Genomic DNA, 55,714 nt, shown 5'->3' with positions numbered 1-55,714 from the left:
AACTCATAACTGATGATGTTTTTTTCTCAGCGACTTCGCGGATCACTTCGCGGGTGTAGTTGCGCTCATCGATTAAATCAAGCTGCAACCATTCACCTTCAGAGAGATCTTTAATCACCAGAGACATTTCGCGAACAAGCTCCAGGTTCCCAGCATTCGTCAGGTCAACAATGACCGAAGAAAGGAGATAATCCCCAGCTAAAACAGCTTTTTTATTGCTCGCAAGAATATTTATTGAAGGGCTTCCTCTTCTCATTGTCGCATTATCAATAACGTCGTCATGAGAAAGTGATGCGGCGTGAACTAGTTCAGTGGCCCTTGCATAAGGGGTAACTGTCTTAAAATCCACTCTAAATAAATGGGCCATAAGGAAAGTTAAAAGCGGACGAAGTCTCTTTCCGCCTCTGAGAACGGTTTGAGATAGAACGGCGTCAATCGCCCCGTGAGCGTTCACTGAGCGAATCTGCAAATCCATGTTTTTTGAACCCTCAAGGGCTTCCTTCGGGAGCGCCTCGAGAAAATCGTTAATCATTCTAACCTACAACTAACCTTTTAGCTCCCCAGGGAAATGGAGAGGTCATACCGTGTGGGCGACAGCCTAACAAATGTCTAAATTAAAGTAAATCCTAAACTTGCTATGTGCATGAAGTTTAAGGTAAAAAGGACACCTAAATAAGGGGAGAGAATGAACACAAAAACGAATCCGGAACTTGGTGCGAGAAAGAAAGAGTCTTACAAAATTTTTGATGAAATTGCCGGGACCTACGACCTCTTAAACCACACCCTATCGATGGGAATTGATATTTACTGGCGCAAAAAGATGCTTAAGCATCTGCCAAAAAAAGATTCCATCAATGCTCTGGACCTGGCAACAGGAACGGGAGATGTCCCCTTAACTTTAGTGGCCGACCCAAGAGTTAAAAAAATCACAGGTATCGATCTTTCAAAAGGAATGGTCGACATCGGAATTGAGAAAGTTAAAAAGAAAGGCCTGGATAAAAAAATCTTCCTGATGCTTGGAGATGGAGTGAACATCCCTTCAGGTGACGCTGCTTTTGATTTAACAACCATCTCTTTTGGGATCAGAAACTTTTCTGACCCACAAAAATCCCTTCATGACATTCACCGCGTACTAAAAAAAGACGGACGCGTGATGATTATGGAATTTTCAATCCCAACAAACTTCATCGTAAGAAACGTTTACTTCTTCTACTTCAGACACCTGCTTCCGTTTATCGGAAACATCGTTTCTAAACATAAAGACGCTTACACTTACCTCAACAAAAGTGTTGAAGACTTTCCTTACGGAGAAGAATTCTTAAAACTTATGAGAAACGCTGGATTCCAGGATCTGAAAATGATCCCACTGACGTTTGGAATCGCGACTCTTTACATCGGTGATAAGAAGTAATGAGTGCTCATAGTTTCTTAGACAAGGAACTAACAAATATCGATCTGGGAGTGAGTCAGAAAAAAACTCTGTTTTCATTCCCGGAGTTTCCGCTTATCGACCTGCTGCCTTTTGCCGCCACAGAAGAGATTTTTTTCTACGAATCTAAAGAAGAAGACTTCACTTTTCTTGGGTTGGGAAAATCTAAACTTTTCCCCCCTTCAGAGATTGACCATTTTATTGCCACCCACCCCAAAGAACACCTGGTGTATCAGGGGCTTTTTGAAGAAGGACTGGATGCTTTGGTTTATTTGCCGGAGTGGTGCTTTGTAAAAACGAAAGGTATTGTCACTCTTACGGTCTACAATTCTCTAGAGTACCAATCCCCTAGTCCAAGCAACATTATTTTCAACCACAACGTCTGGGAGTCTTTTGTCGGTCCCTGGACTTCGTATGAAGAAAAACCAGAGAGTGATGAATGGTCGCAGATGATCTCAGCGGCAGATCGTCTCTTTTTTAAAAAAACGCTCGATAAGATCGTGCTCTCAAGAAAAAAGATTTTTTCTTACGATGAACCGATTGAAATGCTGGTGATGTTTAAAGAGCTTTATGAGGCCAACAAACAAAGCTCGCACTTTTCTATCTTCCACCAGTTTCATTACCACAAAGCTTTTATCTCTTTTACGCCCGAGAGACTTTTTACTCTCAAAGGAAAAAACCTCGAGACCATTTCTCTTGCCGGCAGTATTGCCAGAGGAAAAGATGAAGCTCACGATAAAATTCTCGAAGAAGAACTGCGCTCCTCTGATAAACTGATCCGCGAACATGGAATTGTGACAGAAGAAATCTCCAGAAGGCTCTCTCCCCTGTTGTGGAATCTGGATATCTCTGATCTCTTTACGATGAAGCTGCCCTACATTCAACACCGTCAAGCGACGATTAAGGGCGTTTTAAAAGATGACACCAGTCCTATTCGAATCATCTCACTTCTACACCCGACTCCTGCAGTCGGCGGGCTTCCCTACAAAGAGGCCCAGGATAAGATTTTAGAAATTGAAAAAGACCCAAGATACTACTACGCCGCTCCTGTCGGCGTGCTTTCACAAGAGTTTTCAGAAATTGCCGTGGGCATTCGTTCTGCCTTGATTGAAGAAAAAACCATTACTGTCTACGGCGGCGCTGGAATTGTTCAGGGCTCAGTGGCCGAAGAAGAATGGATTGAAACAGGAGTGAAGATGCAGCCTTTTATCAAGGTCATCAACAAGAGTGTCATTTAGGAAAGAACATTTATGGAAAAACTACTTTCACAAAACATCAACCGCGTCTGGGCAAGCTTAATTATCGATGAGTTTTTAAAAAACAACATCACCCAGTTCTACCTGTCACCAGGAATGAGAAACGCTCCACTGATCGCTGCAATGACTCACCTTCAAGGTTTCAACAAAGACCTCTCGATCATCCTTTGCATGGATGAAAGAGCGGCGGCCTTCCGCGCTTTAGGATACTCTAAAGCAACAGGAAAACCTTCTGTCCTGGTTTGTACATCGGGAACTGCCATGGCCAACTATATGCCTGCGGTGGTTGAAGCTAAAAAATCAAACCTACCACTGATTGTTTTATCTGCAGACCGTCCGATTGAGCTGACTTTCTGTGATGACAACCAAACAATTGATCAGACAAAATTCTACGGCGATTACGTCCAGGGTGAAATGAACTTCGGGGCCCCTTCTGCGGAAATTAGCCCGCTGGCCATGACTTCGAGTCTATCAAACCTGATTAATAAATCTCTTTACCCACAAAAAGGGCCGGTGCATTTTAACTGTGCTTTTAGGGACCCGCTTGAAGATACACAGACAAATATTCCTGCGGAATACATTAAACTTGCCAACATTCAAATCAACCGCGAAGGACCATCAACTCGCTATGTGAATCTGGAAACGGTTCCGGATAAAAATGCCATTGCTGAAATCGCAGGCATCCTGAAAAAATCAAAAACAGGATTGCTGGTTATCGGAAGTCTTGCTCCTCACGAGTCGACAGAAACAGTCAAAGAGTTTGTTAAAACACTTAACTGGCCGACCTACTTTGATGTTTCAAGCTCACTTAAATACGCATTCAACTTAACTGATGATGCCCTTCCGACTTTTGATCACCCCGAAGTGCAAAGTGAATTGATTAAAAATCCACCTGAGACTGTGTTTCATATCGGTGGACGCTTGACTTCAAAACACTATTACTCTTTCCTAAAGCAAGTTCCTCAGATCAACCTGGTCACTCTGAACTTAAATTTGGAAAAAGAAGACCCTTCTCACCATACAAAAATCAGAATCAATGCTCATATCAATTCGACACTTACTTCAATTATGAGTTTCTTTGAAGGTGCAACACTTCCAAAGAAAGAATTGAACCTGAACTTTGAGTCTCTTTCAAAAAATAAAATTAAATTAATCGATGAAGGCCCGCTTGCTTACCCGAGCATCTCAAAAACAATCATCGATCACATGCCGGACAACTCAACACTCTATATTGGAAACTCGACAGTGGTGCGCACTTTTGATGCTTACTTCTCGTATGAGAACAGAAAAAATATCAAAGTCGCCACAAACCGCGGAGTCAGCGGGATTGAAGGTTTTATGGCCTCTGCTGCCGGCTTTATCGATGGAACTCAAAAAGAAGTTTACCTGGTAGTGGGTGATGTCGCTTTCATTCACGATTTAAACTCACTCTATTTCCTAAAAGACTTAAAGACGCCGATGAAAATCATCCTGGTCAATAACGATGGTGGAGGAATCTTCACTCTGCTTCCCATTCACCGTGAAAAATCAGTCCTGGATTACATCACAAGTCCACACGGGCAAAATTTTAAAAAGACGGCCGAGAGCTTTGGCATCGACTATGTCGGTGTTTCAAACCGCGAAGACTTCCTGTCGGCCTTTAAAGACATGCAAAAGAAAACAACACACACGATGATGGAAATCTTCATCGATCACAACACTAACAAATCGGTCTATGACCAATTGAGAACTATCAAACTATGAAAAATTGGATGCTGGCGATTCGCCCGAAAACTCTCTTTGCTTCCCTTGCACCAGTTGTGCTGGGTCTTGCTGTTGCCTATGTTGAAATTAAGTCTATCAACGTGCTGATTGCCGTTTTAACAGCATTGTGTGCACTGACTCTACAGATTGCTTCAAATCTTGCTAACGATTACCTGGACGCTTTAAGAGGCGTAGATAACGACACTCGCCTGGGGCCAACTCGTGTGACGAGCTCTGGACTAATCAGCTTAACCAAAATGAAAAACGCTCTGATTTTAACATTGGGTATTGCTTTTCTTCTGGGAATCTACCTGATGTATGTCGGAGGCCCGGTCATTATGGTCATTGCCCTTCTTTCCCTTTATTTTGCTTACGGGTATACCGGTGGACCATTCCCACTTTCTTATAATGGTCTTGGTGAAGTGGCAGCTTTTATTTTCTTTGGTGTGATTGCCGTCAGTGGGACGACTTACTTGCAGACTCATGAGATCTCAAAACTTGCTCTCATCTCAGGAATGGGCCCAGGTTTTATCTCTGCCTGCATCTTGGCAGTAAATAACCTGCGCGACATCATCTCTGACCGCGAGACAAATAAGCGTACACTCGCTGTTCGCTTTGGAGAAAAATTCCAGCGCGCTCTTTGCATGAGCACTATCTTACTTTCAACGCTGGTTTGCCTCTACCTCATGGTGGCCTACCATTTAAAATGGATTTTCCCGGTTTTATTTCTGCCGCTCTTTTTCCACAAGACGTGGCTGCAGATTCTTTATCACCCAATTGATTCAAAACTAAATATGGCCCTGGCAAGAACAGCTCAATACAATCTGCTTTATTGCCTCCTGGCCGCAATTGGAATGGTTGTAAGCTTTAACCTATGATGGATGTAAAACTTTCTTTTGAGACACTTTCCTACACCAAACCGGTTCCGGTGAGAGGCAAAGTGATCTCAAAAAACAGGTTTTTAAAAGTCACTCTTTTAGAAAGAGATTACTTTATCTCTGTCCTTCCAGGATTTCATGAAAGTTCACTGGAAGAACTCTCTTTAAAAATAAAAAGATTCTTCACAAGCTATAGTCTTAACTTTTCGGCGATTGATTTCGACAAAAAGTTTTTTAACTTAGTGGGTTCAGATACTTTTTTAGACTCACTAAAAGCAGAAGCGCTTTTTAATATTGAAGCGATTCTTCTGGGAATGATCCGCACCACTCACCCACAGTTATTTTCTCATGAAGAAATTTTGATCAACGATCTTTACCGCCCAGGTGATGAACTGGAAAAGTTCAAAAACTCTCAGTGTGTAAAAATTAAAATTGATCACAATTTGCTGGCAACAAGAAATCTTTTGATTGAGCTTCATCAAACAAATCCTGAATTAAAATTCAGACTTGATGGCAACCGCCAGTTTGAGCTCAATGAGATGATTGAATTTTACCAGATTCTCAAGACTCATATTCCAGAGAGAGCTTTTTACAATATCGATTATATTGAAGAGCCTTTTAAGAATTTCTACGACACCCTCGTTTTTGAAAAACGTGCGGAAATCCCAGTGGCCATCGATGAGTCCTTTGAACAATTGGCAGCTAGACCGGAATTGCCGTGGCCCGCGGTCATTAAACCTTCACTTTTTGGGATTAGTTTTGTTAGTTTTTGGTTAAGAAATCATCCCGAAAACCGCGCCGTCATCAGTTCGAGCTTCGAACACCCAACTATAATGGAAGGTCTTTATTTCCTGGCCCGCAAGCGTTCAATGGAATTTCACGGACTTTCTCATTTCCTTTAAAAAATACATTGGAAAAATTCGCTAAAATCATTTTAGACAAATCTTATAAATGTCGACTAGGCAACTATTCTTAGCTTCACCCGTATTAAAAACGGGAGTAAAATAATCAAAAGGAGGATGATATGAAGAAATCTGTCATCACAATGGGCCTAATTCTTACACTTGCTTCAGTACTGGTGTCATGTTCACACCAAACCACGGAAGGGTCTCCAAAACGTTACGTAGCTTCAGACTCTTGCCCGGTTAAAGGTGAGTACCATGCATATTTTGACGAAGTCGAAAGATGTATAGAAAAAGAAAGCAATAGATGATATAGATCCCCCCATCTAATTTATTGATCCGGGGGGATTATGAAAAAGCTTCTTTTCACGCTTATCCTAGCGCCATGTTGTCTAATGCCACTCAAGGCACATTCATTCGACGCTTCCGTACGCGGCTTTATCGCTCTGGATGCATTAAACTTCGAGAAAGTTGCAGGTTCTAGAGGAGCTTCAGTTATTGGTATTGGAGTTCTGGATCTAAAAATCTTCGCCGAACAAGACGATATGTCTGCTGCTATCAAGCTAGACCTTGATGGAAAACTCGACAAAGAAAATAACATCTTTGAAGAAGCCTACGCGACTTACAAAGGGATTCCAAACGTAAGACTATCGCTTGGTAAAGGTGTTGTTCGCTTCCAAAACCTTCACTGGGGTGCAGTTGAAAACTCATACCAGGATGGCGGAACAGTTATTCAATCAGACAACAACTACAGAAAAGTAAGCCGTAAAGCTTTCCTTGCTGCTTCTTATGGTGGACGCTCTCTGGGCTTCATCAACCAATTCACTCTTTGGGGTGATAGCACTGAGCTTTATTCAAACCAAGACAACAAACTTCAGTACGTTTCTTCAACTGCTTCAGGTGGAAAGAAGACAATCACTGGATACAGAACAGAAGAAGTCACAGCTTTCAACACAAGCAAACAGCTGGGTCTTGCTAACAAGCTTGAACTTTTTGCCACTGACTCTCTTAAATTAACGTTCGGTCAGTTCTACTACAAAAATAAATACCACAACAAAGCAAACTACGCGGTAGACGTTGGTGCAAACTACGAAAGCAGCGTTATGGAAATCTGGGTTGATGCTCTATACGGATTCTCTTCAAAACTTCCATACGAATCTTATTCAACAAAAGCTAAAAATGAGTACTTCCTTCAAGTGGGAATGGAATACTACCTTAACGAAAAATGGTCTCTTGTTGAAAACGTTGAAGGCCTTTACGTAAAAGATCTTCAGCACACATATGCTGACTTTACAGAAGTTGATGGAACTTTCACAAACAACTACACTCCAACAACTGCTCAAAAAAATAAGAGTAACGTGACTAACAAGATCAAGACTTACAAGATTGAATCTGCCATCAAGTACAAGATCACAAAATCTGCTCAAATCACATTTGGTGGTTTATACGAGAAGAAAATTGTTGAGAGTAACGGTGTTAAAGGACTGAAGTTCGTTCAAGACGTAAGAAACGCTAACAGAGACGCTTATAAACTAGCGACAAGCATTTCTTTCTGGTTCTAATCACTGCCTAAGTATCGAAAATACCTAACAAAAGGCCCGCCTCCAAGCGGGCCTTTTTTATTGGGAAACTTTTACAACCTCCATTGCCTCTCTCTATCTCGGGACGTATCTATGTGCTGGGGACATTCTGCTACTAGCCTTGGGGGGCCTTTATGGGGAGATCTTTTTTAAGATCACTAGGGATAACATCTCTGGTACTGACTATTTCATCACCACTACTTGCTTTTGACGAAGCTTCACTTCCAGGAACTGACCTGATCTACGGCAATGATGACCGCGTAGAAATCGATCAGTACTCTGATGCTTCATACATCCAAAAAGCTCAGTCAATCGCTCTTCGCGTGCCAAAGAGAAGATTAACTGAAGATAGAAACAATCCAAAAAGGATTCTCTTCCCAAACATTCCCTTAAAAAGCTCTATGCCGCAAATTTGTGGAGATGAGCGCTTCTCTGAACAAGTTTCACTTGGAAACTGCTCAGGATTTTTAGTCGGTCCAAAAACACTAGTGACGGCCGGCCACTGTATGCTTAACGAAAAAGAATGTGCTGATAATAAGTGGGTCTTTGGATTTAAAGACAACACAACAGAGTTACAATCATCTCAAGTTTACTCTTGTAAAAAAATCAACACGCAAAGATACGTTTATAATGAAAAAGAAGTAAGCGACTACGCGGTGATTGAATTAGACCGCAACGTTGAAGGTTATGTTCCACTTAAGACGAGAAAATTCGGACGTGTTTTATTAAACACTCCCCTAGTCGTTATCGGTCACCCGATGGGTCTTCCAATGAAAGCGACAGATGGTGCAGTGGTAAGCCGCATGAATGACATTGAAAGAGAAACAAAAATCAGGTCATTTTTCCTTCGTTCACACTACTTCACAGCGAACCTGGACTCATATGGTGGAAACTCAGGATCACCGGTTTTTAATAAGAGAAATGGAAAAGTTGAAGGGATCTTAGTTCAAGGGGCGGAAGACTTCGTTTATAATCCGCAGAAAGAATGTTTAGAGTCGAGACGTTTAACCAACTCTCACCTAAACACTTACGAAAAAGTCATGAGAATTAACAAAGTACCAGGTCTATAAAAAAAGGGGAGCTAGCTCCCCTTTTTTATTTGTTCAATAATCTAGCTGCATCTTTAGCAAAATAAGTCAGGATCATATCACTTCCCGCTCTCTTAAATGACCAAAGCATTTCAAGGATCGCCTTTTCTTCATCCATCATTCCCTGAGCGGCCGCGGCCTTAATCATCGCATACTCTCCACTTACGTTGTAAGCAGCAATCGGCAGAGTCGTGTTGTCTCTTAGCGTTTTAATCACGTCTAAGTATGGCAGTCCCGGTTTTACCATCAGGATGTCTGCGCCTTCTGATTCGTCCAGGTAAGCTTCGCGAAGCGCTTCTCTGACGTTAGCGTAGTCCATTTGATAAGTTTTTTTATCGCCTTTTTTTGGAGCTGATCCCAGGGCATCTCTAAATGGCCCGTAAAAAGCTGAAGCGTATTTAGCTGCATACGACATGATTGTGACATTGATATGATTTTCTTCATCCAAAGCGTCTCTGATATAACCAATGCGTCCATCCATCATGTCTGAAGGTCCAACAATGTCGGCCCCAGAGTTGGCCTGAACAATGGCCATCTTTGCCAGAACTTCAAGTGTCTGGTCGTTTAGGATCTCACCTGTTTTCGGGTCTACTAAACCATCGTGCCCATCGCTTGAATAAGGATCAAGAGCAACGTCAGTCATAACCATTAAATCAGGAAGAGCGTTTTTAACTTCCTTGATCGCGCGCTGATAAATGCCGTTTGGATTGTAGGCTTCACTTGCCTTTGCATCTTTTAATTTATCTTCGATCGCTGGAAATAAAGACACACAAGGAATACCCAGTGAATAAAGTTCACGGCATTCTTTAACCAGCTCATCCACTGACAAGCGGTGAACTCCCGGCATCGTTTTAATTTCTTCGCGAAGGTTTGAGCCTTCTTTCACAAAAAGCGGTGCGATTAAATCCGCAGGCCCTAAGTGAGTTTCACGCACCAGTCTTCTGATGGCATCGGTTTTTCTGTTTCTTCTTGGACGGCTGATATTTAACATAAATAATCTCTCTCGTTATTTTTGCATTTGCATTTTAGCTTTGTAGGCCATAGCAAAAAAAGAAATCTGTTTCATCATTGAGTTTAATCCATTGGCCCTCGACATCGATAGATGCTCGCGAAGCCCAATATCTTCTAAGAACGTTGGTTTCGTCATCAAGATTTCATCTGGAGTTGAGCCAGAGTAAACGCCCACTAAAAGAGCGACAATCCCTTTAACGATAGAAGCATCGCTGTCGGCCTGGAAAAAAATCTTTCCATCCACTAAATCAGCGTGCAGCCAAACTTGTGACTGGCAACCCTTCACTAGATTTGCGGGGATTCTATTACTTTCATCCATCGCAGGCATCTTCTTTCCAATCTCGATAAGATGCTTGTAGCGCTCTTCCCAATCGCTAAAGCGTTTAAAATCGGCAACCAGCCCTGCAATTCTCTCGTTAATCATTCCTGACTCTTTTGGTTTTATTCTTAAGTGGGTAATACCCCCTTCTTATAGCATGGGGAGGACGGAAAAACTATTCCTACAAACTCAAAAGATTCCTAAATAATCTAGGTATGTTAGAATACTTTTATGAGTCAAAACACTATCAAAAAAGGCCGCATTTTAGTTTACCGCGTTTACGATATCGGAGAGGAAATTGACCTGGAAAAGGCCGAGAAGCTCCTCCAGCAAGAAAATGCCGCCCGCTCCAAATTCAAACTAAAAAAGATCAACCAACAGGCCGTGATTGTATCCAATGACCCCTTGAGCGTGTCGTTAGGAAACTACACATACACTGATCACGATATGAATTTTAACCCGGAAGTCAGCGCTAAAATCTGGGAGTTCGGGGCCCTTTCTATAACTTTTGATTTTCCGATTCCTGAAGGGACGACGATTGATCAATTGCGCGGGATCTCGGATCGCATTCAAAACTACGACCTTCTCGACGTCTACGCCAGAGGCAAGGCCCGCGAGCTCTCACTGCAGATTAAAGACTCCATGGCCAAAATCAATGAGTGGGAAGTCAACGAAGACTACATCCTCTACTACATTGAAAGTTTTGCTAATAACTACCAGGACGCTTCGAGCATTCTTGTAGAAGAAGACATTGCGGCCCTTATTATCAATGAAGAAAAAGACCAGCTCGCTCCGCAAATTAAAGAGCGTATCTACACTTCAAAGCTGCAATACTATAAAAACGACCTGGCCATCATCGACTGGAACTCGGCCTTTATCATTGAGCCAAGCGGCTCGATGGACATCCCGGACGTCATTGAGTTTGCCCTCAACCAGCTTTTAGAAATGCGCTACTACGATGATCTTCTGGATAAAAAATTAAAGGGTCTTTACTCGGCAGTAGAACTTAAGGAGATGAGCATCTTCTCGTCACGCTATACAGACTTAGCACTTGAAGCGGGTCAAAGGTATATTGAGATCGCCGAGATCGTTGAGGCGGTAGAAAACTCCCTTAAGGTTATCGGGGATCTTTATCACTCGACCGTTTTTAGAATGGCCTCAAATAAGTTCAGGTTCTCCGACTGGCAGAGTTCAATCGACAATAAGCTCGATAACATGGCCGAGCTGTGTAAACTTCTCTTGGACAACGTTACGTCAAGACGAAGCCACCTTTTAGAGCTCATCATTATTGCGCTTATCTCTATCGAGCTGATCCCTTTTGTGAAACAGCTCATAGATTATATGAATCGCTAAAATGTAATGGATTAGTTAAGAACTGGTCTTACTCTTACCGACATTCCACGGAAAGACACGCGCGAGTCTTGGTTAACTTTCGCGATGATTTCTTTTTTGTAGAACGCACGTGAACCACTCGCCTTATAGAATTTCATCTCAAGTGCGATTTCATCGGCATTTTTCCCACGGCGTGGGTTGATTTCGACAAGTACGTTCTTGTCGCCGACTTTCTTTTCTAGTTCCGCTGTCTGGTAAAAAGGCATTGTGAGGTCAGAATTGACCGTTTTGTTCTTTGCTTTAAACTGCAGGTTTAGGTTAACCATCTGGGCACTCTTGGCCCCTTGAGCATTCATTGCTCTGCCGTCGATAGCGGCACTTGCTCCAAAAGAAGCCAGTAATAGAAGTGATAAGCACATTGTTTGCAAACGTGATCCGACCATTTTTTTCACCCTCATAGTAAAAAAATTTTTGTTATTTTTTTTAGTATAAAGATTTTCGAAACACGCTGGCAATCTAAAATTTTTTAATCTCTAAAATTTCTGGAAGCAAAAATTCTCTCGCGCGAGGAGCTTTGGAAAAATCAATTTTAAAAGCGCGAAGAGCGATTCCTTTTTCAGAGAATTCTTCGCTAGACGAGTATAGAACGTCACCGATGATCGGGTGCCCGTGGCGGAAAAGTTCGTAGCGAAGTTGATGAGAGCGCCCGGTGATTGGGTTCATTTCCCAATGAAAAACCCCATTTTCAACGCCTGCTAAAAAGGCCGTCGTCAGACTCTCCTTTCCATGAGGAGCTTCATAGGCGCGCTTTTTCCCGCGCAGAAGTTTGCACTTCCAGTTGTAGCTTTCGCCAACTTTAAAAATCTCGCGGGTATCGGGAAGTGGTTTTGTCAGGGCCACATAAGTCTTATGAACTTCTTTTTTTTCAAACCAGGCGTTGCCAGCTTTATGGGCGGCGGGAGTTTTGGCGTACATAATGAGCCCCTGAACTTCAAAGTCCAGGCGGTGAACCGGATAAATGGTAATTTTTAAATCATGCTCCAGGATTTTTCCCAGGACCGGACGCCCGTCATCTTCGCCCATGCGGCCGGGAACACTTAAAACCATGGCCTTTTTGTCAACAATAACAAAGTGTTCATTCTCTAAAACGATGTCGTAGAAACTCATTTCCCGCTGGCCCCATAATTTGGAAGAACGCGGGCACTTGGGTCCGTCACTTTGCAGTTATCCCAGGTCTGATTTGGCATCCAGTAGTCCTTGATCAAATGAGCGCGACCGGGATAAAACTCTTCAAAGATCTCGCGGTATAAAAGCGATTCTTTAGTAAATGGTGTTTTGTACGGATATTTTTTGTAAGCGTTTTTCACGTCTTCGTCAGTGTATTGTTTTTCGGCATAGGCCTTAAGTTCGTCCACCATACTGTGTCCGACAGCATCTGAAAAGGCTGCTTTGTCTCGCCAGAGAATGTGATCTGGAAGAAGTTTCTTTTCTCCATCACCCGCTTTGAAGGCCTCTCTTAAAAGAAACTTTCCCATTCCCGTCGTGTTCATTTTTAATTTTGGGTCAATCCCCATAACAAATTGAACGAAGTCTTTATCTGAAAAAGGCACGCGGGCCTCAAGTGAATGGGCAGAAATACAGCGGTCAGCGCGAAGAACATCGTAAATATAAAGCTCGTGGATTCTTTTTGCGGCTTCCTTCTGGAACTCTTCCGGACTTGGGGCAAAGTCGGTGTACTTGTACCCAAAAAGCTCGTCGCTCACCTCTCCACTTAGGAGAACTTTGATATTGGTTTTTTCTCCGATGTGTTTGCACACCAAATACATTCCAATTGAGGCCCTGACAGTTGTGATGTCCCAGGTCTCAAGGTGATAAATAACATTTCTTAATGCGCCTAAAACATCGGCCACAGTCATCGTGACATTGGTGTGATGAGCGCCGATATAATCGGCCACATCTTGGGCGTATTTCGAATCAATCGCATCGTCAGTCATGCCGATAGAAAATGTGCGGATCGGTTTTCTACTCATCTCCTGGGCAATCGCACACACCAGACTTGAATCCAGACCTCCACTTAAAAGAAATCCGATTTCAGCATCTGATTGTAGCCTCTTTTTAACTCCTTCGCGCAAGCGCGAGTTGATGCCTTTTAAAACATCTGGAGTTGAAAGCTTGTGGTAACTTTCGGCCTTTGAAAGATCCAGGTATGAAATTAATTTTTCGCCGTCATAATAATGCCCAGGAGGAAAAGGAGTGACTTCAGAACACACATCTACCAACGCCTTAACTTCGGAAGCAAAAGCGATTTTTCCTTCTTTAGTTTTTCCGTAAAAAAGTGGTCTGATCCCCATTGGATCGCGGGCGGCAAGCAGTTTTCCTTTTTTTTCATCCCAGATAACTAAAGCGTACTCAGCATCAAGGGACTGCACCATTTTTTCCATTCCCCACATTTCATAAAGGGGAAGCAGGACTTCACAATCTGAGTGAGAGATAAAATTATGATTTGTGCATTTTGTTTTAAGCTCAGGGTAATTATAGATTTCGCCATTACACACCAGCATATTTCCCGATGAGGTAGAAAAAGGCTGCGCACCAAGTGGTGAGAGATCCATAATGGCCAGGCGATGAAAACCGATGACACCTTTTTTAAAGGCCACAACTTTGTGATCATCAGGACCGCGGTGAGTGAGTTTATTGTAAAGATTTTTAAAAGGACCTAAGACGCTAGAAGACTGAGAAGAATCGAACTCTCCTTCGATTACGATAAAACCGCACATCTACCAAACTCCCTGGATTAATGTTTTTTGTGAACCAAAAAACATCCTTCCATCATAGCATGGCGGCCTAAAATTTTGGAAGAGTGTCCAAATGGAACATATGAGTGGCAGATTTGGCCTTTTCTTCAAAGAGAATCTGGCCTTGAGAAAGAACAAAAATACCGCCCAATTGCATGCCATCACCCTCGAGACGTCCAACGCCATGTCCTTTGAAAATTCCGGCATAAACATAGCGAATCCACGTCATTGGTCCAAAAAGCTGGTAAAGGCTCCCGCGCTTTAGATTTAAACTTCTGTATAAAACACGAGCGGGGTCAGAAACGTGATGAACCGGATGGTCGTAGTAGTGAGAGAAGAATTCGTTACCAGACTCCAGATCACTCATATGCACAAAAACAAGAGTCAGATTGTGGCCTTTGACGACCGATTCAATTTTAGACATCTCCGCTACAGTTTCACGACAAAAAGTGCACCCGAAATGGCGGACAAACACCAAAAGGACGTTTTGATTGCGCGATAATTCTAAGAGAGAAACATTTTGGGAAGTGCGCACATACTTAATCAGGTCACTAAACTTCTTGGGCTCACTGTCTTCCGCAATCTCACTGTCGTAAGCGCAAAGTAAAATATAGTAAAAAGGAAGCAGCCAGATGGCATGACTGAGCAACATAAATAAAGAAAACGAGGCCGGAAGATTGTGAGTGATCAAGGCCTTAGCAAAAACAAAAGTGCACAAGAGTGATGAAAGTAACCCGACCATAACTATCGGCCAATATCTATCCGAATCAAAGCTGGCGATATAGTAACCTATCCCCATGACTGCAGCCCCCATTCCCAGGAGTTGCCAGAATTCAACACCTGAAAAGAGCTCAACTCCAAAAAGGCGCAAAAATCCTTGAGGGAATAGCGTTACAATCAAACCCCATAGCAGGCCATAAATGGCACTTGTTCTTAGGATTTTTTGATTAACATCAACAGTAAAGAAATTTTTCATACCAAGATTCTAACCTGACTTTTCTTCCTTGGGAAATAAGACCGCGTTTAGACAGGCCTAAATTTTAACAATAGAAAGGTCGCCACTGGCACTTTTACCATTAATGAATACTTGATATTCTTCGGTTTCTCCGATCGCATTAAATAATTTTCCTGTGGCACTCTTAAAATCAACGCGGATCTTGCAACTTGATGGCAATGACAGAGTGGTCTTGCCAGTGGCACTCATAAAATCCAGGTCGGCCCTTCCTGAGCAAGTTTTATAAGCAAATGACATGGCCCCGGTTGCTGTTTTCGCCGAGATATTTTTTAAAACATCCCCAAGAACGCTCACGCTCCCTGTTGCGGTTTTAACGTCGAGAACTCCATTAATGTCTTTAACAGTAACTGCAGCTGTGCCTGAAGAAATATTCATATCAAAACTTTGAGAGACGGGAACTGTCACTGTCACATCATAATTGCAGTCAGCTTTTTCAAAGATAATATTCTCGCTCGTGATCTTGACGTTGAGTTGAGTATTTTCCAGACCAATAGTCTTGATGCATTTGCTGTTTTCTTTAGCGTTTTGTTCCGCCACATGCACACTGATATCTTTTTGTGTCTTCGATGAAACCAGTACAATTTTACCTTTTGGAACCGATACACTTAGCGACTTAATTCCGTTTGAAGGAAAACGAAGGGGGTTGGCCACATCAGCAAAAGCATTTCCAGAAATAAGTGCGATAAAAAGAGATAAAACTAATGACATAAATCACCCGTTAGTTAAAATGAAGTTGTTCTTCAATCCTAGCAGAGAAAGCTTTTAAAATGAACTCTCGAAACATACTTTTATTCTCCGTTTGCTCTCTAATCTGGGGAACAACCTGGTTTGTCATTAAATTCCAAATTGACAGCACCGGCCCTATTGCTGGCGTTTTTTTTCGCTACGTTTTGGCGGCCTTGATGATGTTTGCCATCAACATCTTTTTTATCAAAAAGAGTCTCAAATACCCGCTGGCCAATCACAAATTTTTTATGCTTCAGGGCCTTTTTAACTTCTGTTTAAACTACATCCTGACTTATGTTTCTGAGCAATACATCAACTCGGGTCTCGTGGCCTTAACTTTTACCGTGCTGATCTACTTCAATATGCTGGGGATGAAACTCATCTATAAAAAAGAGATTTATAAAAACGTCATCTATGGCGCTATTATGGGATTTTTTGGAATCATCTTTTTGTTCTGGAGAGAGATTGCGAATTTTAGCGCCGATAAAGTCACGATCTTCGGGATTGTGATTGGAATCGTCGCAACGCTGTTTGCCTCTATTGGAAATATGTTTGCTTATAAAAACCATCAACTCAAAGTTCCGGTTATGACCTTTAATGCCTGGGGAATGTTGTATGGTGCCTGTTTTAGTTTAATTATCGGGCTTATCCAGGGTGAGAGTTTTCACTTCCCGAGCACTCCATCATTTCTTCTATCTCTCTCTTACCTGAGTCTTTTTGGGACAGTCGTGGCCTTCTGGGCCTACCAGACATTGGTGGGAACGATTGGAGCAGACCGCGCGGCCTATACCAGTATTATTTCTCCGGTGATTGCGATGCTTATTTCTTCAGTGTTTGAAAACATCGTCTTTACTCCCCAACTTTTTATTGGGATTCTACTTTGCTTCTTCGGGAATTTACTGGCGCTTAAAAAACCTCAAAAAAGCGATGTTGCCCCGAGACCTGCATAAAGAAGAGCTCCGCCTTTTAAGCGGTCAATCAGGTCCTGGTGATAACGCATCTCCAGTGCCGGGCAGCCATAACTTCTGCCGATTTTCTTTCCTGGTTTCACGTAATCTGCTCCATGAATAACGATGGCGCGAGCGCGGGCATTGGAATTGGTGCTTGAAAGGCCATCGAGCCTAAGCGAATAACCATTTTGACCATTATAGGTTTCGGCCGTCAGGTAAAAACCAAGGGAGCTCATTAATGAGTCAGGAGTGTTGGAAAATTTTGTCGCGTACCCATCATAATCAGGGTCAGAATTTTTTCCGTGAGCTGTCAGATAAGTTTCCACTCTCCCTGATTCCATATCAATGATATAAAAGCGCTCTTTTGAATTGTGTTGTTTGAAATCAATCACCCCCATCAAGCGCTGATTTTTTATCTGCTCGAGATGAGAATCAAAATAGGCCACGGCCTCTTTTAATAAATTTTTAGGAACAAGTCGATCGGGATCAAGGTGTGAGTAGTCCCTAAAACTTTGCGCCTGAGCGATTTGAGTGAACAAAAGAAAAAGGCCCGCGAAGAGTCCTGGATAAAATGAATTTTTCATAAATCCATTTTATCGCTCTCAAAATTTTTCGCTTTCGCTGGGAAAAAAGTGCGTTTCTGACTAGTCTTTTAGGCCTCTAGCCAAGAAATCAATTGATCAAAACACCCCGCCACGCCTTTATAAACACGGCTTTCCGGCGACATTGATTTAAGCGCAGAGATAAGTTGATCCCTTTGATAGGGATTATTTTTTACTTCCAGCCCCGACATAAAAGTCACGCCAATAGTAAAAAGGGAAGCATCGACATGAGGAAACCCCCACATGACTTGTCTTTCAATCCTGAAGTAAAAAGGAATAGCGGCGTCTTCGTTAAAGCTTCTTCCCTTCCACGCCACTGGGTCAATTCCTGGTGGAGGTGTCGGGTGGTGATTGAGTCTCTGATCAGTCACGAAACTCCAGATAAAGCGCACGTAAGGCCCTTTATTGATCATGGTCTCAACCAGCTTGTCGGCCACGCGGTTGATTTTATCAATGCCGGGAATCGGCACGTGAATATCAAAAAAGTTCATCCCGATTTTATCTTCTGCTGACCAATGGCTTGGGCTGCATAAATGCAGTAGACCGAGATGATCTTTTACCACATCACCCTCTACACTTCGGCAAACCATAGCGATGTCTTCTTCCACTTGTAATGAAAGCGCATCGAGAATGTGCTCAACCGGAGGAGAGATTGGGTTCTCCGAGTGAAAGCTTACAAAATCAAAATTGTTATCGACGATCAAGCGATCACCTGTGTGCACGCACTCCAGGACTTGCTCTCTAAAAATAAAATACTGTGGGTATTCTTTGACTAATTCTTCGATTAAAAATCGCGCCAGCACATTCACGCGCTCAGCACTTAAGTCTTTCATGCAAAAATACTTTGAAAGCCTCTCAGCACGACACTCTAATTTATTTTGGCGGTATTCTTTAAATTTAGACGAAATGAGAAAGACCTTCTGGTCGAAATCTCCGTTGCCAAAGTCATGGCCTAACGAGCGTAGTCCGGGAGCGACAACATATTCGCCTCTTTCAATCGGGAAGAATTTGGGGTCATTAGTGCTCATATCCTGATTAAAACATGAAGTTATTAATTTGAAACCAAGTATTCTCAAATTTTTTACTTTATATCTATTGATTTTCTGAATGAAGAGATTGATTTTATCGAATATCACGCAGCTTATAAAGGGACGATACTAAGGTTGTAGAACAAAGGAAAAAAGGAGAATTTTCTATGAAAAATCCTTTAGTAAAAGCGAAAGCGATCAACCTCGATAAAGAGAAAGTCTTCCTCGCTGGAGTGGCCCTTCTAATTGCCATTATCAGTGCGCTAGTAATTATGCCAATGGCCCACGCTAAGGACTGTGAGCAAGCTAAATTATCTGCCCAAGAAGAAGTTATTTTACCTCCCTTCGAACTAAAATCGCAAAAATTAGGGCACTAACCCTTAAGGCCCAGTGAAAAAAATTCACTGGGCGGCGCTTTTCCCCTCTCCCATCTATACAATTTCCCCCTTTTTCTCTAATCTCCCCCCATGACTGAATTAAGACCCAACCAATCCGTAAAACTGCTCCAAGAGCTGCATATTCTCACGAGAGACGGCAAGCTTAACCAGGACAGCCGAAGAAAACTCAAGCAGGTGTATCACTTGTTTAATTTTATCGAGCCGATGCTAAAAGAATTGGCAGAAAAAAAGGACGACTATACGCTGGTTGATCACGGTGCGGGAAAATCATACCTGGGTTTTATCATTTACGATTTGTTTTTTAAGAGTCAGGGACAAGGGACTATTTACGGGATTGAAACCCGCGATGAGCTGGTAAAAAAATCCATTGAACTTGCCCGCGACTGCGAATTTCCGCGCATGAAGTTTCTCAATCTATCTGTCGAAGCTTCGATGAATGATTCATCACTGCCGGAACAAATTGACATGGTCACGGCCCTGCACGCTTGCAATACAGCGACAGACGATGCGATTAAATTTGCCCTTCAGAAAAAAAGCCAGTACCTGGTGCTTGTTCCTTGCTGCCAGGCCGAAGTCGCTTCTATTCTTCGCAAAAATAAAGCACAGACAAAAACATCTTTGAGTGAAATCTGGAGACACCCGTTGCATACCAGAGAGTTTGGAAGCCAGCTGACCAACGTTCTTCGCTGCCTGCAACTTGAGGCCCACGGTTATCAAGTGACTGTGACTGAACTTGTAGGTTGGGAGCATTCAATGAAAAATGAACTCATCATTGCTAAATTCAATCCAGATACCAATAAGAAAAAAGCGGCCCAGCGTTTAAGTGACATCCTAGGCGAATTAGGACTCACTGAACTTTCTGAGCGCTTCTTTCTTCCACAATAATTAAGCGGCCCCATTTACTGTTTTAAGCAGGTCAGAGACCACTTTTTCTAACTCAATGGCATCGTTGTTTAAGTTATCAGCAACGTTAGAGAGCTCTTGTGAAGTATGCGAGTTATCCTGAGTGACAACGTCCAGCTGTCCCATTGCTTTTGTGATTTCACTAATCCCTTGAGACTGCTCAACGCTGGCATTAGAAATTTCCAGGGCCATATCAGAAGTCACTTTTACGTTAGAGACGATCTCTTCTAAAATCTCTCCACAGTCGCGGGCCACAGAACTTCCGTACTCCACTTTTGTCTTTCCTTCCGTCAGAAGCTTATCAACTTTAATTTTTGTATCATGAACAATGCGCTCAACAGTCTGGATACTGTTATCAAGCATGCCGCTGATTTCAGTCGCGGCCTCTCCGCTGACTCGGGCAAGGTTCCCAACTTCTTCGGCCACCACCGCAAAACCTTTTCCATTTTCTCCCGCTCGCGCCGCTTCGACAGAGGCGTTGAATGAAAGCAGTTTTGTCTGGAAAACAATATCGTTAATCACTTTTGTTTTATTTCCAATATCGTGGATGAGTTTTACAATTTCTGAGAATTCCTGGTTAGAGTGATCAATTTCACTCCTGATGTTTTCATTTGAGTGATTAATCTCTTCCATTGAGTGAATCATCTTCTCTACGATGTCACTTCCCTTTTGCGCCTTCTCTCTTGAAACAGACGAAGCTTTTGACGTTGACCCGGCATAATCTGAAGTTTTCTTAATCATCGCGCCTACTTCTTCCAGCGAAGCAGCTGTCTGCTGCAGGGATGCCGTCTGCTCAACATTGGACTGAGATAAATCCGTTGAGTTTGACTTCATCTGTTGAGAAGTGCTGGCCACATTAGAGCTTACTCCAGAGAGAACTTCAGCCACTTTTTTTAAATTGTCCAAAGGTCCTTTAATTAACGTAAAGGCCAGAGCAATCGCGACCACAATCGGAATGAGTCCAAATAAGATCGTTTTAAGGTTATTTTTATCGACTTCGCGAAGAGCTGCAATTTTATTAATATCGGTTTTAATGGCAAAGACACCATGGAGCTTACCATCGCTCCAATTCTCCATTTTATAACCGAGAATATCTTTTCCATTCCCCCATGGGCTGGTCGCAGGGGCGCCATGACAAGTCATACATCCTTGAGACTCTGAAAGCCTGACTGGTTTATAAACAGTTATCGACTCACCGTCATCGTGAACATATTTTTGAAGCTCTTTGTTTTCCTGGAATTTTTTAAAAATAGAAAGCTCAAAATCAGTGGCCATATTTTCTTTTTTTCTTGGCTCATCCGAAAAGACTCTAAACGAATACCCTTCCGCTTCAGCATCCTTGGCCCCAATTTTCATGGCCGCAAAAATAGGAACCTGTTTTAAGACTTCTAATTTGTCATTATCGCTCATTTCAGAATCCGACTTGTACTTGCCCTTCATGCGCTCAACAATCGGTTTTAAACCGCCTTGCAGGGCCACAAACTCAGTAGCGGCTTCAAGTCGCGAGTGAATGGTCGCTGCTTTTTCTTCAATTCCTTTCTTTAGATCCACATGGGCAAAATACAAGGCCATTCCAATGGAAGTCCCTGAACAAATCAGACATGAGATCCCTACGATTAAAAGAATTTTTGTGCTAAATTTGAAGTGCTGGTAGCTCTTCATAAGATGTTCCCCTGCTTTGTTTAACATCTGTTCGAAGAAGCATTGAACTTTCTCGACATGACAAATATCATGTTTCCATAAATAAGCTTTACTAACTAAGATTCAAATCCAATCAATGTTAGTGCTTAGAGAACAAATATAAGGACAAGCTTTAGTTAGGCCTAGAAAAAATTAAGTCATCAGGTATGCAAAATAAACTAAAAGACTATTTAAAAGAAAAAGGATTCAATATTTGTTTAACGGCAAAGGCCGGCAATATCTCCTGTCTGCATTCTTTGTTATCCAGCGAAGAAAAAGAAAAGACCCTTGTTCTCATCGGCAGCGGAGGAAAAACTCTCTGGGAAAAACTGCCGCAAAAAAAAGGAGAGCACCCCATTGACGAGTACACTCTGCAAACGATGCGAGAGCTTTCTCAACTTTTTAATTTAGATCACGAAGTGCTCTACCCTGATAATCAAAGAATTCTCCCGCTTCAACAAATCGGAAGGCATTTTAATCTTTCTCATCCATCACCTTTTGGGCCCGATCTCTCTTTTCTATTTGGACCTTGGTTTGGTTTTCGTGGAGTTTTTCTCACTTCACTAGCAATGACTGAAACAACCCTGGCCCCATGGGATTCACCTTGCACTCCATGTCCAAGGCCCTGCTTGCAGGAGAAAGAATTCTACCTTGCGCGTCGCTTATGCCCATTTCGTATTGAACACCAGTATACAAATGAGCAGCAGGAGTATCATTTAAAGGTATTAAAGGCCGAATTATCAAAGTGGCAGAATGCGTAATCCTATAAAATTCATTGTGATTTAACCCTCACCAAGGTAGAGTTCACCCAAAGATATTAGTCCAGAGGATCAATCGAAATGACGACCGATAAAAAGACAGTGCTGATTATTGAAGACGACATGGACATCCGCGAGCTAGTTGCTGAAATCTTAACCGATGAAGGGTATATCACTAAAACGGCCGAAAATGGTCGCGTTGGACTAGACTACCTTATCGCTTGTCCGAAAGATTCTCTTCCAGATTGTGTGATTCTCGATCTTATGATGCCCGTTATGACTGGACTTCAAGTGATGGAATATCTTTTAAGCAATCACGCCAATGACCTGGCGAAACTTCCCATTATTATAACAACGGCCAAAGGAAATCCAAAAGAAGACCTGGTCAATATGCCTGCCAATGTCACTAAGATTAGAAAGCCGATGGACGTTAATGAGCTTATCGATACAGTGGCCAAGCACAGCCAAAGATAGTTACCATGACGATTGAAACCAAAGAAGACATTGAAAAATTAAAAGTGATCGGAAAAATTGTGGCCGATGCCCTAAAGCTTATGATGAGTGAAGCTAAAGTGGGAATGACGACAAAAGAGCTTGATGATATCGGAGCGAAGTATTTAGTCGATCACGGGGCCAACTCTGCTCCCCTTATCACTTATAAATTTCCAGGCGCGACTTGTATTTCAGTCAATGAGGAAATTGCTCACGGTATTCCCGGAGAGCGCGCTTTAAAAGACGGCGACATCATCAATATCGATGTCTCTGCTGAAAAGGACGGCTACTTTGCTGACACAGGTGGATCATTTGTCCTAGGGCAATCGAGCGCCGATCAAAAACGTGTAATGAAAGCGACAAGAGAAGCACTCAATGCGGCCATGGAAGTCGCACGCGCAGGTGCACCTTTAAACCTTATCGGGAAGGCCATTGAAAAAGTCGCGCGCAAACATAAGTTAAAAATTATCGAAAACCTTGGTTCACACGGTGTCGGCCGCGCCCTTCACGAAGAACCAGGCTTTATTGCCAGCTACTACGACCCGGATGACCGCCGCACTCTTCATGAGGGGCAGGTTATTACGATTGAGCCGTTTTTATCGACGAAATCAAACTGGGTTGAAGAATCAAGTGATGGCTGGACACTCTACTGTGAAGAAGGAAACATCGCTGCTCAATATGAGCACACGATGATTATCACGAAGCACAGGCCTCTGATTGTCACGGCGTAAGTTTTTTTTTACCAGCTAAATCCCTGTCCAAAAGCAGAACTTTCATTCGAGAAGAAAACACGGTTGTAATGAGGAACTGAATCGATATCTTCAGGCGCAAAAAGTTTTTTCGTCTTAAAGTTCCCAATCATATTAGTTCCCGGAACTCCCTTGCCTTCCTGACGGAAGATATAAGGAAGCGGGTTGTGAGAGAATTTATCAGAGTAAATCCCCACTTTGTTTTCTGAAGCGATGAGAGCGGCTTCACTGTATTTAACAAAGATTTTTTTATCGTATGGATAAATGAAATAAAGAGCGCCCCATCCCGCCTTTAACATCTCCAGGTTTAAATCCACTCCATTATAGATAATTTGCCCGAGGTAGCGGTTATTGGAATCCATGTTTTTGTCAGAGAGTTCAATTTGAATAGTTGAATTAAGTGGCAGCATACTCTTTAAGTAGTCGCGGGCCATCTCTGCACTCTCGCCTTGAGTCGCGCCGTTAAAATCAATTTCCGGAGTATCGACACCCATCAGGCGAAGCTTCGCTTTTTTGGTTGGAGTTTCACTTGGCAGAAATGTCAGTGTATCGCCATCGTGAATGCTGATAACTTTTCCGGCGATCGTTTTTGCTTCGATCGCCTGAAAAGATAATAATAGAAATAATGAAAAGATGATTTTCAATGTAATCTCTTAGAAAATGTCTGAGTATTCGTCTTGGATGCGAACTGGGAATTCTGAATCGTATTCACCTGTTCTGTTGTGACCGAACTCATCACTCACTTCATCAGGGTTTCCGCTTACAATCACATCGCGAGAGTCGCTCTCGTATGAGTCACCAGCGATTTTCTTTGAACAAGACACTTTGTTGTTTTTTACTTTGCATGATTCATAAGTTGCAACTCTTTCGTAGTCAGTTAACTTACAAACGTTTTTAGTGTTACAAGTATAGTAACCTGTCACCACTTCAAAAACCTGAGTTCCCCATTGAGCTACTAATTTTCCACGCACGACATTTGAATTCTTTACTTTTTTTACGTCTAAACTTTGGAAGATAACTTTGTTTTTCATCACTCCAAGTTCTTTGACTTTCACAAGTCTTACTTCACCAGCAAAGGCCGTTGTTAGTGTTAAAAGTGCTAAAAGCCCCATGATCTTTTTCATTATAATCCCCTTCTCTAAATTTTCCCCTGTAATATCGTGGTGTTTAGCTCTCGTCAAAGATTATGAATTATTTTCATGGTCCAGGGATTATCCAAAAGTGACCATGGTAAGTTGAATCCCTAATCTTGGGGGATTAAATGAAAAAAACGGCGATTCTTACACTGCTTTTTGCTCAATCTGTCTTTGCCTTAGAAACCGACCAATTCCACGCGGCCTCACATGTGCTGGCGGAATCTTCTCTCCACATTAATAATTATATCGACGATAAATTTGAGAAGGCCCTGGCCCAGGCCAACAATAAAGATAAAGAAGTCGCCTGCCGCGATCTCGCTGATGATGTCATGACGGGAATCGTAGGAAAATTTTCAATTAGTAAGATCAGCCAGTTTGCGAAAAAATCTCCAGACATCGAGCGCTACCCTGGAGATGAACTTTCTCAATTTGAATACATCAATCAGTCCATTTATAAGGATGCCGGTTTTCCTTTTTATTTTGGAATTATCTCTAGAACAATTAATGTCGGCGGCGTTTATATTGGAACAGATAAACTTGGGCACTTTGCGCTGGTTGGACGAAACTACTACCGCCGTTACTTAGAAAATTTAGATAAAGGAATGAGTCCTGAAGCGGCCAAAAAAGATTCGGTCTTCACCGGCTTTAAACAAGAGATCCACATTCTTGGTTACACACTTGGTGGAGTTCTCTCTTTTGGTGACCTGGAGGCCAACTACCAAGGGATGACTTTTGCCATTTCAATGTGTGATGGAGAAAACCCTTATCTTATTAAAGAAAACGGCCAATGGAAGAAAAATCCAAAGCGTGTTTTTGATATCAAAAACTACATCAACCCAAAGATGGATGAGTCTTACAAACCGGCCTTCTGGAAACCTAAACTTTGGGAAAAAATTAAACCGACTATTAAAGAAGTCTATTGTGAGCTTAAGAAAAACCCACTTTATATTGAGCGTGTAAAGAGCTATCAATCAAAAATCACTATGAATCAAAATGATGATTTCATCAAAGAATTCTTTAGTGAACGTCCAAAATTCGACCGCAAGCTCGAAGATATCGATTCTCTTTGCGAGTAAATAACCGAGCACTTTAAATGGTGGGCTTTTGTCACTGACAAATTCCCACCAGCTTAAATTTATTTTTCCTGCTTTAAACTCACCAAAAATTCTTCTATTCTATAATCCTTAATGACTAATCTTTTTTTCAGGAAGAAAAAATGAATCTACTTATGCTTGGTGCCCTCGCAGGCGGCTTCTCTGGTGCTTTTGGTTTTTTCCTTGCCGGAAAATTTCATGGAAATGACAAAGGCGAAAGACTCTACCCGATTTACTCTGCCACATTTTTTGGGCTTATTGTTTTAGCGACAAAGTTCCTGACCTGAGGAAAAGTCAGACCAAACTTGATTTATTTTGGTTCTGATTTATCCTTTTTGTATGACTGAACTTACTAAAAAGAATTGGTATATCCATGGCCATAAAAGCGACATCGCTTTTATTATCCTTTGCCCGCTCATCGCTCTTGTTATCGTCGCTCTGATTTGCGAGCCCCGCGATGGAAATTATATCTACAGCAACCTGACACCTATCTGGTTTACCGTGGCCGCCTCTGTTTTAACTCACGCCCATGTGCTTTTAGTTTTTGCCAGAAGCCATTTAAATGTCACAGTCTTTAAACGCTATAAATACCGCTTTACCGTCATCCCATTAATGCTTCTTATCGCCATGTGGGTTTCTCCCATTGTTTTTGGATCGATGGGGATTATCGGTGTCTACTGGGACGAGTGGCATTCACTTATGCAGACATTTGGCTTTGGTAGAATTTATGACGGGAAAAAAGGCAATGACCCACTCGCTGGAAGAAAGCTTGATATGGGGATGGCCTTTGTCGCTGGCCTTCTTCCCAACATTATTCTTCTCACCTATCTTCCAGACACTCAAGTTAACGGTGCTTTGGTTGAGTATTTAGAAATGCCTATCATGGTGGTTAAACAACATGGATGGCTGATCACTTCGGCCCGCATTCCACTTATTCTCTTAGGCGTGGGATACACTCTGTTTTATATCTACTCTTATAATAAACTCATTAAAAATGGTTACCAGTACTCTAAAGCGAAGTTTGCTCTTTTTGCTGTTACTGGTGTGACCACTATTTTGATCTCATGCTTTTATACGATTGCCGATGGTGTATTCTTTGGAAACATCTATCATGCTCTTCAATACATTTATATCGTCTACGCCAGCGAGAAATCAAACCTGACAGAAATTGCTGTCAAAAAAGAAGAGGCCGGTATTCGCCTGGAAAAGAAAGATCACCGAGTTGGAATTCTTATTTTCTTTCTCTTGATTATCCCTATGATTTTTATCTTTGCAGGCCTTCGTCAGGTCACCCAAAAAATGGAGTATGTCGCTGCCTTCTGGCTTTTAACATCGCTGATGCACTTCTGGTTTGATGGGTTTATATGGTCTGTCAGACGCCAGGATATCAAACTTAATTAAATCCTTCTTGACGAAGTTTGCGTGAAAAAGGTATTCGGTAATTCCTTATAAAACTCTTTATAAGGATCAAACATGAAACCTCTTTTGCTCTCCTTGCTTCTTATTAGTTTCAATCTTCAAGCACAAGAACCAAATCTCAAGATCTCAGACGACTCTGGCGCTGTTGTGACACTTGCAAAGGGCGAGAGCATGTCGAACCTGCTCCTCTATTCTGAAAACAGCGTAGAGAGCTGTTTTAGTGGCAATGCTGACGAGTTAATCAATGAGATCAATGGGCGTCTCTTTGAAGATAGTGATTGGGGCCTAAGTGATGGCAAGGTACTTGATCAAAACCATATCGGTTTTATGTTTTGGGACTTAGGTGGAATACTTAACTCCTTCATAGTAGAGCGTTGCCTCTAGTCCAGCGCTTGTCGAATTGATCTGTTTTTATAAATTCGGGTAGAATGAAGTTATGAAAAAAATCATTCTACTCAGTTCACTCATCTTCACTTTTTCTCTTCATGCTGAAGTCGCGACTTTTGCGGCCGGATGTTTTTGGGGAACAGAAGAGTTCTTCAGAAAAATCCCGGGAGTACAAAAAACAGAAGTTGGATACACCGGCGGAAAAACATCTAATCCAAAATACGATGAAATGCACGATGGTCACACAGGACACGCTGAAAGTGTTGAGATCACCTTTGATCCAAAAGTTGTGAGTTATGAATTTCTCCTGGATCAATTCTTTAAAATGCACGACCCGACAACTCTTAACCGCCAGGGCAACGACGAAGGAAACCAATACCGCTCAGCTGTCTTTACTCACGGGCCTGAGCAAATGAAAAAAGCGCTGGCCTTTAAAAACAAAGTGGATCAATCAAAGGCGTGGAAAAAACCAGTGGTGACAGAGATCACAGAAGCTAAAAAGTTCTGGCGGGCAGAGGAGTATCACCAAAAATACCTGGTTAAAAATCCCGGAGGATATGACAACCACTACCTGCGCCAGATTTCCTTTGAGCCTAAAAAGAAATAATTACTTTAAAGCACTCTCTATTGCGTGAGCGATGGCCGGGTCATCTGGCGTGATGTCCGGAGCAAAACGATTGACGACGTTTCCTTTTTTATCCAATAAAAACTTTTCAAAGTTCCACATGATGTCGCCGGCCTTACCGTTTAAGAGTCCGTGCTCGCGAAGTTTTGCTTCAAGAGTTCCACCGACCTTCATTGTCGCTACTGGCTTTTCTTCTGTTAAGAGTTCAAACAATGGGTGCTGTCCTTCACCTTTCACGACAAGTTTTGCGGCAACTGGAAATTTTACACCAAAAGTACTCGCACAGAATTTTTGAATTTCTTCATCTGTCCCCGGCTCTTGTCCGGCAAATTCATTGGCCGGAAAACCAACAACTAAGAAACCTTTGTCCTTATATTTTTCATAAAGATTTTCTAATCCTTCATACTGTGGAGTTAATCCGCATTTTGAAGCGACGTTGACCACCATGATGGCCTTGGCACCGAAGGCAGAAAGCGTCGTTGCTTTACCATCGGCCATTTTGAATTCGATTTGAGAGATCTTAGAGTCCATGCTTCTTCCTTGGGTTGAAGTTTAATTCATTCAAGGATAACGAAACTCTCCATTTGAGGGCAATCATTTTCCCTTATACAAACACTTCTTTTCGCTGACTCATAGTTTAAAAATGGTGTTTATTCTCTCGGGCGAACTTCTAAAAGTTCAATATGAAAAATAAGATTAGAGTTCGGCGTAATAAAAGCTCCAATCTGCCTGTCGCCGTAGGCCAGATGTGCAGGCACATGCAGTGTGCGCTTTCCTCCGACCTTCATGCCAATAAGACCTTGATCCCAGCCCTTAATCACGCGACCAACACCAAAAACAAATTGAAAAGGCTTTCCCCTGTCATGAGAAGAGTCAAACTTAGTCCCGTTTTCGAGGAAGCCTTCATAGTGTGCAAAAACCAAAGCGCCCTTTGAAGGCTCAGGCCCTTCACCAATCAAAGTGTCTGTAATAACAAGTTCACTAATACTCACGCCTCTCTCCTATTTCTGATTGCGACAGTCGGAAATGTGAAATCTTAATTTGTTTAGATTTACCTAAAATATCCGAAAAGACTTACTCTAGATAGTGTAAACCACTAAGGGAGTCAAAGTGAAATTTTTAATTCTTGTAGCTCTTCTCTTCGGAAGCGCTCAGCTTAGGGCCAGCGAAGAAGTGTGCGCCAAAAAATCCGTCGAATTAAACGGACAGTTTGGAAAAAATGAAGCTCCTCTTTTAAAACTGTGGTCTGAGACTGCCGGAAATTTTACGAAGCTCAATGTGACTAGCAAAGAGTCTTTTGCCAAGGCCCAATTTATTTTAAAAGATGAAGAAGGAAAAGAACTTAAGACTCAAACTCTTTCTTTAAAAAAAAATACAACGCCTCCATTTGATTTTATGAAAATGATTAATGAAGCCGTTATTCGCCCTAACATGCTAACCGTCAAACTCATCACAACAAAAGGTGAAATTTTCTGCTCGCAGGATATGACCGTTGTAGAAAAAGACGGACAAGGTGGAGTGTTAAAGAAGCTATGAGAAAAATACTAATTATTCTTTCTATTGTTGTTTACTCTAACACCGCTTCAGCGGGTATGCTCTCTCAAATCTGGGACAGTTTAAGAACATTTTTGGGTCTCGATATCACTCGCACTGTTAACGAAAGTGTGACTCCTCCGGGAGAAGTTTGCTCTGAAGCTCAAGGAGACAGACCGACATCGGATTATCCAGAGCAACCACAAATGGGTGCCTCCCCTACCTTTGATGAAGTGCCAGAAGAAGGTGAAGAAAAAGAAGTGGGCTTCTCACAAAAAGATGACACCGATGCTGACGAGCTTCGTGAACAACTAAAAAACAATTATAAAAAACTAGGTGGTGACCCGATTGCTCTCGAGCAGGCCCTGTGTTTTTATGACAAAAACCGCGGAGTCAATTTCGATGCGGCCGGCGATCCTTCAAGAAAAAAAGGAATCAAAATTCAAAACCAGAGATACATCACCATCAACGATATGAACAAAAGCTATTTCCAATCGCGCATGTTCATTCTTGATTTAGAAACGGGAAAAGTAAAAACCTACTATACATCTCACGGCTCTGGCGGGAAAAAAGGTGTTCCTGAAAGTGACGCCGGAACAGTTGAAACATCAAACCTCGATGGGTCTAATGCCTCTCCACGCGGTTTTTTTATCACAGGTTCAAGAATCAACGGCTCATCAGATCCAAAACAGCGCTGGAAATTTTCAATGAAACTTCACGGTCTCCAAGAAGGTGTTAATGACCGCTCATACTCAAGAGCTGTCGTCATGCATTCGTTTCCTGATGTGACCAACGATGTGGCCTCAAGCGATGATACAAAACCAAGTTTAAGAACTGATCCCTATCCTTTTTACCTGAGCCAGGGTTGTACAATGATTGGGCCAAAAGTAGCTGATGAGATTGTCGACACAATTAAAGCTCCAAATAACAGCTCAGGTGGAAGTCTATATTACAACTACTCGAGTGTTGAAAAAAACCGTGGTGAAGCCTATTGCGGTGATGAGAGTCTAATGAAGAAGTAATATTATAGAATTTCGTTCGTTATTGTTAGAGGCTTCCGATTGACACACTTTCTAACCTCATTGAACAGAACATTTTAAGTTTTTTATTTAATTAAACCGATCAACAGGAATCTTTAAGAGAAAACTTCTTTTAGGAGGACTGTTTATGACTAAAAAGATGTTGTTAATTATATACTTTTCACTAACTTCTATTCGTGCTTTTAGTGATGACATAACGATTGCTCAAAAAGAGTTTTATAGAAACCAATTACGAGAAAGCTTTCAACTTTTTCGGGACAGAAAAGACTTAACTTCTGCCGAAAAGCTGATCCAATCTGTTACGAACGATCAAATCGCCGAGTTTGGATCCAACGGAAAATTATTTGATTTAAAATACTGTGAAGACAGTTGTGCAAAAAAAGGGACAAGTGAAATTAGAACAGTTCTTGTAAAAAAAATTCCTTCGATAGAATTAAGTAGCAATACAAGAGAATGTAAGCAGTATTGTAAAGGAATGCTAAAAGAAGAAAGGGCATTTCTTAATGGCTTGACCGTGGGGTCTGCGAAGGCAGTCTCTAATGATTGCATCGGAGCAGTTAACTCATCAACTCTTATAAAATTACCTGATACAAAAATTGACAACCTCTCTCACAAAATACCGTTAACTTCTCCGAAATAATTGGTCTTGTGAGTCGTGGTGCGCGGGACTGGACTTGGCCTTCTCAAAAATGAACATCACGTTCATTTTCTTCAGGCCCTGGTCGCTCGTTTGTCAAAGCTTCCTGCTTTGCCATCACATATCAAATGTTCGCTTGCTCACATTCGACATGTGAACACTCTCTTCCTTCAAGTCCAGTCACTCTTTTAAAAAGACTGAGCTGCTTAAATTTTTGTAGATTTATTTTAGAATGATTGTGGTGCGCGGGACTGGACTTGAACCAGCACGCCTCGCGGCGCTACCACCTCAAGGTAGTGCGTCTGCCATTTCGCCACCCGCGCATAAGATGAGCGAATAGAATAAATAGTTAGCGTCTTCTAGGCAAGAACATTTCAATTTCATCGAGGTAAAATTTGATTCTTTGCTTAGCTTCAGCAATGGCCTCCATGCGCTCATTGATCAGCTTCACAAGTTTGTCATCTGGAGTAAGTGTGTCATTAGACTGGTGGCGGTTCATGAAAGCTTCTAAGCTTCCAAACGATGTTTCGTCTTCTAGTTCATTTTCAAAACGGTCATCTAAATGATTCGGGATATCGGCGTCAGTCATGTGCGAGTATTCATTTAATAGATCGAGCATCGGATCCTGCAGATTCTCTTCCAGCGGAAAGTTCTTGGCCGATGGAAAGAGCACTAGATTGTCGGTTTCTGTGGTTAGGGTTGTTGTCTTCATGGGTTGCAGGATCCTCAATTAAAAAAGCCTATTTTAAATCCAATACTTACAGTGCACTATGGGTGCCAAAAATCCTAAGTTATTTCAGCACGTTATACCTTGTTAGGTGACCAAAGATCAGCCACATCTAAAAGGCCTAGACAGTTGCCTGCCTTCTTTCCCCCAAATCGTAGCATGTGCAAAAATGGACTATTAAAAAATCTGGGCCTTATGTAAGATTTATAGTAGGTGTCGATAACCCTGACATGTGGAGATTTGTTTTTATGGACGAAAACACCAACCATCGAATCCCCTGTATGCGCTGTAAGCACTACTATTCTACGTTTGACCCTAAGATCCCTCGTGGATGCAAGCTCTACCAATTCCAATCAGCGACAATGCCTTATATCCTCGTTAAACAATCAACGGGCAAGGACTGTCCTTCTTTTGAAGAGAAAGCTAAAAAAGGCGGTGATGATGAGGGCGGGAAAAAGGATTTTAATGATCCGAAGTACTGGTAAGTTCCGGCATAGCTAAAGGTTTTTTCATCTCAAAATAACTAGGTCCAGAAGCTTCAATCATCGCTCCCCCTAAACAGATGTCTCCATCATAAAAGACCACCGACTGTCTTGGTGTAATGGCCCTTTGAGCTTGGTCGAACTCGACATAGATTCTGTCGCCTTCAATTTTCGTCACAGTACAGGCCTGGTCTTTCTGACGGTATCTCACCTTCGCTGTACATTTAAACGGCAGTGGGCGATCCCAAACTCCGCCAACAAACGAAAGATCCGTCGCCGTTAGAGTGTCAGCATACATATGTGGGTGGTGGTCTCCGCGCTCAACGATAACCACGTTTCTCTTCATATCTTTTCCAACCACAAACCAAGGCTCCCCTTGTCCACCAAGGCCCAGACCTTTTCTCTGTCCTAAAGTGTAATAAGTGGCTCCCGTGTGGCGGCCGACAATGGTCCCATCTAAAGTTTCAAAATTTCCATCTTCAAACGTCACATAGTTTGAAAGGAAATTTTTAAAATTTCTCTCACCGATAAAACAAATACCAGTCGAGTCTTTTTTCTCTTTCGTGGCCAGGTCGTATTTAGCGGCAATTCTTCTCACCTCAGTTTTTGGAATATGACCGATAGGGAAAAGAACTTTCTCTAAGATTTCTTTTTTAATTGTGTAGAGGAAATAAGACTGATCTTTAAGAGGGTCAGCACCCTTAACCAGGCGCTGTTCACCATCAACCATTAGACTTTGGCAGTAGTGACCAGTGGCCAGGAAGTCTGCTCCAAGCTCCATTGCTTTTTCAAAGAAAACTTTGAACTTGATTTCGCGGTTACAAAGAATGTCAGGATTAGGAGTGAAGCCCATTTTGTATTCTTCAACAAAATGCGAGAAGACTTGCTCTTTGTATTCTTTGATAAAATCTACCGAGTAGTATGGGATGTCGAGTTTCTCACAAACCTTAACGACGTCTGCGTATTCTTTTGATGACTGGCATACACCGTGTTCATCAAACTCTTCCCAGTTTTTCATGAATAGACCGACGACATTGTAGCCTTCTTCTTTAAGAAGGGCCGCACTCACCGAGGAGTCTACGCCTCCGCTCATGCCGACAATGACCAATGTTTCTGATTTAGGTTTATTCATAACGGGGGGTTTTATAGCACAAGGCCCGTTATTTGACTATGTCATAATTCCACGAGAGGACGGCGTAAGTGACGTACTTAAACACATTGGTGTAAGTAGCTATATTCAAGGTCTCCGCAAAGTCATTAGCGGTCATATAGCGGGGATTTAGGTCCGTTTGGCGGTTCTGGGTCAGTGTAATTCCTACAAACCCCGCTCCCCAAAGGTTCTCGGACGTGGCCGGAAAGCCAAGGGTGCTTGTCCCGTCGTTGATCTTTTCTTCTTTAAAAGAAATCGAACTGTACTCTCTTTCCCCCAATCTGGTGATGAGTTTTCCAAAGGCCGAATCCCCTTCTGTCCCGCTGGTGTAGAGTTTTAAATTGTTCAATTTTTTTTCTGTGTCTGTCGTTCTGCTGTCGTGGCCAAGCATCGTCAGATTAATAAAACCAGCAAGCTTCATTTCCGAGTTCAGGGATTTAACAAATTCTTTTGACCCCTGGGCCCCGAATTCTTCAGCATCTAAAAAAGCCAGGACAACAGTTTTTGGAAGATCGAGCTTGTTGTAAATTTCCATCATTGATAAAAGCATCGACACTCCAGAGCCATTGTTGTCTGCGCCCGGCATCTCACCTTTTAAAATCACTTTTCCTGTCTTGGGATCTTTTAAAAGTGTATCGTAATTGGCCATGAGGACAATCACCTCTTCTGGTTTTGTTATACCTTTTTTCTCCCAGATAAAATTCACACCTTTTTCTTTTGAAACACTCTCGTCTGAAAGAGTGAACTCCTGGCGTTTATAAGTGGCAGTTGTGTTATTGGCCGCTTTTAATTTTTCTTCGAGATAATCTTGAACTTTTTTATGACCTGCAGTTCCGATTAAACGCGAAGGTCTTCCGGCCGATAAAAACGAGCGCAGGTTTTCTTCAATATCTTTGCGAGGCATTTTTTCAACTAAGCTTCGCACTTGATAAGGATTTTTAACTTTCTTTTCGAAGTCCTGATACTCAAATGACCAGGCAGTGGCAGATGAGAAAATAAGAGCGCCAAATAAAAGCTTAGAAGCCCAATTTGACGACGTGACCTTGGTTTGTTTCTTCTTGATCTTCATCAGATTCCTCTTTTTTATCTGGAAGTGTGTTGTAATTGAATTCATCAAACATCCCACTATTTTCCACTAAACCTGAACCCACAACTTTTCCTTTGTCGTGTTCGCGATTGTAGAAAACCAAAAACTGACCAGGAACCAGAAGACCTTCTCGAGGAGTATCAAATTCCACTAATGCCTGAGCATTATTTTTAAAAAACAGGCGGCATGGAATCTTTTCCCCTTTGGGCGACATCTTCACATAACAAGACATCGGCAGTGACATATCGAGGTTAGTTCCCGGAAGAAACGCCGAAACCAATATCTGCTGGTGCTTTAATCTTTTTGGGTAATCAATGAAGATGTTTCCCTTAAAAGGCACGATGGAGATAATTTGTTTTAAGGGATCAATTTGGATTTCATTTTTTTTGTCAAAAATCAGTCCTGATTGACCAACGTAATAGTGGTGAATCCCCTGGTGCTCACAAATGGAAGCATCAGAGACATAGTCATAGATATTTCCCGTGCGTCTTAAATCCTTAGACGAGCGGGCCTCGACTAACTTTGCCATGCGCGGGTCATGCATAATGTGTTTGTAGTTGCTTTTTATTCTTGGGATGAAATCGACTTTGATGAGTTCGCCGATTTTTTCGACTTCTTTTTTTCTAATTTCAGACAGTGGAAGAATTAAATTCTCCAGGTGTTTTTGCTCTAATCTTGCCAATGAATACGACTGATCAAACTCCAGGTCGTTGGCGACCATAAGTTCATACGCTCCGGTTTTTTGGTTTTTTAAAACCTTTGCATAGTGAGCTGTCGCCACCAGTGTCGTCTGGAATTTTTTTGCTTTTTCTAAAAGCACATCAAGCAGCACTGAATTTAAAAACACCAGTGGTTCAAAAGTCTGTCCGCTTAAAACTCTCCCGACTAAAGGGTCTAAAACCTTGTCAGTGAAAATATCAGCAGCATTAACGGCGTAAAAAGGAATGTCGAGGTAATTGCAAATACCTTTGATCTTATTTAAATCAAGGACGGCCACATCGGCAAACGGGCCCGCTTCTTCACCGTCAGCAAAAAGCTGAAGTCCGATTCCAATGCAACGATAGCCCTGCTTTTTAAGAAGGTACGCGGCCACAGTGGACTCAACTCCTCCGGTCATCGCAATAAGAACTGTTTTGGAACTGGTCTTTTCCTTCATAAAAATAGTATATCCGAAAACTTTTATTTTTAGGCATTGTTTTAAACAGTGGAAATAATGAATCCTGACAACGGAACTCGGATACTCTTTTTTTCAAGCTCGCCCCTGACTTTTCCGAAGAGACAACGATGACGAAGATCAACTTCGAAGAAAACTTCGAAATTTATTTATTCACTTATCCAAACGAAGAGGCCCAGGGAGCATCAAAGCTCAATGAGTTCCTTTCGTTTTTGAAGTTCCACAAGGTGGCGCTTCCGTATAAATTTTCGTTCGTCGCACGCGAAGCAAGTCTGATTCCGGAAATGACGTTAAACCAAAATATCCTGATTGATTTCACACCGGATTCATTAACTGAATCAAAAGAAGTTCAGTTCCAGGATTTTTTAGGCACTCAAGGCAACCGAGCTCTTGAGGCGCTTTATAAAAGTATTGAACTCCCTCATGAACTCCCGGATCAAACTAATGCGCAGATGAAGAAGGCCTGCTCATTGATGAAATCTCTGCTTTATGAAGGGCAATTCATCTTCCTGGAAGAGCCTGAAGTCGGTTTAGATCCAGAAACCCTGAATCTCTTCATCAATGCCTTAAAAGAGCACGTGAAGTCCCGCCAAATCAATGTTTTTATCTTCTCGCGAGACCTTTCGCTTTGGATGCCACACGCCCAAAAAATGGTTCAGAGAATGAAAGACTATAGCTTCCTAATCTCTCCCGTCTCTCGCAATTTCCTATGGGACGAAGAGCGCGAGCGCTTCTATGCTCCACCTGAGCTGGAACAATCTTTTGACAGCCTGAAATTCACCATTCCAAACCGTACAAGAAAAAAGAAAGCGGCCTAATTTTATCTTTGACAAAATCTCTCAGGAATCGAGATAATTGTCATACTATGACAAAAACAACACCTACTTTGAATTTCATCGACCTATTCTCTGGCGCCGGCGGGCTTTCTTGCGGGCTTGAATTAGCGGGGATGAAATGTGTTTTAGGTGTGGACATGGACAAAAATGCGATTGAAACCTTCAAGGCCAATCACCATTATGCCAACGCTCATTGTGGATCAATCGTCGATCTTTCTGCGGCCAAAATCAGAGAGCTCACAAAAGGTCAGGAAATCCACGCAGTAGTCGGTGGGCCTCCTTGCCAGGGCTTTTCAACAGTCGGTCTGGGCAACCCGAACGACCAAAGAAATATGCTTTTTAAAGAATTCATCCGCGTGGTGAAGGTCACTAACCCACTTTACGTCGTCATTGAAAACGTAACGGGTCTTCTGGCAAAGAAAAACGAAAAAACAATCCAATCAATTTTTAACATCTTCAACAAAATGGGATACACGCTTGACGTACAAGTGATGTCAGCTGAAAACTACGGTGTTCCTGAAAGAAGAAGACGCACTATCATCATTGGTTCACGCGTTCACCAACATATCACGTTCCCACAAATGACGAACAAAGTGATGACAGTTGGAGAAGCATTTAAAAACCTTAAAGCTCCAAACGGCAAATACCTTAACCACGATATCGAAGCCGCTAAAATCAAGTCGCCTATCGATCTTGAGCGCATTGCCTGCGTTCCCGAAGGAAAAGGTGTTCGTTACGAAGCTGATGAAAAAGCTTATTTCAAAAAGAAAAAATTAAAACTGGGTGTGAACTGGAAAGAGCTTCGCGAAAATAGATTCAGACAGACGAAATACCAACGTCTGGATAGAAAAAAGCCAAGCCCAACGATCATGACTCACAGACATAATTACTTTCACCCAACTGAAAACCGCTACCTGACTCAAAGAGAAGCAGCTAGCCTTCAGAGTTTTCCAAACGACTTCACTTTCCATGGACCGCTCTCAGCTCAGTGGAGACAAATTGGAAATGCAGTTCCGCCATTATTAGGAAAAGCAATCGGCTCAGCGATTCTTTCTATGCACGCTGAAAAGTCAGCGGCAAAAAAGAAGACTGCTAAAAAATCTGTTGGAGCTAAAGATTTAGTTCTTAACGTGAGAAAGAAAGCTTTCCTTTATAAAGAAGCCACTATTTCTTAAGTTCAACCACAAATGTTGTGTGAGGAGCGCTATCATCGATAGTGAGACTTCCACCGTGTGCTTCAAGGATTTTTCGGCACAACGACAATCCCAGTCCTGAGCCCACTCCGCGGTCTTTCGTGGTGAAAAAGGCATTGAACATCTTCTCCTGAATCTCTTTGGGAATCCCGTTACCAGAATCCATAAAACGCACCTGAATGCGCTCTCCAAGATCCCTGGCGGTAATTTCAATAGATTTTTCTGGAAGGTGGGAAATGGCATCTATCGCGTTGGAAATCAGGTTAACGAACACCTGAAAGATTTGAGTGAAATGGCAAGAGACTTCCATTTGGTTGATCTTTGGATCAAAAGTCACTGCGACCATATGTTCTTTGAGTTTATTTTCACAAATCACTAAAGCATCATCGACAATTTTTCCCAGGTTTTCTTTTACGTGTGGCTCAGCTGTTCCGTCCTGGCGGATGTAAACCTTAATCCCTTGCACGATCTTGGAAATTTTTTGTGAGCTCATTTCTACTTTTGTTAAAAGCTCCAATGCTTCATCATCATTTATTTTCTTTTTTGCTCGTCTGACATTGCCTTCAATCATCATGAGCGGATTATTAATATCGTGAATAATTCCTGCGAACATCTCCCCTAAATTAGCTAGCTTCTGCGTGAAGGAGACGTGGTCTTTTAGCTTTGAGAGTTCAGTGATATCAACGCCAATGACAACTGCTTTTTCTTTGTCTTCAAGTTTTGTTCCCGTCACCAGGTAAGTGTGATCAACACCGGAAATGCGGGCCTCTAGCTCGCGGTAAATCGTATCGCTCTTTGAGCGGAAAAGTTCTGTGACGAATTCGTAGAAGAAGCGCTCTTTGGTGTAAAAACCAATCGTCTTTCCGATGAAATCATCCGGAGTCACATTGCATGTGTCTGCTAAAGCGCGGTTGACGCCAAAATAAGTCATGTCGCTATTGACCCATGAAATAGTATTGGGGATTAAGTCGATAATGACTTTAAGCCTTTCATAATCATTTTTCATATGGGCCACACTTTCTCTCTCACGTGTCAGGAGTTCATCCATGGCACGCGCCAGATCGGCAGGCGATAAGTTTTGGTCAACAAGACGTTTGATTTCTGGATTATTAAACTTCATGAATTTAGTTTAACAAACGTTTGAAAATTTAAAAGAGTCTAATGAACCGATTGAGCATTATGCAGGCGATAGAAGTAATTCCCCTGAGTGAGAAGCTCGGATAAAGGCCCTTCTTCCACCAACTGCCCTTGGTTAAAGACCAGGATGCGGTCACACTGCTTAAGTGTTTCCAGGCGGTGAGCGATCATCAAACACGTTCTTCCCTTCATCATTTTCATGACGGCTTCGTGAATGATTTCTTCGTAGTGAGGGTCGATATTGGCCGTGGCCTCATCTAAAACCAGAATAGATGGGTTCTTTAATAAAACGCGGGTTAAACTCACCAACTGTCTTTGCCCGACAGAAAGGTTTGTCCCACCTTCTAAAACTTCCATATCAAGATTGAATCCTTCTTTTGAAAGAGCACGCACGAGTCCTGTGGTCTGTGAGGCCTCAATCAAGTATTGGTCTGTCTGCGTTTCATCACATGAGAGATTCTCTCTTAACGATCCTTTAAAAATAATCGCGTCTTGAGAAACAAAACCAATTTTATCTCTTAGAGCGTGGCGGTCGTAATTTCTAATTGGGATATCATCAATTAAGACTTCTCCTTCCTGGTATTCATATAAACGCGATAGAAGGGCCACTGTAGAGCTCTTTCCACATCCCGTCTTTCCTACCAGTCCGATTTTTTCTCCCGCTTGAATGTGGAAGTTCAAATCTTTTAGAACCCAGCCACCTTCAAGGTATTTCATAAAGACGTTTTCAAACTTGATATCACCATGAAGTGAGTTGGTGATCATCTTGCCGTTATTTTTTAACACTTCGTCTTCATCTTTTTCATTAAGAAAACTCATCACCCTTTCTGTACTTGTGAAAGCCTGCTGAACCACGTGGATTTCGCGCGATAAAAGCATCATCGGGTTAAAAAATCTTTCATAATAACGAACGAAGGCCACAAAAAGACCTACAGAATAAACACCGGTTAAAACTCCGTGCCCTCCGTACCAAACAAGTCCGATCAGAGGAATCGTTGCACAGAAAGACACCAGAGGCATACTCCATGCAAAAAGAGTGTTCCCTCTTAATTGAGCATAAAGATAATCATCAACTGTGTGGGCGTATTTTTCCATCGACCATTTTTCCAGGCCGTAATTTCTAATCGTCTCCACCCCGTTTAAATACTCTGAAAGTTTAGCGTTGATGGCCGAAGAGAATTTAGAAACTCTGCGGTTAGAGTTTTTTAAGAAGTCTTTCGTTTTAATAATCAAAATGATCGACGGAGTGATCGATAACGTCATGACTAATCCCAATTTTGGATTAGAGACAATCATGGCAGCGACAGCGAGAATCGTCATCATTGAAGCCGAGATTAAGTTTCCAAGGCCTGAAGTGAAAAATTCTTCAATCCCTTCAACGTCATGAGTGATACGAGTTACGATGCGCCCCTGAGGCTGGCGGTCATAATACTGCAGAGGAAGTTGTTGAAGTTTGGCAAAAAGATTTTTTCTTACTGAGAAAATAACTTTTGAAGCAGCAACGGCCAGCTTTTGTCTTCCCACCCAAATAAAGAAAATGCTTCCAATTTCTAAAAGCAGGATACTCACGGCATAGACGATAGACATATGCATGTCTCTTTTCATCAGCCCCTCTTCCAGTAAATCCCCCATCAGTTTTGATGAGTAAATCGCCAGGAAAGAACTCGAGAAAATAAGAGAGAGGGCAAACATGATTTGCCATTTATAAGGTTTTGCATAGTGAAGAAGAACCATGAAAGACTTTTTGTCTCCCATCCCTTTTTCCCCAACCTGACTTTCATCCTGGTCATCGGCCATTAAGTAAGTGTGCTGATGCAGGGCCAGTTGGTCCGGCAGGATGCGGTTAGAATTCTTTCTTCTGAATAAGGTTTTAAATCGTGCTTTCAATGGTGCGCCTTTAATTCAAAAGTGTGATTGCAGTATTTCAGTGTCGACTTTCTGTGGGCAACCCAAATAAGAGTGACATCTTTTAAATGCGTATCTAAGTTTTTCAAGATGCGCTCTTCAGTGATGGTGTCCACCGCACTCAAGCAGTCATCCAGGAAAAGAACTTTCGGTTCTCTGGCCAGTGCACGGGCAAGCGTTAAGCGCTGCTTTTGCCCACCTGAGAGGTTAATTCCCCACTCTCCTAACTGAGTGTCTAGTTTATGAGGGAAGGCTTCCACATCATCTTTAAGACCTGCAAGATCCAGGTATCTCCAGATGTCTTCGTCGCTGATATTTCTATCCATTGCCACGTTCACTTTAATCGAGTCAGCAAAAAGAAATGGTTTTTGATGAACGTACCCAATGTAGTTTCTTAAATCGTGATGACCGTAATCCGAAAAAGGTTTTCCAAATAAACGAACCTCTCCACCATTTTGGCGGTCAAGCCCGGTAAGAACTGAAAGGAGTGTTGTCTTTCCAGAACCAATAGGCCCCGTGATTCCCAGCCTGTCTCCTTTTTTTAATTTGAAGCTCAAGTTTTGAAACAGTGGCGCTGAATCTCTAAAAGCATAACTTAAATTCTCAACATCCAAAACGTGTTCAGATTTTGCATCATCAATCGGCGAGCCAATCATCAATAAAAACTGCTCTTTTTCATGCTGATAAATTTCTGCCAGACGCTCAAGTGCCGTAAAGCCTTTTTTCCATTCAGAAATAATAAACCCAAGCGACATTAATGGATCATGCAGAAGAAAAATTAATCCCTGCATAGAGATAAATTCACCAACCGTCATCTTGCCGTTAAAAGTAAAATAAATCCCCATCGCAAAAAGGACAACGTAAGAAATAATCGTCGCTGCTCCCATCACCGGGATGTATAAAAGAGAAAGCCAGATTCCTTTTAATCTTTTTTCACGGTGCTCTTCTGCGACACCCATTAAACGTCTTTCCCAAAAAGGGCCTGTCTGAGTTAGGCGCTGAAGCTTAATCGTTGAGACGGCCTGAGAAGAAAGGTCGTTAAAGTGCGAGAGTGTATCTTGCACCTGGCGGTACTGCTCGACTTCTCGTTTAGAAAGTTTGCGGACAAAAATCGGAACAAAAAGCAGAACCAAAAAAGAAAGCAGTGCCATCGGCACATGGATGAAGGCCATGGTGATAAAAGTAAAGGCCCCCAAGAAGGCCACGTCAAATACGGCCACCAGTGTGAAACCAAAAATAAAACGCGCACTCAAACTATCAGAGGCTGAAGCACTCATCAGTACACCTTTAGTGAACTTTCTATCTAAGTCTTCTTTCTTAAAGTAGCGAACGTGCTCCCATACATCACGGCGAAGATCGGCCGCCGCATAGTGAGTTTGTCTCCCCAGCGTAATCCTCCACATAAAGCGAAAGATATTGATTAAAATTCGTGACACGGCCAGGACGATAAAAAGAATAAGGAAGGTTTCCTCATCCGTCTTGCCCGTTAAATAAGTTGGGATAGGTTTTTTAGCAAAGAAGTCGACGATCCATCCGATGTTCTTCGGCGCCAGGATCTGCATAAGGTTTGTGAGTAAAACAGAAAGGGCCCCAAGTGCATACGTCGGCCAGCGGTCTTTTAAAAAAGACTTCCAGATAAAATAAGCGTGATCGTGAAACTTCGTGTTTCTCATAAAAAATTAAAACGGGAAAATGTTTTTGGTTTTAGCTAATCTCTTTCACAATCCAGCTTTCAAATTCCTGTAGGTAATCCCCAATCATCGGAAGATCCGCCGCCACTTTTCTAATCGCTGTCTGGAAAGCTTCCTTAGTATAAGGAATCTTAGTTAAAGAGGCCATAAGTTGTTCGATCATTTCTGGGTGAAGTGAGTCCGAAAAAATCTGCGCCTTTTCCACTGTCGCTTTGTGCACATCAAGGTGAACATCCACCAATCCCCAATCAAATCGCTCAGACATTTGGTGATTAAATTGTGGGGCTTCCCCAAAACGCCAGTTCCAGTCACTCATTTTCTGGAAATGCTCGTTTAGGGCCGGGATATTTTTTAGGTATTCGTGGTCTAGGATTTCAATTGGCGCCGTGGTCTGATAGTGATCGAAAAACTCTTCGATAATCTTTTTACAAAGAGCATCGTGAGTCACTTCAGCGTTTAATTCCTGTAAATTCACCACACGTGCACGCACAGAAGTGATTCCTTTTGACTGAAGCTTTTTAACGTTTGGGTTTAAGTACAACCCAAGCTGAGTCATATCGGCATTGATAAGCAGCGTCCCATGGTGAAACGAGCGGTCCTTGGTTTCTTTAAATGCACTTCCCGAGATTTTCTTTTCCCCGTCTGCCGTGTTGACCAGGATGTCGTTTCGTCCCGATGGAAAGGCCTCTAAACCAAAAGAGTCTAGAGCACGCGTGATAATTTTATTATTTGCGGCCTTATCAAAAGTCGCTTTGCTCGATAAAAATGTGAAGTTGGTATTTCCCAGGTCGTGAAAGACGGCCCCACCACCACTTTGACGGCGAGCGAGTTTAATTCCATTTTCTTCCATTTTTTGTGTATTACATTCCGTCCACGGGTTTTGAAAACGCCCGATAACAACAGTCTTGTCGTTTCTCCAAAGGAAAAGCACTTTGGTTTCCGGGTCCATGTCGCGGAAGATCCAGTCTTCCGTTGCCAGGTTAAACCACGGATCAAAAGTTTCCGAGATCATCACTCGAAGCTTCGGGCTCGAGTTGGTTTGGATCGATGACGATTGGTTCGTTTGGTTCTGGTTCTGCATGTTTCTCCCACGTAAAACGACTGTCTAAATTGTCGTAGTACTCTTCAATTCCGATATATCCACCCTGAAGCATTTTAAAAAGCACAGACTGGATAATCCTGTTGGCAAATGAAGTTAGTTGTTTTTTTCTAAACGATTGAGCGTAGCGCTTAGGGCTTGGTAAAAGCATTGCTAAAAATGCACTCTCTCTGGCCGTAAGTTTAGCTGGCTCTTTGTTAAAATAAAATTTCGCCGCATCTTTAATCCCATAGAGATCTTCACCATACTCAATCACATTGAGGTAAGTCTCAAGGATTCTATCTTTTTCCACATGGTCTTCAATCCATAGTGTAAGGGCCATCTCTTTGACTTTTCTCCAGACACTGCGGTCACTTTGGAAATAAAGATTTTTAATCAACTGCTGAGTGATAGTTGAAGCGCCACGGACTTTTTTCTTTTTCTTCACCACACCATCATTGATCGCGTCCTGAAGCTCTTCGATGTCATAGCCTGGATGAGTGTAAAACTTCCCGTCTTCGCTTGAGATAATAGCTCCACGCAGGCGTTTAGATATTTTATCAAGAGGAACCCAGTCCCCTGGCATGGTCGTGACTTGTTTATAAATGGCACGGTGATTTTCTTTATCAACTTTGATTTCAAAATAAGTGTGAGGGATTTTTGTAATAGAATACATCGCTCCCACAAACGGAGAAACGAGATAGCCTACATAGATAATGGCCAGGACCCAAAGTGCAATAAACACTTTTCCTATAATATTAAATATCTTCGCCCAACGCGGAGGCGTGGGTTTTGCCTTTTCTTCCATCGCCCTTAAATACCAGAAAAGAGGCAAAATGATGAGCTGGTTTTTCGTTTTTTTTGGCATTTAGATAATTTTTACAAGGCCCATGCCTCTGGGGGTACCTCTTGTGATAAATAAGCTTCACGAAAATGTCATTTTGAGGGGTATTTAATGAAAAAACTTATGGTCGCTTTATCAATCGCTGCAATGTCTCAGGCTTCTTTTGCCTTTGATGCTACTTCTCAAGTGACGGCCATTACGGCTGCAGAGATTATTTTATCAACAGCTGTAACAGTGGCAACGTCTGAAGCCGCTTCTATTTCAACTTCTGAAGGACAAAAAAGAGAAGCACAAAAAGTATTGATGGAAGTTCAAGAATACTACCAGAGTGGTTCTGTAAGTGTTTACCTAGAAAACAAAATCGAAGCTCTTAAGTCTCTGGATGAATCACTTTCAGTTGATGAGTCGGTAGATCTATTAACTGAAGCTAGCCAGTTAATTTTAACAAAATAGATAAAATGAAAAGGGCCGGTTTTCCCGGCCCTTTTTTTATACTTGTTCTTGAATTAGTCTTCTTAGTTTTACATCGAGAATTTCTTTATCAGTCACCAGGTCTTTTCCAATCAGCTCTCTTACTTTCGTCAAGCTCTCTTTATCACCTTCGGCCGCTTTAACCATTGTCTCTCTCGTAAAGTCATTGCGTGCCAGGTTTTTTAGAACTTGATTTACATATTGATCCAGCTTCGTTCTGAACTCTTTTCTTACCACTAGAGATTCAGTGTTATAAGTCTTCACGTTAGCGTTGATCTTTTCAAGTGTCGCAAATTCGTTTGGCATGATATCTCTTAGAACTGCTTCAGCTTTTGCCAACGCCTCTGTTGAAGCTTCCGCTTTTCCTGCCAGGTCTTCTCTTGTCACCATCTCTGTATCAAACGGAATCCCGTAGCCTTCTTTTGAAAGATCAGAGAATGTCTGAGCAAAGGCCGCTCCTGTTTCTTTTACCATTTCTTTAATTTTTTCATCTTTTGTATTCATGAACATATCGGCCGCTTGTTTTCTGTACTTAAGCGCCAGTGTTCTTAGAATTTGTTGCTCCATTACCGAGAAAGATGAAGCTTGAACTAGTCTTTCTTTTAATAAATTCACCTCAGCATTCAAGTCCGACGTTGGAAGTTTTGTTTTCTTGAACTTTAAGAAGGCCGCCATTCTTTCGTCTGCCGTACTTTCATCCATAAACTTCTGCACAGCTGACTTGTTTGATTTCTCGCTGCTCTTTAATTTAAAACCGTAAGCTTTATTGTAAGCTAAAATAATCTGTTCTGTTTTTGCTTTATAAGTTTCAACTTCATTGCTCTTCATAGATGTGAAGTTTAGCTGGTCAAGGTCTTCTAGTACCCCATTCGGGCTGATTGAAGACTTCGAGTCTAGTTGTGAGCGATCCAGGGCCGACTTTAAAAGGTCGTAGCTTTCTGTCGCACAGTTAGCGTTGATAAACTTATAAGACCCTCTATAGTTCCAGTGCTCTTCTCTTACGCGGTTAACGAATTCTTCGCGCTCTTTTGCCGTTAAGTTAAGCGGGTATGAGATAACATCACGAAGCTCATCGCGGTTGTACTCATCAAGAACGTCGCTGAAGTTCAGGATAAAAAGCATTGAAGGGTATCCACCAGTTAAACCTTTAAGGTAGTTCAGGGTTGCATCTTCAACGTTTGCTCTATAGCTTACAACGATGTGGTAAAGCTTATCATCTAAGCATTTTTTTCCAAATGGAGTTGCTGGAACAACACGGTTAGTGATCGGGTCAAAGCGCTCAGGAGCACACACTACAATTCTAAACATTGAGTGACCAAATCCACTTTGAAGCCCCTTTCCTGCTGAAGCAAGAAGGTAATCAACGCGGTAAACTCGGCTTGCATCAAGAGCTGTCGGGATGAATCCGTTCATTGTCGTCATCATCACCGTTTTATTGATGTTACAGTTTCTATTTGGGTATGGATCAATTCCAAATTGTTTCTTGAAGTATTCAAACATAGATGGCTTTCTGCACATGAACTCCGGGTCCATTGTGAAGTATTCCATGTTAACAGCAAATGATTCAGCAATATTCACCAGCTCGTAAGCATCGGCCGATCTCATCGCCTCTACGTTCTTATTTTTAATCTTTAGGAGACCTTTTTTAAATCCTGCGCGGCGGATGTATTCCATTGAGTTTGAAATGCGTCCATTGTTTAAGTCGTATGAGTGCGTGAATTCGTGAATTAACGTCGCAACGGCCTGGTCATATAATGACTTATGCTGACAGTTGATACGTTTTGAATTATCGCGACCTTTTTGCAACTCCAGTAAAACTGGTGCATTGATCGTCAGGATGTTTCTATAGCTGTCGTATTGACCGTAGATAAAAGGTTTTTCCTTCTTCTTATTGTCATCTTTTTTAGTCTCAGCTGCGTGCGCGCTTGTTGAACAAACTTCATCTGGAATGAATTTGTGATTAGAAAGTGCGGCCACTTTAATTTCGATGTTTTTAGGCATCAATTCTTTCATTTTTGGAGGCAGGTACCCTGCGACTTCTTCCATTGTTTCTTCTAGGACTTTTTTATCCGAGGCCTTTGTGTCGGCCGCGTACTTAAGACTTAAGTCGTGGGCCTGCGCACTCGCCAGAAGGGTCAGATTAAGGAAAAGAAAGCTAAAAAGCGTCTTTTTCATAGAAACTCCAATGAATAATGATCACTGGGGAATGTGCAGGATAGATGCCAGATTCTAGGGTTTGATATCGGGGGATTAGGGATGCGGGACTGTCTAAACTTTTGACATAGGTTAAGTAATGGACAGTTTAAAGACTTCCGGGCACTCCATTAGACCCAGTTCCTCTTTTTTAGGTAATGTATCCGAAGAGATATATTTAGTGATTTCCGGGAGAGATTTGCAGAATAAAATATCAAAAGCAAAACGGCTTTGCCCATAGAGTCCTCTATGGATGATGTTGGCATCAAAGATTAAAAGATCTCCTTTTTTAAGAGGGACTTGCTCTGAGCCTTGAAGGTCGTTGAAGACGGATTCTCCATCTCGTTTTAAGCGGACATTTAATTCTTTAGGAGTATCCCACCTAAAATGGCTTCCAGGAATAAACTCAATGCCATTTTCATCAGCGAGCGCAAGACGCAAATGGATGACCTGAGAGTCTTTGGCCTCAATGACTTTGCGTTGCTGATCCTCAGACTGCCCAGTGTATTGGATATCTCGATGCCAATAGTTTTTTTGTTGTTCACTGTAAGGATTAAAGAAAATTTGAGTATTGAGAAAACAGATATCATGTCCTAAAACTTTTCTGGCCTCATTCACAACTTTACTAGAACTAACAAATTTTAAAAGCTCTAAACGCTCGGCCGGAGATAGGAAATCACCGTTAGTAATATAGGCACTATTGATAGCGCCATTTTTAAATGCACTTTCGTTTTTAACAAGCCATTTCTGGTGATAGTTACTTAAGATTTTTTCAATTCCAGCTAAATTCTCTTGTCCGAAATTCTTTTTAATAAAACCATCTTTCACAAGTCTTCCTTAGCAAATCGATGAGCATTTATAAAAGAGCCATGAGCTCTCATTTACTTTAATATACTCTATTCTCATTATTAAAGAGACAAAAAAAGCCTGGTTTTTCACCAGGCCTTTATACTAGATTATTTTAAAAGACCTCTAAGCCTCGCCAGTTCATTTTTCTCTGAAGGTGGAATGTCCATCCCTCCTGACCCCGAAAAGGCACTCTCAATGTTATTTTCATAAAGGTTGTAGCACTTTCTGGCAAAAGGAGATTTTGAATACAACTTCACACAATCTTTTAAGTACAAATCACTTATAGTGAAAAAATAAGTGTTGCTCAGCCTTCTTTCTGCCACTGAAATCCAGTAGAGAATTTCAGGAGTGTTTTTTGTTTTTGGGTGATCATTCAAATATTTTGAAAGAACTCCAGAAGCTACCAGAAGCGTGATATCATTTTTCCCTTCTCCCGCCAGCTCTTTGACTTCTTCCAATGGAGAAAGATGAGTCTTAATGAACTTATCGATACTCTTAACTTCACCAGGCTTAAATGTTTTCCATTCCTCTAGCCCTAAGTCCCATGAAGTCACCATCTCTTTAGCAAGTTTTGGCATCCTTTCATCCGACTTATATTTGCCGGTAAAACTCTTGGCCTTCTCGTAATCAAAAGAAATTTTCGTATACATTGAAATCATTCTTCTCAGTGATGAGTAAAGCTCGTGACTTCTGGATTCCTTAAGCGCTCTTTCAGTGGCAAGGTCTAGGAATTTTTCTGATTCATTAAAATTTCTAATCAAATAAAGGTAGTTCCCGTAGTCGTAATCGCTCTTAAAGTCTTCTCTTTTAGACTTATTAATAAGCGCACTAAAAGCATTCTCCTGCCCTTTAGGAGAAAGCTGCGAGTGGCATGAAATGCACAGAGAAGTCAGAGCAGATAGACGCTTTTGAGCAAAAAGAAAGTTGTTGCTGTTAACAGAGTTAATCGTGTCAGCAAGATGATCATTCATTGTATCTAGGCTTGGGCGAAAGCCTGGCCTTTGAAAATACTCCACGTGGCGGGCACTTTTAAAAAAGGTCGAAAGATCGCCTAAGTTTTTTAATAGCTCTTCTTTGGCCTTAGGGTCTTTTTTTAAGATGAGTAGTGACTCTTCATCGGAATAAACATAAGGGATGACTTTGATAAAAGTCTCATAAACCCCTCCCATCACAGCTTTGGCCTGGATCTTCGTTTCATCTTCTTTTGAGAGTTCAGCAGAGGCCTGGGCAAACGATGTACTTAAAAACAACAGTGCTAAAATTAAAGTGCCTTTCATGGGTCATTCCTTAGTGTAAGTATAATGGTCCTTAATATTAAATTAGCTCATATTATCATTAAGAAGAACATGAGCTTGGTCACGTTTTTCAAAAGACGCAGCGCTTGAGGATAGAAAAAGATTAATACGGAAGAAGAGTGATCAACCAAATCCAGATAGCAAGACCTAGAAGCATATCGATCCAGTATAATTGATGCTCTTTGAAAAAAACGGGGAATTTTAAATGGCGACCGACGAAGATCCATCTGATGAAGGAGCCGGTGCCGATAAGAAGGACTTCGGTGATGAATTCAAACATGGGCGAGTCTTCGTTCCACGTTTCTATGATGCTTATGAAGCGACATCACCATCTGCGGATAAATCACCCACTTCACCATCAACTCATTAACTAGCCCTTCCTTATGAAAGATCACCAACGTCCTATCAATATGAACATGGTTGCCATCAGCATGAAAAATCCAGTCTTCTTTAAAGCCAGTCAGAGGATTGGCGAGTTTTTCCTTAAACCCATTCATCTTGATATTGCTTAAAGTAAGCGAATACCTTTTTTCCGGCTCTAAAATATCAGTGCGTGACTCGTGAGAGCTATTGTCGGTGTTGGTGATTTTATCAATCGTCCCAACTTTGCGAATAGGATCACTTGACTCAACTTTTTTTATTCCTGGAACCAGGAAATACCCTTGGTAAAGAGGCATATTCTCCGGCAAAACAATAAAATCAAAAACTTTCTTCGCTGAAAAAGGCAGAGAAAAATGGATGTCGATTTTTGTTTCTTTCATTAGAGAACCTTTTTTAATTCTTCGAGAATTTTGGCGTGGTCTTTAAAAACTTTCACGCGCTCTTTAGTGTGAGCGTCTTTTAAATCGTAATTGCCTTCCACTAAAAGCGTTGATGGCCCGATAAATTTCCCGTCTGTTTCAAAAACGTCTGAAGGTTTATCGCCGATCATAAAAGATTGCGTGAGATCAATGTCGTGTTTATCACGGGCCAGAATCAACATTCCCGGACGAGGCTTTCTTAATTCACTGTCCATTTCAGCACAGTAAAACCAGTCATCGACCTTTAAATTTTTTCCGGCAAGAAAAGCATGCATTTTCTGATGAAGTGTATGAACATCTTCGTGCGTGTACATTCCGCGGTCAATCCCCGACTGATTAGTCAGGATGATTACTTTGTATCCTCTTTCGTTGGCAAGTTTGATCATCTGAAAAATCTCTTCGATCCAAATGATATCTTCCCATTTATAAACATAACCTTTGTCGATATTGACGATGCCGTCGCGGTCCAGGAAAAGGGCCTTATGCATGGGAGTCCCCTTTCATTTTAATTGAGCAGTTAATTTTATAAGCTGCTGTGGTGAATTTGTTCATAGGTTTAACTCTAATCTGTAAGACGAATTTTTTAAAGGAAATATCAAACGAGGCCACTCCTGGGGAAAGCTCTTTCACAACGATCTCATGATGATCGCCGCTAAAAAGATCCGAGTGAGTCTTAATGAGTATATCCTTTAACTCTTTATTGTGGTGAAAACAGCTCACCTGGATAATATCTTGGTTGCCAAAACCACAAAGGGCATGAAGACACAGGTAAAACTTGTGCGGGTCTAATTTGTATAATTCGCCCAAGTACTCGCGCACCTTAATTCCTACGCGGAAATAATTGGCGTGAACCACTTCGCGCATTTCAGGAGGAAGCTCTCCGGGAAGCTCCGTATGGCCATTACTCCAGCGAGTATCAAAACTTCCTTTAAATTCCTGGTCGATCATGGAATAGAGCTTGTGGCCCATCATATGGAAAGACTCATCGACTTCTTCATTGAGCTTTTTTTGAAAAGCGGCGGCGTGATTTCCAAAAAGTGCGAAATACTTTTCAATAAAGCTCTTAATCCCTGCACTTTTTGTATTGGTGTAGCTGTGATCTTTGGTGAGTTTTAAACTGATGAAGTGCTTTTTGGTTTCGCCAGAAGGCAGTTCTTCTAAAGCGACGATGTCCGTTTCGTTCCAAAGTTCGTTGTCATTAGTCGCCACCATTTTTCCAATGACGGTAAAACTAAACTGGGATTTATTTTTAAAAATCGGGTGATTTTCAATCTCGCTCGCTGCCCTTTCAGCTAAGAGGGGGAGATTCTTTAGGAGTTCCGAGTCAAATTGGCGAATCGTCTCTTCGTAAAACTGCAGTCTTCCGCGAAAATCGCGGGGTAAATTCAGCAAAAACACATCTTCTTTCTTAAAACGGCGAGAAAGTGTTTGTGCGACAAGAAATTCGAACAGATTGCCCTTGCACTCATTAAGGAGTGATTCAATTTGTAATTGATTATTTTGGTCAATCTTTTTCATAATAAAGTTCTTTTCAAACAGATTACTTTTTTTATAGACTATTACAAATCTAAAAATGAGCTCTTTCTTATGCCACAAGCATAACAAGACTTAACAAGGAAGAAAATGACTTCATTTCCTTCATTACTTGAAAGCATAGACGATCTAACGAGGCCCCAGATCGATGTGCTCCTCTCCCGTGCAAAGCACTTTAAAGATCATCCTGAAATTGCCCCTTTTTCCTCGACTCCGAAACCTATCATTGCCACTTCTTTTCTCGAAAATTCAACCAGAACAAAACATTCTTTTGCTGTCGCGATCAGAAGACTAGGCGGGCTTTATTTAGATTTCAATGCGGAGACATCGAGCTTAAAAAAAGGTGAAAGCTTAGAAGAAACTTTCCTGACTCTTTTTTATCAAGGTGTAAATCTTTGCGTTTTCCGCACCAGTGTTTCTCACCAACTTTCAGAGTTCAGACAATCACCTCCTATAAAATTAGTTAACGGCGGAGACGGAATCAACGAACACCCTTCTCAAGCGCTTTTAGACCTCTATACCTTACTCAGTCTTTCTAATGGTGATGTAAATGGTAAAACCATCTCTATCATCGGAGACAATATTCACTCGCGTGTTGGGCACTCCCTGATTAAGCTTCTTCCAAAATTTGGAATGAAAGTGATTTTGAGCGGTCCAAAAGACTATCTTCCTGATCCAAAAACTCTGCCAGCTCAGGTGGAGATTTCAACTAATAGAAATGAAACTGTTTTAAAAAGTGATTTCATCTATCTCTTAAGAATCCAGAAAGAAAGACACGCAGGAGCGGCCAACGCTCACTACGACAATTATCTTGAGAACTACGGCGTGAGTTTAGATTTACTAAAATCGCTTAATAAATTAATTCCGGTGTTACACCCGGGCCCGGCCAATATTGGTGTGGAATTAGACCAGGCGCTGATTAAATCATCGCTCTATAAAGGTTATCTGCAAGTTGAAAATTCAATCCCAATGAGAATGGCCATTATCGAGGCCATGCTCTTAAATAACGATCAGAACGTAGGAATTATTAATGGAGAAAAGTTTTAACAGGAGTCTCAAGCAATCTATCGCCTATCTTCATTTTGAGGACGGCACGACTTTTAAAGGCTACGTCAATCGCAAGAACTCAGACCCGGAAATCACTAACGGGATTTGGGGAGAGGCCGCTTTCACTACAGGAATGAGCGGTTATCAAGAAACCATCACCGACCCATCTTTTCTCGGCCAGCACATTATCTTCACTAACGCTCACATCGGAAATTACGAACACAATGAAACTGTTATGCAGTCAAAAAAGACTCATGCCACAGTGATCATTGCCAGAAACTTTTCTCACAACCACTTTTTAGAAAATATTGATGTCCCACTTTTTTCAGGTGTCGACACCAGAAAATTAGTTCGCTACCTGACAAGCGGGAAATCAAAATCCCATAAGTCGGTGCTCACTTTCAGTGAACAAGTTCCAGCTAAATCAGTTTTTGAATCAGCAAGATTAAAAACAGATGATCTTCCTCTTGTTTCACAAGCATCACCAATCGTTCATATCACAGGGGATAACCCAATCGTGGTGATGAACTACGGGATCAAACAAGCAATCATTGATCAATTAATGACTTTAAAAATGCCGCTTGTGAGTCTTCCTCACAACGCAGATCTGGCGACGATTAAAAAATATAACCCACGTTTGATTTTTCTTTCAAACGGTCCGGGAGACCCAAGAAACTTCACCAAAGAAATCGAAGTTGTCCGTGAGATGTTTACTTTAAACATTCCCGTGCGCGCGATTTGTCTTGGACACCAACTCATTGCCCTTGCTCTGGGAATTAAAATCATTAAGCTTCCTTTCGGCCAGCGTGGCGCCAACCACCCGGTAATTGACCACATCACCAATAAGATTGTGATCACATCACAAAACCATGGTTATGCGATTGAAACGGAATCGTTTAATAAAATGCGCATGGAAAACCCGCTTAAGCGCGAGCTTTTTGTTCAGCACACTTCTCTTTTTGATGACTCGATCGAAGGGATTGCTTCAAGTGATCACTTTGTAAAATCAGTGCAGTTTCACCCAGAGGCCAATCCGGGGCCCCACGATGCTCACGAGTTCTTCCATGAAGTGAAAGCTTTCTTAGAAGAAAAGAATCAATACCCGATTGATACAAAAAGACTACACCCTTTTAATAAGCTGACTAACAGAGTGAAGAAAGCAACTCCGTATAAGAGAATCCTTCTTATCGGTTCAGGCCCGATTAAAATCGGCCAGGCCTCTGAGTTTGACTACTCTGGAACACAGGCCCTGAAATCGCTAAAAGAAGAAGGCATTGATGTCGTTCTTCTGAACTCAAATCCGGCGACGATTATGACTGACCCGGAAATGTGTGCACGCACTTACATTGAGCCCATCACTAAAGAGACGATTAAAAAAATCATCTTAAAAGAAAAAGTCGATGCGGTTCTCTCGACAATGGGTGGTCAGACTGCACTTAACCTGTGCGTAGAATTAGAAGAAGAAAACTTTTTAAAAGAACATAATGTAGCTCTACTTGGAGCGAACGTTGATACGATTAAGAAAACCGAAGACAGGGCACTCTTTGCCCGCGAACTAGATAAGCTGGGCTACCAAACAGGGAAGCGTTTTACGGCAAACTCTGAAGCTGAAGCTCTAGAGATGGCCAAGTCAGTGGTGCAATTCCCGCTGATCATCAGACGCGACTTCGCGCTTGGTGGAAAAGGTGCGGCCCTGGTTTGGAACACAGAAGAGTTAAAAGAAGTTTTCACTTCAGATATCAAATTCCCGGTCACAATGGAGAAATCTCTTGTCGGGCAAAAAGAAATCGAACTTGAAGTTATGGTGGACTGCGAGAGAAACGGAGTCATCATCTGTTCAATTGAAAACGTCGACCCATGTGGAGTTCACACAGGAGATTCGATCACTGTCGCTCCGGCCATGACGATTAGTGACCGCTGTATGCAACAGCTGCGTACGATGACTCTGACCATTGCTAAACACATGGGAGTTGTCGCTGGTGGGGCCAACGTTCAGTTTGCCATCAATCCAGACAATGAAGACGATATCGTAGTTATTGAAATGAACCCGCGAGTTTCAAGATCATCGGCCCTTGCTTCAAAAGCAACAGGCTACCCGATCGCTAAAATTTCGGCCCTGCTTTCAATCGGCTACACACTAAAAGAAATCTTAAACGATATCACGAAAGCTTCCCCGGTTGCTTTCGAGCCAACGCTTGATTATGTGGCACTAAAGATTCCTATTTTCCCATTCAGCAAGTTCCCAAGCTCTTCTCAAACGCTTGGACCGCAAATGCGCTCTGTAGGTGAAGTTCTTGCTCTTGGTGGAAGCTTCAACGAAGCTTTTATGAAAGCTCTAAGAGCTCTTGAAATGGGGCTTGAAGTTCCATCATTATCCCAACTAAAAACAGTTCCGGTAGAGCTTTCTCGCGAGTACATCGAAGGAAGACTAAAAACACCAAGTGAACTTTCTCTCTTAACTGTGCTTGAAGCACTTCGCATCGGCATGACAAGAGAAGAAATTTTCTCGCTTTCAAAAATCACACCTTGGTTTATCGACCAAATGGCCTTAGTGGTTGAAGCTGAAAAAACATTAAAACACGAAACGACGAACTCTCACGTCCATAAAGACATCAACATGGAGAGAGAAGAATTCTTAAATCTTAAAAAACTTGGGTTCTCTGACAAGCATCTTGCTTTCATGATGAACCGCTCGCAAAAAGAGATTTTAGAATACC

The 55,714-nt window shown here is 41.9% G+C and carries 60 protein-coding genes and 1 tRNA gene (2 of these 61 only partly in view); 29 read left to right on the top strand and 32 right to left on the bottom strand.

The window, feature by feature from the left end; genetic code table 11:
- Positions 1-475, bottom strand: partial view of a polyprenyl synthetase family protein gene (locus AC6JA8_RS09345; RefSeq protein ID WP_497976822.1) — the 5' portion only. Its footprint begins 455 nt before the window's first position; only the first 475 of its 930 coding nucleotides appear in the window; it begins with the start codon at positions 473-475; the stop codon falls past the left edge of the window.
- A gap of 210 nt (positions 476-685) precedes the next feature.
- On the opposite strand from AC6JA8_RS09345, the gene ubiE reads away from it, so the two are divergent.
- The 8 genes from ubiE to AC6JA8_RS09305 all read left to right on the top strand — a co-directional run bounded on the left by ubiE (position 686) and on the right by AC6JA8_RS09305 (position 8,858).
- Positions 686-1,411 carry a bifunctional demethylmenaquinone methyltransferase/2-methoxy-6-polyprenyl-1,4-benzoquinol methylase UbiE gene (gene ubiE / locus AC6JA8_RS09340; RefSeq protein WP_102243560.1) on the top strand — a complete coding sequence of 242 codons (726 nt, stop codon included), beginning with the start codon at positions 686-688 and terminating at the stop codon, positions 1,409-1,411.
- Positions 1,411-2,667, top strand: coding sequence for an isochorismate synthase (locus tag AC6JA8_RS09335; RefSeq protein WP_497976821.1), 1,257 nt, complete (start codon positions 1,411-1,413; stop codon positions 2,665-2,667). The genes ubiE and AC6JA8_RS09335 overlap by 1 nt, the downstream gene beginning before the upstream one ends.
- Positions 2,668-2,679: 12 nt before the next feature.
- A complete protein-coding gene (gene menD, locus AC6JA8_RS09330) occupies positions 2,680-4,428 on the top strand; it encodes a 2-succinyl-5-enolpyruvyl-6-hydroxy-3-cyclohexene-1-carboxylic-acid synthase (RefSeq protein ID WP_497976820.1) in 1,749 nt (582 codons plus the stop codon).
- Entirely contained in the window at positions 4,425-5,306 is an 882-nt protein-coding gene (locus tag AC6JA8_RS09325) for a 1,4-dihydroxy-2-naphthoate polyprenyltransferase (RefSeq protein ID WP_497976819.1), read from the top strand. The genes menD and AC6JA8_RS09325 overlap by 4 nt, the downstream gene beginning before the upstream one ends.
- A complete protein-coding gene (locus AC6JA8_RS09320) occupies positions 5,303-6,208 on the top strand; it encodes an enolase-like domain-containing protein (protein ID WP_497976818.1) in 906 nt (301 codons plus the stop codon). The genes AC6JA8_RS09325 and AC6JA8_RS09320 overlap by 4 nt, the downstream gene beginning before the upstream one ends.
- Positions 6,209-6,330: 122 nt before the next feature.
- On the top strand, positions 6,331-6,519 hold the full coding sequence (locus AC6JA8_RS09315; RefSeq protein ID WP_102243555.1) for a hypothetical protein: 189 nt from the start codon (positions 6,331-6,333) through the stop codon (positions 6,517-6,519).
- Positions 6,520-6,558: 39 nt separating this feature from the next.
- Positions 6,559-7,770, top strand: coding sequence for a hypothetical protein (locus AC6JA8_RS09310; protein WP_497976817.1), 1,212 nt, complete (start codon positions 6,559-6,561; stop codon positions 7,768-7,770).
- Positions 7,771-7,922: 152 nt separating this feature from the next.
- Positions 7,923-8,858 (top strand): trypsin-like serine peptidase, encoded by a 936-nt coding sequence (locus AC6JA8_RS09305; RefSeq protein WP_497976816.1) that lies wholly within the window; start codon positions 7,923-7,925, stop codon positions 8,856-8,858.
- A 25-nt stretch (positions 8,859-8,883) separates the two neighbouring features.
- On the opposite strand, the gene hemB is transcribed toward AC6JA8_RS09305, so the two are convergent.
- Positions 8,884-9,867: a porphobilinogen synthase gene (gene hemB, locus AC6JA8_RS09300; protein ID WP_497976815.1), complete on the bottom strand. Its 984-nt coding sequence runs from the start codon at positions 9,865-9,867 to the stop codon at positions 8,884-8,886.
- A gap of 15 nt (positions 9,868-9,882) precedes the next feature.
- On the bottom strand, positions 9,883-10,311 hold the full coding sequence (locus tag AC6JA8_RS09295; RefSeq protein ID WP_497976814.1) for a SufE family protein: 429 nt from the start codon (positions 10,309-10,311) through the stop codon (positions 9,883-9,885).
- Between the two features lie 126 nt (positions 10,312-10,437).
- On the opposite strand from AC6JA8_RS09295, the gene AC6JA8_RS09290 reads away from it, so the two are divergent.
- A complete protein-coding gene (locus AC6JA8_RS09290; protein WP_497976813.1) occupies positions 10,438-11,559 on the top strand; it encodes a hypothetical protein in 1,122 nt (373 codons plus the stop codon).
- An 11-nt stretch (positions 11,560-11,570) separates the two neighbouring features.
- Here AC6JA8_RS09290 and AC6JA8_RS09285 read toward each other — a convergent pair whose 3' ends face one another.
- From AC6JA8_RS09285 to AC6JA8_RS09265, 5 genes are all read right to left on the bottom strand, one after another.
- Entirely contained in the window at positions 11,571-11,981 is a 411-nt protein-coding gene (locus AC6JA8_RS09285) for a hypothetical protein (protein ID WP_497976812.1), read from the bottom strand.
- A gap of 73 nt (positions 11,982-12,054) precedes the next feature.
- Positions 12,055-12,705, bottom strand: coding sequence for an RluA family pseudouridine synthase (locus AC6JA8_RS09280; protein ID WP_497976811.1), 651 nt, complete (start codon positions 12,703-12,705; stop codon positions 12,055-12,057).
- Entirely contained in the window at positions 12,702-14,315 is a 1,614-nt protein-coding gene (gene asnB / locus AC6JA8_RS09275; protein ID WP_497976810.1) for an asparagine synthase B, read from the bottom strand. The genes AC6JA8_RS09280 and asnB overlap by 4 nt, the downstream gene beginning before the upstream one ends.
- 67 nt (positions 14,316-14,382) lie before the next feature.
- Complete coding sequence (locus AC6JA8_RS09270; protein ID WP_497976809.1) at positions 14,383-15,309, bottom strand: SelL-related redox protein; 927 nt, start codon at positions 15,307-15,309, stop codon at positions 14,383-14,385.
- A gap of 57 nt (positions 15,310-15,366) precedes the next feature.
- Complete coding sequence (locus AC6JA8_RS09265; RefSeq protein ID WP_497976808.1) at positions 15,367-16,056, bottom strand: DUF4097 family beta strand repeat-containing protein; 690 nt, start codon at positions 16,054-16,056, stop codon at positions 15,367-15,369.
- A gap of 59 nt (positions 16,057-16,115) precedes the next feature.
- On the opposite strand from AC6JA8_RS09265, the gene AC6JA8_RS09260 reads away from it, so the two are divergent.
- A complete protein-coding gene (locus AC6JA8_RS09260; protein WP_497976807.1) occupies positions 16,116-17,024 on the top strand; it encodes a DMT family transporter in 909 nt (302 codons plus the stop codon).
- Here AC6JA8_RS09260 and AC6JA8_RS09255 read toward each other — a convergent pair.
- Together AC6JA8_RS09255 and AC6JA8_RS09250 are read right to left on the bottom strand one after the other, a co-directional pair.
- Positions 16,991-17,608 carry a murein L,D-transpeptidase catalytic domain family protein gene (locus tag AC6JA8_RS09255; protein ID WP_497976806.1) on the bottom strand — a complete coding sequence of 206 codons (618 nt, stop codon included), beginning with the start codon at positions 17,606-17,608 and terminating at the stop codon, positions 16,991-16,993. The genes AC6JA8_RS09260 and AC6JA8_RS09255 overlap by 34 nt on opposite strands.
- 68 nt (positions 17,609-17,676) lie before the next feature.
- A complete protein-coding gene (locus AC6JA8_RS09250) occupies positions 17,677-18,654 on the bottom strand; it encodes a heme-dependent oxidative N-demethylase subunit alpha family protein (protein ID WP_497976805.1) in 978 nt (325 codons plus the stop codon).
- 167 nt (positions 18,655-18,821) lie between these two features.
- Here AC6JA8_RS09250 and AC6JA8_RS09245 point away from each other — a divergent pair, with 167 nt between their 5' ends.
- Both AC6JA8_RS09245 and AC6JA8_RS09240 read left to right on the top strand, forming a co-directional pair.
- A complete protein-coding gene (locus AC6JA8_RS09245) occupies positions 18,822-19,031 on the top strand; it encodes a hypothetical protein (protein ID WP_497976804.1) in 210 nt (69 codons plus the stop codon).
- Between the two features lie 90 nt (positions 19,032-19,121).
- Positions 19,122-19,937, top strand: a complete 816-nt coding sequence (locus AC6JA8_RS09240; protein ID WP_497976803.1) for a class I SAM-dependent methyltransferase — start codon at positions 19,122-19,124, stop codon at positions 19,935-19,937.
- Here the strand turns inward: AC6JA8_RS09240 and AC6JA8_RS09235 are convergent, their stop codons facing one another.
- The gene (locus tag AC6JA8_RS09235; RefSeq protein WP_497976802.1) at positions 19,938-21,617 is read right to left on the bottom strand and encodes a methyl-accepting chemotaxis protein; all 1,680 of its coding nucleotides are present in this window, start codon (positions 21,615-21,617) and stop codon (positions 19,938-19,940) included.
- A 185-nt stretch (positions 21,618-21,802) separates the two neighbouring features.
- On the opposite strand from AC6JA8_RS09235, the gene AC6JA8_RS09230 reads away from it, so the two are divergent.
- From AC6JA8_RS09230 to map, 3 genes are all read left to right on the top strand, one after another.
- Complete coding sequence (locus AC6JA8_RS09230; protein WP_497976801.1) at positions 21,803-22,396, top strand: hypothetical protein; 594 nt, start codon at positions 21,803-21,805, stop codon at positions 22,394-22,396.
- 78 nt (positions 22,397-22,474) lie between these two features.
- The gene (locus AC6JA8_RS09225; protein WP_102243538.1) at positions 22,475-22,867 is read left to right on the top strand and encodes a response regulator; all 393 of its coding nucleotides are present in this window, start codon (positions 22,475-22,477) and stop codon (positions 22,865-22,867) included.
- A 5-nt stretch (positions 22,868-22,872) separates the two neighbouring features.
- On the top strand, positions 22,873-23,616 hold the full coding sequence (gene map, locus AC6JA8_RS09220; protein WP_497976800.1) for a type I methionyl aminopeptidase: 744 nt from the start codon (positions 22,873-22,875) through the stop codon (positions 23,614-23,616).
- Positions 23,617-23,624: 8 nt separating this feature from the next.
- Here the strand turns inward: map and AC6JA8_RS09215 are convergent, their stop codons facing one another.
- Together AC6JA8_RS09215 and AC6JA8_RS09210 are read right to left on the bottom strand one after the other, a co-directional pair.
- Positions 23,625-24,278, bottom strand: coding sequence for a thermonuclease family protein (locus AC6JA8_RS09215; protein ID WP_497976799.1), 654 nt, complete (start codon positions 24,276-24,278; stop codon positions 23,625-23,627).
- A gap of 9 nt (positions 24,279-24,287) precedes the next feature.
- Entirely contained in the window at positions 24,288-24,758 is a 471-nt protein-coding gene (locus AC6JA8_RS09210; protein ID WP_497976798.1) for a hypothetical protein, read from the bottom strand.
- Between the two features lie 137 nt (positions 24,759-24,895).
- Here AC6JA8_RS09210 and AC6JA8_RS09205 point away from each other — a divergent pair, with 137 nt between their 5' ends.
- The 5 genes from AC6JA8_RS09205 (at position 24,896) to msrA (ending at position 28,277) form a co-directional block, all read left to right on the top strand.
- The gene (locus AC6JA8_RS09205) at positions 24,896-25,846 is read left to right on the top strand and encodes a hypothetical protein (protein WP_497976797.1); all 951 of its coding nucleotides are present in this window, start codon (positions 24,896-24,898) and stop codon (positions 25,844-25,846) included.
- A 140-nt stretch (positions 25,847-25,986) separates the two neighbouring features.
- Complete coding sequence (locus tag AC6JA8_RS09200) at positions 25,987-26,151, top strand: hypothetical protein (RefSeq protein ID WP_497976796.1); 165 nt, start codon at positions 25,987-25,989, stop codon at positions 26,149-26,151.
- A 52-nt stretch (positions 26,152-26,203) separates the two neighbouring features.
- Positions 26,204-27,265, top strand: a complete 1,062-nt coding sequence (locus AC6JA8_RS09195) for a hypothetical protein (protein WP_497976795.1) — start codon at positions 26,204-26,206, stop codon at positions 27,263-27,265.
- A 72-nt stretch (positions 27,266-27,337) separates the two neighbouring features.
- Positions 27,338-27,667: a hypothetical protein gene (locus AC6JA8_RS09190; protein ID WP_497976794.1), complete on the top strand. Its 330-nt coding sequence runs from the start codon at positions 27,338-27,340 to the stop codon at positions 27,665-27,667.
- A 52-nt stretch (positions 27,668-27,719) separates the two neighbouring features.
- Positions 27,720-28,277, top strand: coding sequence for a peptide-methionine (S)-S-oxide reductase MsrA (msrA, locus tag AC6JA8_RS09185; RefSeq protein ID WP_497976793.1), 558 nt, complete (start codon positions 27,720-27,722; stop codon positions 28,275-28,277).
- Here the strand turns inward: msrA and AC6JA8_RS09180 are convergent, their stop codons facing one another.
- Together AC6JA8_RS09180 and AC6JA8_RS09175 are read right to left on the bottom strand one after the other, a co-directional pair.
- Entirely contained in the window at positions 28,278-28,826 is a 549-nt protein-coding gene (locus AC6JA8_RS09180) for a glutathione peroxidase (RefSeq protein ID WP_497976792.1), read from the bottom strand.
- Between the two features lie 119 nt (positions 28,827-28,945).
- Positions 28,946-29,281, bottom strand: a complete 336-nt coding sequence (locus AC6JA8_RS09175; protein ID WP_497976879.1) for an FKBP-type peptidyl-prolyl cis-trans isomerase — start codon at positions 29,279-29,281, stop codon at positions 28,946-28,948.
- A gap of 124 nt (positions 29,282-29,405) precedes the next feature.
- On the opposite strand from AC6JA8_RS09175, the gene AC6JA8_RS09170 reads away from it, so the two are divergent.
- The 3 genes from AC6JA8_RS09170 (at position 29,406) to AC6JA8_RS09160 (ending at position 31,508) form a co-directional block, all read left to right on the top strand.
- A complete protein-coding gene (locus tag AC6JA8_RS09170; protein ID WP_497976791.1) occupies positions 29,406-29,831 on the top strand; it encodes a hypothetical protein in 426 nt (141 codons plus the stop codon).
- On the top strand, positions 29,828-30,850 hold the full coding sequence (locus tag AC6JA8_RS09165; protein WP_497976790.1) for a murein L,D-transpeptidase catalytic domain-containing protein: 1,023 nt from the start codon (positions 29,828-29,830) through the stop codon (positions 30,848-30,850). Before AC6JA8_RS09170 ends, AC6JA8_RS09165 begins: the two co-directional genes overlap by 4 nt.
- Positions 30,851-30,995: 145 nt before the next feature.
- Positions 30,996-31,508, top strand: a complete 513-nt coding sequence (locus tag AC6JA8_RS09160) for a hypothetical protein (RefSeq protein ID WP_497976789.1) — start codon at positions 30,996-30,998, stop codon at positions 31,506-31,508.
- A 236-nt stretch (positions 31,509-31,744) separates the two neighbouring features.
- On the opposite strand, the gene AC6JA8_RS09155 is transcribed toward AC6JA8_RS09160, so the two are convergent.
- Together AC6JA8_RS09155 and AC6JA8_RS09150 are read right to left on the bottom strand one after the other, a co-directional pair.
- Positions 31,745-31,828, bottom strand: a tRNA-Leu gene (locus AC6JA8_RS09155).
- A gap of 26 nt (positions 31,829-31,854) precedes the next feature.
- Positions 31,855-32,217 (bottom strand): hypothetical protein, encoded by a 363-nt coding sequence (locus AC6JA8_RS09150; RefSeq protein ID WP_102243525.1) that lies wholly within the window; start codon positions 32,215-32,217, stop codon positions 31,855-31,857.
- A gap of 263 nt (positions 32,218-32,480) precedes the next feature.
- Between AC6JA8_RS09150 and AC6JA8_RS09145 the strand changes: the two genes are divergently transcribed.
- Positions 32,481-32,717: a uracil-DNA glycosylase gene (locus AC6JA8_RS09145; protein ID WP_185902991.1), complete on the top strand. Its 237-nt coding sequence runs from the start codon at positions 32,481-32,483 to the stop codon at positions 32,715-32,717.
- Here AC6JA8_RS09145 and mnmA read toward each other — a convergent pair.
- From mnmA to AC6JA8_RS09130, 3 genes are read right to left on the bottom strand one after another with little or no spacing between them, the layout of a single operon-like run.
- The gene (gene mnmA / locus AC6JA8_RS09140) at positions 32,695-33,846 is read right to left on the bottom strand and encodes a tRNA 2-thiouridine(34) synthase MnmA (protein WP_497976788.1); all 1,152 of its coding nucleotides are present in this window, start codon (positions 33,844-33,846) and stop codon (positions 32,695-32,697) included. The two genes, AC6JA8_RS09145 and mnmA, sit on opposite strands and share 23 nt — an antisense overlap.
- A gap of 28 nt (positions 33,847-33,874) precedes the next feature.
- On the bottom strand, positions 33,875-34,933 hold the full coding sequence (locus AC6JA8_RS09135; protein WP_497976787.1) for a M28 family metallopeptidase: 1,059 nt from the start codon (positions 34,931-34,933) through the stop codon (positions 33,875-33,877).
- Entirely contained in the window at positions 34,881-36,107 is a 1,227-nt protein-coding gene (locus AC6JA8_RS09130; protein ID WP_497976786.1) for an aminomethyltransferase beta-barrel domain-containing protein, read from the bottom strand. The genes AC6JA8_RS09135 and AC6JA8_RS09130 overlap by 53 nt, the downstream gene beginning before the upstream one ends.
- 128 nt (positions 36,108-36,235) lie before the next feature.
- On the opposite strand from AC6JA8_RS09130, the gene AC6JA8_RS09125 reads away from it, so the two are divergent.
- Both AC6JA8_RS09125 and AC6JA8_RS09120 read left to right on the top strand, forming a co-directional pair.
- Positions 36,236-36,943 (top strand): hypothetical protein, encoded by a 708-nt coding sequence (locus AC6JA8_RS09125; protein WP_497976785.1) that lies wholly within the window; start codon positions 36,236-36,238, stop codon positions 36,941-36,943.
- A 47-nt stretch (positions 36,944-36,990) separates the two neighbouring features.
- Positions 36,991-38,136 (top strand): DNA cytosine methyltransferase, encoded by a 1,146-nt coding sequence (locus AC6JA8_RS09120; RefSeq protein ID WP_497976784.1) that lies wholly within the window; start codon positions 36,991-36,993, stop codon positions 38,134-38,136.
- Here the strand turns inward: AC6JA8_RS09120 and AC6JA8_RS09115 are convergent.
- Genes AC6JA8_RS09115 through mtgA form a run of 5 tightly spaced genes read right to left on the bottom strand, consistent with a single transcriptional unit; the run spans position 38,126 to position 44,710 of the window.
- Positions 38,126-39,274 (bottom strand): sensor histidine kinase, encoded by a 1,149-nt coding sequence (locus tag AC6JA8_RS09115; RefSeq protein ID WP_497976783.1) that lies wholly within the window; start codon positions 39,272-39,274, stop codon positions 38,126-38,128. The two genes, AC6JA8_RS09120 and AC6JA8_RS09115, sit on opposite strands and share 11 nt — an antisense overlap.
- 38 nt (positions 39,275-39,312) lie before the next feature.
- Entirely contained in the window at positions 39,313-41,178 is a 1,866-nt protein-coding gene (locus AC6JA8_RS09110) for an ABC transporter ATP-binding protein (RefSeq protein WP_497976782.1), read from the bottom strand.
- Positions 41,175-42,869, bottom strand: coding sequence for an ABC transporter ATP-binding protein (locus AC6JA8_RS09105; RefSeq protein ID WP_497976781.1), 1,695 nt, complete (start codon positions 42,867-42,869; stop codon positions 41,175-41,177). Before AC6JA8_RS09105 ends, AC6JA8_RS09110 begins: the two co-directional genes overlap by 4 nt.
- Before the next feature lie 31 nt (positions 42,870-42,900).
- Positions 42,901-43,968 carry a lipoate--protein ligase gene (gene lplA, locus AC6JA8_RS09100; protein WP_497976780.1) on the bottom strand — a complete coding sequence of 356 codons (1,068 nt, stop codon included), beginning with the start codon at positions 43,966-43,968 and terminating at the stop codon, positions 42,901-42,903.
- Entirely contained in the window at positions 43,880-44,710 is an 831-nt protein-coding gene (gene mtgA, locus AC6JA8_RS09095; protein WP_497976779.1) for a monofunctional biosynthetic peptidoglycan transglycosylase, read from the bottom strand. The genes lplA and mtgA overlap by 89 nt, the downstream gene beginning before the upstream one ends.
- A gap of 210 nt (positions 44,711-44,920) precedes the next feature.
- On the opposite strand from mtgA, the gene AC6JA8_RS09090 reads away from it, so the two are divergent.
- Complete coding sequence (locus AC6JA8_RS09090) at positions 44,921-45,262, top strand: hypothetical protein (RefSeq protein WP_497976778.1); 342 nt, start codon at positions 44,921-44,923, stop codon at positions 45,260-45,262.
- 36 nt (positions 45,263-45,298) lie between these two features.
- Here AC6JA8_RS09090 and AC6JA8_RS09085 read toward each other — a convergent pair whose 3' ends face one another.
- The 7 genes from AC6JA8_RS09085 to AC6JA8_RS09055 all read right to left on the bottom strand — a co-directional run bounded on the left by AC6JA8_RS09085 (position 45,299) and on the right by AC6JA8_RS09055 (position 51,935).
- Positions 45,299-47,455 (bottom strand): DUF7844 domain-containing protein, encoded by a 2,157-nt coding sequence (locus tag AC6JA8_RS09085; protein WP_497976777.1) that lies wholly within the window; start codon positions 47,453-47,455, stop codon positions 45,299-45,301.
- 111 nt (positions 47,456-47,566) lie between these two features.
- Positions 47,567-48,301, bottom strand: a complete 735-nt coding sequence (locus tag AC6JA8_RS09080; RefSeq protein ID WP_497976776.1) for a phytanoyl-CoA dioxygenase family protein — start codon at positions 48,299-48,301, stop codon at positions 47,567-47,569.
- Positions 48,302-48,429: 128 nt separating this feature from the next.
- Positions 48,430-49,599 (bottom strand): hypothetical protein, encoded by a 1,170-nt coding sequence (locus AC6JA8_RS09075; protein WP_497976775.1) that lies wholly within the window; start codon positions 49,597-49,599, stop codon positions 48,430-48,432.
- Positions 49,600-49,720: 121 nt separating this feature from the next.
- Positions 49,721-49,897, bottom strand: a complete 177-nt coding sequence (locus AC6JA8_RS09070) for a hypothetical protein (protein ID WP_497976774.1) — start codon at positions 49,895-49,897, stop codon at positions 49,721-49,723.
- Complete coding sequence (locus AC6JA8_RS09065) at positions 49,890-50,378, bottom strand: SRPBCC family protein (protein WP_497976773.1); 489 nt, start codon at positions 50,376-50,378, stop codon at positions 49,890-49,892. The genes AC6JA8_RS09070 and AC6JA8_RS09065 overlap by 8 nt, the downstream gene beginning before the upstream one ends.
- Complete coding sequence (locus tag AC6JA8_RS09060; RefSeq protein WP_497976772.1) at positions 50,378-50,905, bottom strand: D-glycero-alpha-D-manno-heptose-1,7-bisphosphate 7-phosphatase; 528 nt, start codon at positions 50,903-50,905, stop codon at positions 50,378-50,380. Before AC6JA8_RS09060 ends, AC6JA8_RS09065 begins: the two co-directional genes overlap by 1 nt.
- Positions 50,898-51,935: a hypothetical protein gene (locus tag AC6JA8_RS09055; protein ID WP_497976771.1), complete on the bottom strand. Its 1,038-nt coding sequence runs from the start codon at positions 51,933-51,935 to the stop codon at positions 50,898-50,900. The genes AC6JA8_RS09060 and AC6JA8_RS09055 overlap by 8 nt, the downstream gene beginning before the upstream one ends.
- A 105-nt stretch (positions 51,936-52,040) precedes the next feature.
- On the opposite strand from AC6JA8_RS09055, the gene AC6JA8_RS09050 reads away from it, so the two are divergent.
- Complete coding sequence (locus AC6JA8_RS09050; protein ID WP_497976770.1) at positions 52,041-52,997, top strand: aspartate/ornithine carbamoyltransferase family protein; 957 nt, start codon at positions 52,041-52,043, stop codon at positions 52,995-52,997.
- Positions 52,981-55,714: the 5' portion of a carbamoyl-phosphate synthase large subunit gene (carB, locus tag AC6JA8_RS09045; RefSeq protein ID WP_497976769.1), read on the top strand. It continues 1,691 nt past the right edge of the window; the window shows 2,734 of its 4,425 coding nt (coding positions 1-2,734); the start codon lies at positions 52,981-52,983; its stop codon lies beyond the right edge, outside the window. Before AC6JA8_RS09050 ends, carB begins: the two co-directional genes overlap by 17 nt.

This window comes from Bacteriovorax sp. HI3, assembly GCF_059738875.1.
The sequence above is the reverse complement of the archived record's forward strand: the minus strand, read 5'-3'. Positions and strand labels throughout refer to the sequence as shown.

What these genes read in the sequence shown, in the direction of transcription:
- AC6JA8_RS09260 (WP_497976807.1), top strand. Translation starts at nt 16,116, where the DNA reads ATGAACTCTCGAAACATACTTTTATTCTCCGTTTGCTCTCTAATCTGG.
- map (WP_497976800.1), top strand. Translation starts at nt 22,873, where the DNA reads ATGACGATTGAAACCAAAGAAGACATTGAAAAATTAAAAGTGATCGGA.
- AC6JA8_RS09160 (WP_497976789.1), top strand. Translation starts at nt 30,996, where the DNA reads ATGACTAAAAAGATGTTGTTAATTATATACTTTTCACTAACTTCTATT.
- AC6JA8_RS09235 (WP_497976802.1), bottom strand. Translation starts at nt 21,617, where the DNA reads ATGAAGAGCTACCAGCACTTCAAATTTAGCACAAAAATTCTTTTAATC.
- AC6JA8_RS09200 (WP_497976796.1), top strand. Translation starts at nt 25,987, where the DNA reads ATGAATCTACTTATGCTTGGTGCCCTCGCAGGCGGCTTCTCTGGTGCT.
- AC6JA8_RS09120 (WP_497976784.1), top strand. Translation starts at nt 36,991, where the DNA reads ATGACAAAAACAACACCTACTTTGAATTTCATCGACCTATTCTCTGGC.
- AC6JA8_RS09115 (WP_497976783.1), bottom strand. Translation starts at nt 39,274, where the DNA reads ATGAAGTTTAATAATCCAGAAATCAAACGTCTTGTTGACCAAAACTTA.
- AC6JA8_RS09240 (WP_497976803.1), top strand. Translation starts at nt 19,122, where the DNA reads ATGACTGAATTAAGACCCAACCAATCCGTAAAACTGCTCCAAGAGCTG.
- AC6JA8_RS09250 (WP_497976805.1), bottom strand. Translation starts at nt 18,654, where the DNA reads ATGAGCACTAATGACCCCAAATTCTTCCCGATTGAAAGAGGCGAATAT.
- AC6JA8_RS09290 (WP_497976813.1), top strand. Translation starts at nt 10,438, where the DNA reads ATGAGTCAAAACACTATCAAAAAAGGCCGCATTTTAGTTTACCGCGTT.
- AC6JA8_RS09165 (WP_497976790.1), top strand. Translation starts at nt 29,828, where the DNA reads ATGAGAAAAATACTAATTATTCTTTCTATTGTTGTTTACTCTAACACC.
- AC6JA8_RS09205 (WP_497976797.1), top strand. Translation starts at nt 24,896, where the DNA reads ATGAAAAAAACGGCGATTCTTACACTGCTTTTTGCTCAATCTGTCTTT.
- AC6JA8_RS09270 (WP_497976809.1), bottom strand. Translation starts at nt 15,309, where the DNA reads ATGAAAAATTTCTTTACTGTTGATGTTAATCAAAAAATCCTAAGAACA.
- AC6JA8_RS09315 (WP_102243555.1), top strand. Translation starts at nt 6,331, where the DNA reads ATGAAGAAATCTGTCATCACAATGGGCCTAATTCTTACACTTGCTTCA.
- lplA (WP_497976780.1), bottom strand. Translation starts at nt 43,968, where the DNA reads ATGCAGAACCAGAACCAAACGAACCAATCGTCATCGATCCAAACCAAC.
- AC6JA8_RS09085 (WP_497976777.1), bottom strand. Translation starts at nt 47,455, where the DNA reads ATGAAAAAGACGCTTTTTAGCTTTCTTTTCCTTAATCTGACCCTTCTG.
- AC6JA8_RS09305 (WP_497976816.1), top strand. Translation starts at nt 7,923, where the DNA reads ATGGGGAGATCTTTTTTAAGATCACTAGGGATAACATCTCTGGTACTG.
- mnmA (WP_497976788.1), bottom strand. Translation starts at nt 33,846, where the DNA reads ATGAATAAACCTAAATCAGAAACATTGGTCATTGTCGGCATGAGCGGA.
- AC6JA8_RS09195 (WP_497976795.1), top strand. Translation starts at nt 26,204, where the DNA reads ATGACTGAACTTACTAAAAAGAATTGGTATATCCATGGCCATAAAAGC.
- AC6JA8_RS09130 (WP_497976786.1), bottom strand. Translation starts at nt 36,107, where the DNA reads ATGAAGGAAAAGACCAGTTCCAAAACAGTTCTTATTGCGATGACCGGA.
- AC6JA8_RS09145 (WP_185902991.1), top strand. Translation starts at nt 32,481, where the DNA reads ATGGACGAAAACACCAACCATCGAATCCCCTGTATGCGCTGTAAGCAC.
- AC6JA8_RS09325 (WP_497976819.1), top strand. Translation starts at nt 4,425, where the DNA reads ATGAAAAATTGGATGCTGGCGATTCGCCCGAAAACTCTCTTTGCTTCC.
- AC6JA8_RS09285 (WP_497976812.1), bottom strand. Translation starts at nt 11,981, where the DNA reads ATGGTCGGATCACGTTTGCAAACAATGTGCTTATCACTTCTATTACTG.
- AC6JA8_RS09060 (WP_497976772.1), bottom strand. Translation starts at nt 50,905, where the DNA reads ATGCATAAGGCCCTTTTCCTGGACCGCGACGGCATCGTCAATATCGAC.
- AC6JA8_RS09225 (WP_102243538.1), top strand. Translation starts at nt 22,475, where the DNA reads ATGACGACCGATAAAAAGACAGTGCTGATTATTGAAGACGACATGGAC.
- AC6JA8_RS09070 (WP_497976774.1), bottom strand. Translation starts at nt 49,897, where the DNA reads ATGTTTGAATTCATCACCGAAGTCCTTCTTATCGGCACCGGCTCCTTC.
- menD (WP_497976820.1), top strand. Translation starts at nt 2,680, where the DNA reads ATGGAAAAACTACTTTCACAAAACATCAACCGCGTCTGGGCAAGCTTA.
- hemB (WP_497976815.1), bottom strand. Translation starts at nt 9,867, where the DNA reads ATGTTAAATATCAGCCGTCCAAGAAGAAACAGAAAAACCGATGCCATC.
- AC6JA8_RS09075 (WP_497976775.1), bottom strand. Translation starts at nt 49,599, where the DNA reads ATGAAAGGCACTTTAATTTTAGCACTGTTGTTTTTAAGTACATCGTTT.
- AC6JA8_RS09180 (WP_497976792.1), bottom strand. Translation starts at nt 28,826, where the DNA reads ATGGACTCTAAGATCTCTCAAATCGAATTCAAAATGGCCGATGGTAAA.
- AC6JA8_RS09135 (WP_497976787.1), bottom strand. Translation starts at nt 34,933, where the DNA reads ATGAAGATCAAGAAGAAACAAACCAAGGTCACGTCGTCAAATTGGGCT.
- asnB (WP_497976810.1), bottom strand. Translation starts at nt 14,315, where the DNA reads ATGTGCGGTTTTATCGTAATCGAAGGAGAGTTCGATTCTTCTCAGTCT.
- AC6JA8_RS09190 (WP_497976794.1), top strand. Translation starts at nt 27,338, where the DNA reads ATGAAACCTCTTTTGCTCTCCTTGCTTCTTATTAGTTTCAATCTTCAA.
- AC6JA8_RS09050 (WP_497976770.1), top strand. Translation starts at nt 52,041, where the DNA reads ATGACTTCATTTCCTTCATTACTTGAAAGCATAGACGATCTAACGAGG.
- ubiE (WP_102243560.1), top strand. Translation starts at nt 686, where the DNA reads ATGAACACAAAAACGAATCCGGAACTTGGTGCGAGAAAGAAAGAGTCT.
- AC6JA8_RS09310 (WP_497976817.1), top strand. Translation starts at nt 6,559, where the DNA reads ATGAAAAAGCTTCTTTTCACGCTTATCCTAGCGCCATGTTGTCTAATG.
- AC6JA8_RS09320 (WP_497976818.1), top strand. Translation starts at nt 5,303, where the DNA reads ATGATGGATGTAAAACTTTCTTTTGAGACACTTTCCTACACCAAACCG.
- msrA (WP_497976793.1), top strand. Translation starts at nt 27,720, where the DNA reads ATGAAAAAAATCATTCTACTCAGTTCACTCATCTTCACTTTTTCTCTT.
- AC6JA8_RS09245 (WP_497976804.1), top strand. Translation starts at nt 18,822, where the DNA reads ATGAAAAATCCTTTAGTAAAAGCGAAAGCGATCAACCTCGATAAAGAG.
- AC6JA8_RS09295 (WP_497976814.1), bottom strand. Translation starts at nt 10,311, where the DNA reads ATGATTAACGAGAGAATTGCAGGGCTGGTTGCCGATTTTAAACGCTTT.
- AC6JA8_RS09280 (WP_497976811.1), bottom strand. Translation starts at nt 12,705, where the DNA reads ATGAGTTTCTACGACATCGTTTTAGAGAATGAACACTTTGTTATTGTT.
- AC6JA8_RS09210 (WP_497976798.1), bottom strand. Translation starts at nt 24,758, where the DNA reads ATGAAAAAGATCATGGGGCTTTTAGCACTTTTAACACTAACAACGGCC.
- AC6JA8_RS09265 (WP_497976808.1), bottom strand. Translation starts at nt 16,056, where the DNA reads ATGTCATTAGTTTTATCTCTTTTTATCGCACTTATTTCTGGAAATGCT.
- AC6JA8_RS09150 (WP_102243525.1), bottom strand. Translation starts at nt 32,217, where the DNA reads ATGAAGACAACAACCCTAACCACAGAAACCGACAATCTAGTGCTCTTT.
- AC6JA8_RS09125 (WP_497976785.1), top strand. Translation starts at nt 36,236, where the DNA reads ATGACGAAGATCAACTTCGAAGAAAACTTCGAAATTTATTTATTCACT.
- AC6JA8_RS09065 (WP_497976773.1), bottom strand. Translation starts at nt 50,378, where the DNA reads ATGAAAGAAACAAAAATCGACATCCATTTTTCTCTGCCTTTTTCAGCG.
- AC6JA8_RS09090 (WP_497976778.1), top strand. Translation starts at nt 44,921, where the DNA reads ATGAAAAAACTTATGGTCGCTTTATCAATCGCTGCAATGTCTCAGGCT.
- AC6JA8_RS09055 (WP_497976771.1), bottom strand. Translation starts at nt 51,935, where the DNA reads ATGAAAAAGATTGACCAAAATAATCAATTACAAATTGAATCACTCCTT.
- AC6JA8_RS09230 (WP_497976801.1), top strand. Translation starts at nt 21,803, where the DNA reads ATGCAAAATAAACTAAAAGACTATTTAAAAGAAAAAGGATTCAATATT.
- AC6JA8_RS09335 (WP_497976821.1), top strand. Translation starts at nt 1,411, where the DNA reads ATGAGTGCTCATAGTTTCTTAGACAAGGAACTAACAAATATCGATCTG.
- AC6JA8_RS09255 (WP_497976806.1), bottom strand. Translation starts at nt 17,608, where the DNA reads ATGAAAAATTCATTTTATCCAGGACTCTTCGCGGGCCTTTTTCTTTTG.
- AC6JA8_RS09105 (WP_497976781.1), bottom strand. Translation starts at nt 42,869, where the DNA reads ATGAGAAACACGAAGTTTCACGATCACGCTTATTTTATCTGGAAGTCT.